General features: G+C 43.1%; 52 protein-coding genes and 4 tRNA genes (1 of these 56 cut by a window edge). 14 read left to right on the plus strand and 42 right to left on the minus strand.

The window, feature by feature from the left end; translation table 11 throughout:
- Positions 1-756 precede the first annotated feature (756 nt).
- From V4467_00230 to leuS, 5 genes are all read right to left on the minus strand, one after another.
- Entirely contained in the window at positions 757-1,326 is a 570-nt protein-coding gene (locus V4467_00230) for a hypothetical protein (protein MES2087406.1), read from the minus strand.
- Positions 1,327-1,390: 64 nt separating this feature from the next.
- The gene (gene lysS / locus V4467_00235) at positions 1,391-3,292 is read right to left on the minus strand and encodes a lysine--tRNA ligase (protein MES2087407.1); all 1,902 of its coding nucleotides are present in this window, start codon (positions 3,290-3,292) and stop codon (positions 1,391-1,393) included.
- A gap of 122 nt (positions 3,293-3,414) precedes the next feature.
- The gene (gene greA / locus V4467_00240) at positions 3,415-3,882 is read right to left on the minus strand and encodes a transcription elongation factor GreA (GenBank protein ID MES2087408.1); all 468 of its coding nucleotides are present in this window, start codon (positions 3,880-3,882) and stop codon (positions 3,415-3,417) included.
- Between the two features lie 228 nt (positions 3,883-4,110).
- Positions 4,111-5,142 (minus strand): sigma factor-like helix-turn-helix DNA-binding protein, encoded by a 1,032-nt coding sequence (locus tag V4467_00245; GenBank protein ID MES2087409.1) that lies wholly within the window; start codon positions 5,140-5,142, stop codon positions 4,111-4,113.
- Positions 5,143-5,239: 97 nt separating this feature from the next.
- A complete protein-coding gene (leuS, locus tag V4467_00250; protein MES2087410.1) occupies positions 5,240-8,368 on the minus strand; it encodes a leucine--tRNA ligase in 3,129 nt (1,042 codons plus the stop codon).
- A 212-nt stretch (positions 8,369-8,580) separates the two neighbouring features.
- On the opposite strand from leuS, the gene V4467_00255 reads away from it, so the two are divergent.
- Positions 8,581-9,027 carry a hypothetical protein gene (locus V4467_00255; GenBank protein MES2087411.1) on the plus strand — a complete coding sequence of 149 codons (447 nt, stop codon included), beginning with the start codon at positions 8,581-8,583 and terminating at the stop codon, positions 9,025-9,027.
- Positions 9,028-9,310: 283 nt separating this feature from the next.
- On the opposite strand, the gene V4467_00260 is transcribed toward V4467_00255, so the two are convergent.
- The 12 genes from V4467_00260 to V4467_00315 all read right to left on the minus strand — a co-directional run bounded on the left by V4467_00260 (position 9,311) and on the right by V4467_00315 (position 23,379).
- Entirely contained in the window at positions 9,311-10,249 is a 939-nt protein-coding gene (locus V4467_00260; GenBank protein ID MES2087412.1) for a DUF5671 domain-containing protein, read from the minus strand.
- Positions 10,250-10,796: 547 nt separating this feature from the next.
- Positions 10,797-11,894: a redox-regulated ATPase YchF gene (ychF, locus tag V4467_00265; protein MES2087413.1), complete on the minus strand. Its 1,098-nt coding sequence runs from the start codon at positions 11,892-11,894 to the stop codon at positions 10,797-10,799.
- Between the two features lie 84 nt (positions 11,895-11,978).
- Positions 11,979-16,019 carry an immunoglobulin-like domain-containing protein gene (locus tag V4467_00270; protein ID MES2087414.1) on the minus strand — a complete coding sequence of 1,347 codons (4,041 nt, stop codon included), beginning with the start codon at positions 16,017-16,019 and terminating at the stop codon, positions 11,979-11,981.
- Between the two features lie 382 nt (positions 16,020-16,401).
- Positions 16,402-16,992 carry an NAD(P)H-dependent oxidoreductase gene (locus V4467_00275; GenBank protein ID MES2087415.1) on the minus strand — a complete coding sequence of 197 codons (591 nt, stop codon included), beginning with the start codon at positions 16,990-16,992 and terminating at the stop codon, positions 16,402-16,404.
- Positions 16,993-17,003: 11 nt separating this feature from the next.
- Complete coding sequence (locus tag V4467_00280) at positions 17,004-17,228, minus strand: hypothetical protein (protein ID MES2087416.1); 225 nt, start codon at positions 17,226-17,228, stop codon at positions 17,004-17,006.
- A 58-nt stretch (positions 17,229-17,286) separates the two neighbouring features.
- Entirely contained in the window at positions 17,287-18,003 is a 717-nt protein-coding gene (locus V4467_00285; GenBank protein MES2087417.1) for an FAD-dependent oxidoreductase, read from the minus strand.
- Between the two features lie 173 nt (positions 18,004-18,176).
- Complete coding sequence (locus V4467_00290) at positions 18,177-19,982, minus strand: ABC transporter ATP-binding protein (protein MES2087418.1); 1,806 nt, start codon at positions 19,980-19,982, stop codon at positions 18,177-18,179.
- A gap of 80 nt (positions 19,983-20,062) precedes the next feature.
- Positions 20,063-20,416 (minus strand): hypothetical protein, encoded by a 354-nt coding sequence (locus V4467_00295; GenBank protein MES2087419.1) that lies wholly within the window; start codon positions 20,414-20,416, stop codon positions 20,063-20,065.
- A gap of 112 nt (positions 20,417-20,528) precedes the next feature.
- Positions 20,529-20,599, minus strand: a tRNA-Ala gene (locus V4467_00300).
- 381 nt (positions 20,600-20,980) lie between these two features.
- Positions 20,981-21,053, minus strand: a tRNA-Ala gene (locus V4467_00305).
- Between the two features lie 46 nt (positions 21,054-21,099).
- Positions 21,100-22,056 carry a hypothetical protein gene (locus tag V4467_00310; protein MES2087420.1) on the minus strand — a complete coding sequence of 319 codons (957 nt, stop codon included), beginning with the start codon at positions 22,054-22,056 and terminating at the stop codon, positions 21,100-21,102.
- Between the two features lie 111 nt (positions 22,057-22,167).
- Complete coding sequence (locus V4467_00315; protein ID MES2087421.1) at positions 22,168-23,379, minus strand: GIY-YIG nuclease family protein; 1,212 nt, start codon at positions 23,377-23,379, stop codon at positions 22,168-22,170.
- 42 nt (positions 23,380-23,421) lie between these two features.
- Between V4467_00315 and V4467_00320 the strand changes: the two genes are divergently transcribed.
- Complete coding sequence (locus V4467_00320; GenBank protein ID MES2087422.1) at positions 23,422-23,739, plus strand: hypothetical protein; 318 nt, start codon at positions 23,422-23,424, stop codon at positions 23,737-23,739.
- 30 nt (positions 23,740-23,769) lie between these two features.
- On the opposite strand, the gene uvrA is transcribed toward V4467_00320, so the two are convergent.
- The 7 genes from uvrA to V4467_00355 all read right to left on the minus strand — a co-directional run bounded on the left by uvrA (position 23,770) and on the right by V4467_00355 (position 32,279).
- Positions 23,770-26,364 carry an excinuclease ABC subunit UvrA gene (gene uvrA, locus V4467_00325; GenBank protein MES2087423.1) on the minus strand — a complete coding sequence of 865 codons (2,595 nt, stop codon included), beginning with the start codon at positions 26,362-26,364 and terminating at the stop codon, positions 23,770-23,772.
- Between the two features lie 94 nt (positions 26,365-26,458).
- On the minus strand, positions 26,459-27,169 hold the full coding sequence (locus V4467_00330) for a rhomboid family intramembrane serine protease (GenBank protein MES2087424.1): 711 nt from the start codon (positions 27,167-27,169) through the stop codon (positions 26,459-26,461).
- A gap of 158 nt (positions 27,170-27,327) precedes the next feature.
- A complete protein-coding gene (gene uvrB, locus V4467_00335; GenBank protein ID MES2087425.1) occupies positions 27,328-29,448 on the minus strand; it encodes an excinuclease ABC subunit UvrB in 2,121 nt (706 codons plus the stop codon).
- A 267-nt stretch (positions 29,449-29,715) separates the two neighbouring features.
- A complete protein-coding gene (locus tag V4467_00340; protein MES2087426.1) occupies positions 29,716-30,117 on the minus strand; it encodes a hypothetical protein in 402 nt (133 codons plus the stop codon).
- 268 nt (positions 30,118-30,385) lie between these two features.
- Positions 30,386-31,609 carry a tRNA guanosine(34) transglycosylase Tgt gene (tgt, locus tag V4467_00345; protein MES2087427.1) on the minus strand — a complete coding sequence of 408 codons (1,224 nt, stop codon included), beginning with the start codon at positions 31,607-31,609 and terminating at the stop codon, positions 30,386-30,388.
- A 79-nt stretch (positions 31,610-31,688) separates the two neighbouring features.
- On the minus strand, positions 31,689-31,883 hold the full coding sequence (locus V4467_00350) for a hypothetical protein (GenBank protein MES2087428.1): 195 nt from the start codon (positions 31,881-31,883) through the stop codon (positions 31,689-31,691).
- A 228-nt stretch (positions 31,884-32,111) separates the two neighbouring features.
- Complete coding sequence (locus V4467_00355; GenBank protein ID MES2087429.1) at positions 32,112-32,279, minus strand: hypothetical protein; 168 nt, start codon at positions 32,277-32,279, stop codon at positions 32,112-32,114.
- Between the two features lie 200 nt (positions 32,280-32,479).
- Here V4467_00355 and V4467_00360 point away from each other — a divergent pair, with 200 nt between their 5' ends.
- The gene (locus V4467_00360; GenBank protein MES2087430.1) at positions 32,480-33,196 is read left to right on the plus strand and encodes a TIGR00730 family Rossman fold protein; all 717 of its coding nucleotides are present in this window, start codon (positions 32,480-32,482) and stop codon (positions 33,194-33,196) included.
- Here V4467_00360 and V4467_00365 read toward each other — a convergent pair.
- Positions 33,193-33,672, minus strand: a complete 480-nt coding sequence (locus V4467_00365) for an 8-oxo-dGTP diphosphatase (protein ID MES2087431.1) — start codon at positions 33,670-33,672, stop codon at positions 33,193-33,195. The two genes, V4467_00360 and V4467_00365, sit on opposite strands and share 4 nt — an antisense overlap.
- 43 nt (positions 33,673-33,715) lie before the next feature.
- On the opposite strand from V4467_00365, the gene V4467_00370 reads away from it, so the two are divergent.
- Complete coding sequence (locus V4467_00370; protein ID MES2087432.1) at positions 33,716-33,979, plus strand: hypothetical protein; 264 nt, start codon at positions 33,716-33,718, stop codon at positions 33,977-33,979.
- A gap of 105 nt (positions 33,980-34,084) precedes the next feature.
- Positions 34,085-34,360, plus strand: coding sequence for a hypothetical protein (locus tag V4467_00375; protein MES2087433.1), 276 nt, complete (start codon positions 34,085-34,087; stop codon positions 34,358-34,360).
- Positions 34,361-34,425: 65 nt separating this feature from the next.
- Here V4467_00375 and V4467_00380 read toward each other — a convergent pair whose 3' ends face one another.
- From V4467_00380 to V4467_00390, 3 genes are all read right to left on the minus strand, one after another.
- The gene (locus tag V4467_00380; protein MES2087434.1) at positions 34,426-34,908 is read right to left on the minus strand and encodes a DUF456 domain-containing protein; all 483 of its coding nucleotides are present in this window, start codon (positions 34,906-34,908) and stop codon (positions 34,426-34,428) included.
- Between the two features lie 195 nt (positions 34,909-35,103).
- Positions 35,104-36,744 (minus strand): FAD-binding oxidoreductase, encoded by a 1,641-nt coding sequence (locus V4467_00385; GenBank protein MES2087435.1) that lies wholly within the window; start codon positions 36,742-36,744, stop codon positions 35,104-35,106.
- 9 nt (positions 36,745-36,753) lie between these two features.
- On the minus strand, positions 36,754-37,503 hold the full coding sequence (locus V4467_00390) for an HAD-IIB family hydrolase (GenBank protein MES2087436.1): 750 nt from the start codon (positions 37,501-37,503) through the stop codon (positions 36,754-36,756).
- 127 nt (positions 37,504-37,630) lie between these two features.
- On the opposite strand from V4467_00390, the gene V4467_00395 reads away from it, so the two are divergent.
- Positions 37,631-37,960, plus strand: coding sequence for a hypothetical protein (locus tag V4467_00395; GenBank protein MES2087437.1), 330 nt, complete (start codon positions 37,631-37,633; stop codon positions 37,958-37,960).
- Positions 37,961-38,253: 293 nt separating this feature from the next.
- A complete protein-coding gene (locus tag V4467_00400; protein MES2087438.1) occupies positions 38,254-38,490 on the plus strand; it encodes a glutaredoxin family protein in 237 nt (78 codons plus the stop codon).
- 69 nt (positions 38,491-38,559) lie between these two features.
- On the opposite strand, the gene V4467_00405 is transcribed toward V4467_00400, so the two are convergent.
- The 5 genes from V4467_00405 to V4467_00425 form a co-directional block, all read right to left on the minus strand.
- Positions 38,560-39,810 (minus strand): Glu/Leu/Phe/Val dehydrogenase, encoded by a 1,251-nt coding sequence (locus V4467_00405; protein ID MES2087439.1) that lies wholly within the window; start codon positions 39,808-39,810, stop codon positions 38,560-38,562.
- A gap of 145 nt (positions 39,811-39,955) precedes the next feature.
- A complete protein-coding gene (locus V4467_00410; protein ID MES2087440.1) occupies positions 39,956-41,035 on the minus strand; it encodes a 3-deoxy-7-phosphoheptulonate synthase in 1,080 nt (359 codons plus the stop codon).
- A 397-nt stretch (positions 41,036-41,432) separates the two neighbouring features.
- Complete coding sequence (locus V4467_00415) at positions 41,433-42,254, minus strand: hypothetical protein (GenBank protein MES2087441.1); 822 nt, start codon at positions 42,252-42,254, stop codon at positions 41,433-41,435.
- Between the two features lie 22 nt (positions 42,255-42,276).
- On the minus strand, positions 42,277-43,545 hold the full coding sequence (serS, locus tag V4467_00420) for a serine--tRNA ligase (protein MES2087442.1): 1,269 nt from the start codon (positions 43,543-43,545) through the stop codon (positions 42,277-42,279).
- Between the two features lie 85 nt (positions 43,546-43,630).
- Positions 43,631-43,948, minus strand: coding sequence for a hypothetical protein (locus V4467_00425; protein ID MES2087443.1), 318 nt, complete (start codon positions 43,946-43,948; stop codon positions 43,631-43,633).
- A gap of 53 nt (positions 43,949-44,001) precedes the next feature.
- Between V4467_00425 and dprA the strand changes: the two genes are divergently transcribed.
- Together dprA and topA are read left to right on the plus strand one after the other, a co-directional pair.
- Complete coding sequence (gene dprA, locus V4467_00430) at positions 44,002-44,883, plus strand: DNA-processing protein DprA (GenBank protein MES2087444.1); 882 nt, start codon at positions 44,002-44,004, stop codon at positions 44,881-44,883.
- 192 nt (positions 44,884-45,075) lie between these two features.
- Positions 45,076-47,280: a type I DNA topoisomerase gene (gene topA, locus V4467_00435; GenBank protein ID MES2087445.1), complete on the plus strand. Its 2,205-nt coding sequence runs from the start codon at positions 45,076-45,078 to the stop codon at positions 47,278-47,280.
- A gap of 157 nt (positions 47,281-47,437) precedes the next feature.
- Here topA and V4467_00440 read toward each other — a convergent pair whose 3' ends face one another.
- Both V4467_00440 and V4467_00445 read right to left on the minus strand, forming a co-directional pair.
- Entirely contained in the window at positions 47,438-47,779 is a 342-nt protein-coding gene (locus tag V4467_00440; GenBank protein ID MES2087446.1) for a hypothetical protein, read from the minus strand.
- 126 nt (positions 47,780-47,905) lie between these two features.
- Complete coding sequence (locus tag V4467_00445) at positions 47,906-48,289, minus strand: hypothetical protein (protein MES2087447.1); 384 nt, start codon at positions 48,287-48,289, stop codon at positions 47,906-47,908.
- Positions 48,290-48,646: 357 nt separating this feature from the next.
- On the opposite strand from V4467_00445, the gene V4467_00450 reads away from it, so the two are divergent.
- Both V4467_00450 and V4467_00455 read left to right on the plus strand, forming a co-directional pair.
- Positions 48,647-49,078, plus strand: a complete 432-nt coding sequence (locus V4467_00450) for a hypothetical protein (protein MES2087448.1) — start codon at positions 48,647-48,649, stop codon at positions 49,076-49,078.
- 88 nt (positions 49,079-49,166) lie between these two features.
- Positions 49,167-50,681 (plus strand): RelA/SpoT family protein, encoded by a 1,515-nt coding sequence (locus tag V4467_00455; GenBank protein ID MES2087449.1) that lies wholly within the window; start codon positions 49,167-49,169, stop codon positions 50,679-50,681.
- A 174-nt stretch (positions 50,682-50,855) separates the two neighbouring features.
- Here the strand turns inward: V4467_00455 and V4467_00460 are convergent, their stop codons facing one another.
- On the minus strand, positions 50,856-51,836 hold the full coding sequence (locus tag V4467_00460) for a ParB/RepB/Spo0J family partition protein (GenBank protein ID MES2087450.1): 981 nt from the start codon (positions 51,834-51,836) through the stop codon (positions 50,856-50,858).
- Positions 51,837-51,949: 113 nt separating this feature from the next.
- On the opposite strand from V4467_00460, the gene V4467_00465 reads away from it, so the two are divergent.
- Positions 51,950-52,031, plus strand: a tRNA-Leu gene (locus tag V4467_00465).
- Positions 52,032-52,237: 206 nt separating this feature from the next.
- Positions 52,238-53,152, plus strand: a complete 915-nt coding sequence (gene miaA, locus V4467_00470) for a tRNA (adenosine(37)-N6)-dimethylallyltransferase MiaA (GenBank protein MES2087451.1) — start codon at positions 52,238-52,240, stop codon at positions 53,150-53,152.
- A 49-nt stretch (positions 53,153-53,201) separates the two neighbouring features.
- On the opposite strand, the gene V4467_00475 is transcribed toward miaA, so the two are convergent.
- From V4467_00475 to V4467_00500, 6 genes are all read right to left on the minus strand, one after another.
- The gene (locus tag V4467_00475; GenBank protein MES2087452.1) at positions 53,202-53,462 is read right to left on the minus strand and encodes a winged helix-turn-helix domain-containing protein; all 261 of its coding nucleotides are present in this window, start codon (positions 53,460-53,462) and stop codon (positions 53,202-53,204) included.
- Positions 53,463-53,518: 56 nt separating this feature from the next.
- Positions 53,519-53,589 (minus strand) — tRNA-Trp (locus V4467_00480).
- Between the two features lie 102 nt (positions 53,590-53,691).
- Positions 53,692-53,850 (minus strand): 50S ribosomal protein L33, encoded by a 159-nt coding sequence (gene rpmG, locus V4467_00485; protein ID MES2087453.1) that lies wholly within the window; start codon positions 53,848-53,850, stop codon positions 53,692-53,694.
- Positions 53,851-54,024: 174 nt separating this feature from the next.
- Entirely contained in the window at positions 54,025-54,918 is an 894-nt protein-coding gene (locus V4467_00490; protein MES2087454.1) for a hypothetical protein, read from the minus strand.
- A gap of 135 nt (positions 54,919-55,053) precedes the next feature.
- Positions 55,054-56,295, minus strand: a complete 1,242-nt coding sequence (murD, locus tag V4467_00495; protein MES2087455.1) for a UDP-N-acetylmuramoyl-L-alanine--D-glutamate ligase — start codon at positions 56,293-56,295, stop codon at positions 55,054-55,056.
- Positions 56,292-57,608: a hypothetical protein gene (locus tag V4467_00500; protein ID MES2087456.1), complete on the minus strand. Its 1,317-nt coding sequence runs from the start codon at positions 57,606-57,608 to the stop codon at positions 56,292-56,294. The genes murD and V4467_00500 overlap by 4 nt, the downstream gene beginning before the upstream one ends.
- 34 nt (positions 57,609-57,642) lie before the next feature.
- Between V4467_00500 and alr the strand changes: the two genes are divergently transcribed.
- Positions 57,643-57,671: the beginning of an alanine racemase gene (gene alr, locus V4467_00505; protein ID MES2087457.1), read on the plus strand. Its footprint extends 1,114 nt past the window's final position; only the first 29 of its 1,143 coding nucleotides appear in the window; the start codon lies at positions 57,643-57,645; its stop codon lies beyond the right edge, outside the window.

The raw sequence follows: 57,671 nt of genomic DNA on the forward strand, positions 1-57,671 counted from the left end.
TCGCCGCTACTTTCAAAATATGCTTGTCAGCTGATTACAGCTGCCTGGCTATTTTACTCGCCGCTACTTTCAAAATATGCTTGTCAGCTGATTACAGCTGCCTGGCTATTTTTATACTCGCTTCGCTCGTTAAAAATATGCCACCCACCTTTTCCCACTTAGATAGAATTATATACCACTTTGCCCCACAACCTAGCATTGTTATCCACACCCCGTAGTAGATTTTCGGCTCGTGGAATTCGATAAAAAATGGATACAAAATATTTATAAACTTGTAAATTTTCATTTCAAACTTTCAAAGCAATAGCCACGAGAATAAGCCGAAAATTCACTATCGGGGCACAGTTTTGTACATGAAAAAACCGCCTATGGTTTGGCGGCTCTTGGGTATTTATAAAACCATAAATAACAACCTCTAATACGAATAGCGCAGTACATTAAGGTTAGACTAAAAATACCCCACTGACCGTGAGTAAAAGTAGAATAAATCCAAAACGGTTGGCTAATGAGCCCGACCGGAAAAATCCACCTACTTTTACGCAAATTTAGAAGTTCTCCAAATATACCGATAACTCCTATGACCGATTGAACTATAATCTCGCTTGTGGCCATATCACTCCCTTTTAATTTGAGTTTCGGAACTAAGACTTATGAGACGATAAAGCTAAAGTGATACATTGTCAAAAGAATGACCCCCTCCCCGCACTCCGCAGACTCCGTACGGGGTTTCCTGGGTAAAGAAAAACCACAAATCTTTTAAATTTGTGGTGATGGCAACTCTATATCAATCGGGTTAAGGTTGACGCGTGAGGGCTTGAAAACGAAGGTATTATCAAAACCGCATAACTCCCAAAGCGAGATGGTCCTACTTGCAACGCGTGAAAGTCGTTGGCTTACTTCAATCCCCGAAACGACAACATATCTCTGGGCTTTTAAAAGCTTGACCACCAAGGGACGAAAATCATGATCGTTCGCTACAAGAAGCACTGCTGAAGCAAGAGTTCCCAGCGCAAGCCGATTTTGGACTTCACCGATTAGAGCATAATCAGCAATTTCAGTGGTCCAATACATCGTCCCTCGATGGCTAACAAAACTGCGATGCAATGAGTGCTGAATCCTGCTAGACAAAAAGGTTTTACCTCTCCATAAACTGGCCGTTCCCCAAAGTTGTCGCAACTGAAAACCCTCCCTGGTAAGCCCGACAGGAATTTGATCTAACAGAGAGTTAACGCTACGCTCAATTTCTTCAGGTGTTTTTGGACCCCTTGTCCGTCCAAGCCCCACACCCTCAAGATCAATAAAGACATCTATGTCTGTGACATTCAAAGTGCCTCCTGTTTCTTGGTTAATCTTTTATGAAAGTAACACCACACTCCAAAAATGTCTAGAGCTATGCAAAAAGTCCAAATTTTTCCGTCAATTTTTCAACAGCAGTTTTTTCTCCAAAAACCAGCACGCCGAGATATTCGATCTCGTTTAAATTTTTCAGTTTTGTGGCTGCAATAACTTTTTTATCGTCGGTCGTTACAAGCATTTCTCGAGTAAATTCAGTAACCAAAAGTCCTGCTTCTCGCGCAACGCGAGCCAACTCTGCTAAATCACTGTTTGACTTTGCTTCCTTGATCATCAGAGCGTTTTGAATATTTAAGGCGATGGATTTTTCATCCTTGGTTTGAATTTCTTCTTGAAAAAACAAACTCTTACCTTTTCGAGCGCCCAAAGAGGCCGAAAGATGTGCGACCGTATTTAATTGCTGCCACGGCGCTAGTCCAGCGGATTTATTAATAACTGCCACCCCAATTTTTCGCTCTTTTTTACCACCACCTTCTTCTTTCGGCTTTAACGTTGGGAACAAAATCACTTCCTTCACGTTTTTAACATCGGAAAATAACATCGCCAGTCGATCAATGCCAATGCCAATGCCACCGTTCGGCGGCATTCCATACTCCATAGCCTCCAAATATTCCTTATCAGATGGTGAAATATCTTTATCGCCTTTCCTACTTTTTTTATCTTGTTCCAAATATCTCTCGGCTTGATCAATCGGATTATTCAATTCTGAAAATGCGTTTACGAGCTCAATACCGCCAGCAACAAGCTGGAAGCGATCAATCAATTCCGGTGTGTCCTCCTTTCTCTTGGCAAACGGATTAAAACTTAAAGGATAATCAATAATGAACGTTGGCTGAACCAGTTTTGGGCGACAGGTTTTCTTATAAATAGCGTCCAGAATTTTTTCCATTGGCTCAACCCTATCAACATCCACTCCAAGCTGATTGGCCTTAAGCAAAAGTTGTTCTCGAGTGATAGATTCCGGATTTTCGATCAAGGCAAAACGTCTGAGCAAATCATAAAAGGTAATCACGGCGAAATCATTACCAAATTCTATTTTATTGCCATCATACAAAAACGAATCTGTATTAAAAAGTTTTTTAACTAAATATTTAAATAATTTTTCAATGAATTGCCTTTGAGACAGCGCGTCCGCATAGGATTCCTGTGATTCAAGCATCGTAAATTCAGGATTATGCGTCGCGTCAATCCCTTCATTTCGAAATTTCCTACCAATTTCATAGACTTTATTAAAACCACCGACTACGAGCTTTTTAAGATAGAGCTCCTGAGCAATAGTGAGGTTGAAATCGATACCAAGCGCGTTGTGATGCGTCACGAAAGGCCGTGCGGTTGCGCCACCAGCTAAGGTCTGCAAGCGTGGAGTTTCTACTTCAATATAGCCATCGGCATTGTAGAATGAGCGAATTTCAGTAACCAGTTTTGATCGCAACACAAAGCGATCTTTCACTTCAGACGACATCAGCAGATCGAGATATCGGCGGCGAAATCTCTCTTCGACATCCTGCAATCCATGCCATTTTTCTGGAAGCGGACGGAGGCTTTTAGCAAGCATCGTCCAACTTTTTACTTCAACCGTTTTTTCGTTTCTTTTAGTAAGAAACAACGATCCAGAAACCGCAACAAAATCCCCGATATCAACAGTCGAGGAAAAAAGATCGAATACGTCAGAATTTACTAAGTCTTTTTTGATCAGTGCCTGAAAATGGGCAGTACCGTCATCGAGCGTAATAAACACCAACCCGCCCTGTGGACGCAGTGAAATAATTCTACCGACGACAGAGACGTCGTCTTTGCCCTCTAACTTTTCGAATTTTTCTGCAACTTCCGCGAGACTATAATCTCTTTTGGTTTTAATAGGATAGGCATTGATCCCCTTCTCATTTAAAATTTTGAGCTTTTCTAATCGGGTATTTCGAATTTCTTCAATGGAGGCCATGTGTTTAAATTCGAAATCCGAATATCGAAATCCGAAACAATCCCTAAATCCAAAATTTCAATATTTAAAATTTTGTGCTTTTAATTTGTTTCGAATTTCGCGCTTCGAATTTCGTGCTTTGTCTATTCGAGTTCAGTTATTTTATATTCAACAACGCCAACCGGAGTGGTAACTTTAAATTGATCCGACTTCTTTTTTCCGATCATGGCTGAACCGAGCGGAGAATGAATCGAGAGTTTTGATTCGGCCAAGTTGGCTTCCTCGGAACCAACAATTTTAAATTTTGATTTTGATTTGTCTTTCAATTTTTCAATGTGAACCACAGATCCAATGCCCACCACTTCACTGTGATGAATCGACATGATTTCGGCAGACTTCAACATCGCTTCCAAACGAAGAATTTGATCTTCAATGTTTGCCTGATTTTCGCGAGCTTCGTGGTACTCGGCGTTTTCAGAAAGATCTCCGAGAGATTTGGCGTATTCGAGACTTTCAGCGACTTCTTTTCTTTTTACCGTTTTGAGTTCTTCAAGTTTTTTGGTCAATTCTTCAAACTTCTCCTTGGTCAGATATTCTTTTTTGTCATCCATACGTGTAAATTTTAATTGCAATAATAAAAAATTGTATACATTGTGACCCCCAAAGTCAATGCTGTTCGCAGTCTTCAATACGAAAATAGGAAAGTGAGTACGAACATACGAAAAAATACAAAAACTTTTGCCTGCTCTCTACAATTTTCGTATCATTTCGTATTTTCGTTAGTCCGCGTTTCGTATGGAAGGGCGGAAAGCGAGGTATTTTCGTATGACAACTCAACACTACGCAATAGAATAGACTCCATCCTTGGTCTTCTTGAAAAATTTAGGATTTTGCAAATTGACAATGATGGTGTTCTCTTTGACATACCTCTCCTTCATCACCTTATCGATAATTTGTTCTCGGTTGAGCGGTCCATTGCTCTCTAAAACCTTCCTGATGACATCTTTGACAACTCCTGACATGTATCCCCATTCGGCGAGCGCGTAGAGGCCTCGGCCAACGAGTACAAATCGAGGATCTTTGATGAGTTCGTTGTGGGTAGTGGCAATATGAGCTTTCTTACCGAAAAGTTTTTCAATCGACTTTGCGACTTCTCTAAAGTGAATTGGAGAACCGTGTCGGCGAATGACCAAAAAGGCGTAATCGCGCATGCCTTTGGCGTGAATATTTGGAGAAGATTTAAGTCCCCATTCACCAAGCGGATTTTTACCAATAGTTTTTGAAAGTTCAAGCCAGCGCTTGATCACGTCATTCTTAGATTTATAGTCATCAGAAATATCTTCAACATGCGTGAGAAAGTGCGCAATAATATCGAGTTCAGAAACCAAATCTTTGTCAGAAAGATTTTTATAAAGTTTTTTCAAAGCGTCGTGAACTTTTTTGGCTAGTGAATCACTGACATGCCAGCGGTGTTTGAAATTTTCATCTTCTTTTTCGCGTTTAAATGGATCACCCAAAACCAAAAGCAACTGAATGTGATTTTGAGTGCTCTTGTCTTTGGCGACGTACTCAAGAAAATTTTCCTCGCTAATAATGCCACCAAGCTTATGAAAAAGTGCTTCCAACTCGGAAAAAACGCCTTTTTCTTTTGCGTAGGACTCAGCTCGCTTGATGCTGTGAACGGCATAATTTTCAATCTGTCTGACTCGTTCGCGGGTGATACCATATTTCTTGCCGATGGCTTCTAGGGTCATCTTTTTGGAATCTTTGTCGAGTCCATAGCGACTGACAATCACATCCCGCGCGCGATCAGGCAAGATGGCGAGAAGCCTCTTGACCACTTGTTTTGGATTGAAAGTAATGACGTTCATTGGTCTTCTGATTAATCTCTAAAAACCTAGTAATAAGTTCACTTTTTAATGATTCGCTTCAGTGTAAGTCATGTTTACCGTTTTGTCAAACATTAGGTTATACAACAACATTAAGTAACCTGCCTTTGACGTAAATTAATTTTTTTATCGGCAATTCAGCAATCCATTTTTTAATTTCTGGTAAATTGAGCGCCAGCTCTTTCGCTTCTGCTTCAGTCAACTCAGTTTCGGTATTCAAGGTGGAACGCATTTTACCGTTAACCTGAATCACCAAAACTCCCCCACTTTTTGAGGCTAATTTGGAATCATACACAGGCCAGGAACTCAGGTGAATAGATTTTTTATTGCCCAACAGAGACCATAATTCATCAGTAATGTGCGGCGCAAACGGAGCCAAAAGTTGCAACAAAATTTCGTACTCTTTCCGGGAAACAGTTTCCGCTTTTTCAAATTCATTGAGCAAGACCATCATGGCGCTCACTGCGGTATTAAATCGCATCGCCTCGATGTCTTCGGAAACTTTTTTGATAGTCTTATGCAACAGAGTAGATTCATGATTCACGATTTTAGATTCAGGATTTTCTTGATTCCTATTCTTGAATCGTGATTCTTGAATCGTGATTCTTTCCTTGAGCTTCCAGACTCGCTCAAGGAATCTCCTTGGTCCCACCATGCTTTCTGTAGACCACGCAATATGCTGATCGAAAGGTCCCATAAACATTTCGTAGAGACGCAAGGTGTCAGCGCCGAATGTTTTAATAAGCGTGTCAGGGTTAACAACGTTTCCCAACGATTTAGACATTTTTACTCCACCTTCACCCAAAATTAATCCGTGTGATGTACGTTTCAAATACGGCTCACTTGTGGGAACCAGACCTAAGTCAAAAAGAAATTTATGCCAAAAACGTGAGTACAAAAGGTGCAAGGTTGTGTGTTCCATGCCACCGTTGTACCAATCAACCGGTGTCCAGTAATCAAGTGCGCTCTTATTTTTTAAATCAAAACTTTTACCTTTTTTTACGACGTACGCGAGATAATACCAAGAAGATCCAGCCCAATTTGGCATGGTGTCTGTTTCGCGACGAGCTGGGCCTTTGCAAACCGGACACTTCACGTTGACCCACTTTGAAATACTAGCAAGTGGCGATTCGCCGGTATCAGTTGGCTTGTAATTTTTCACGTTCGGAAGTTTCAGCGGCAGATCTTTTTCAGCGAGTGGCACAATGCCACATTTTTCACAATGAATGACAGGAATCGGTTCCCCCCAATATCGCTGTCTCGAAAATACCCAGTCACGGATTTTGTACTTTACAATTTTTTCAGCAAAACCTTTTTCCTTGAGCCATTCGACAATTTTAGGACGCGCTTCTTTTGAAGTTAAGCCGTCAAAAGTTCCTGAGTTAAAAAGAATTCCCTCTCCCTCGTAGCAGGTCTCAAGAGTTTTAACTTTTTCAAACAAAACAGGATCACTTGGTTTAATGGAAACCTTGAGCGGGATTCCATATTTTTTTGCCATATCAAAATCTCGCTTATCATGGGCATCTGCAAATACCGCTCCGGTGCCATATTCTCCAAGCACAAAATCTGAAACCCAGACTGCCATACTTTCTAGGGTTGCGGGATTTATGGCTTCAATACCCTTCAATTGCACTCCTGTTTTATTTTCTTTATCAGTTCTCTCAATGTCGGTCTTTTTCTTTGAATTGGAAATAAATCGTTCGATTTCTTCGAGATTTTCGAAGCTCTTCGCTAACTTTTTAATAATCGGATGTTCTGGGGCAACAACAAGAAAAGTACCGGAAAAAATGGTATCGATGCGCGTTGTGAAAACATCAACCTCTGAAATTTCATTCTTGAATCCTGATTCTTGAATCTTGAATCGAATTTGAGCTCCTTCAGATTTTCCAATCCAATTCTTCTGTTGTAATTTTATTTTTTCCAAATACTCGATCGGAGTGTGGCCAGCAAGCATCCTTGATACAAACTTTTCATGGAAAAGTGAGATCACTTTTTTGTAACGCACCTCGTCCGACTGATCAGACTTGAAAACGCCAGTCTGCGCATCTTTCAGAAAAGCTTCAGTAGGATAGCCGGGCCAATAATTTTTGGTCTGTTCGTCCTGCAAAATATAGTCACTCGGCACAACCTCCTCCACCATACTTCCCGCCTCATCGGTAAATGAAGTGGCATAGTGAAAATTAGCGGGAGAGCTTCCGCCGACTGTTTTTAAGAAATTCTTGAGAAATTCTATGACCTCTTCATCAGTGGCACGTTCACTGTTTGGATTAGCATGCTTTCGCATGTGGACCATAACACCGTTATTCTCTGGCCATTTTTCAATCCAGAAAATATTATCGGTGGCAATAGTGGGAAAGCCAGTTTTTTTGAAATAAAACTCAGACTTCATTCTGGCATTTTCCTTGAAATCATCGCCCTCTATTAAACTAGAGTCGTCAACCGGTGGCACGTCATCGAGCGAAAGCAGTTCAATGCCGGCAACACCTGCGAGGCAGGTTTTTATCATTTTCACCTTGGCCGGATTTCTGGTGCCAATCAAAATCTTTTTATTATCCAAGTCGCGATCAAGTCGGTCAGCGTACTTCGTAATGGCCAACATCCACTGTTCTTTTTCGCGTTTCTCAACGGGTGTGCCACAACGCTCACAACAACCGTCCACCACTTCCTCATTAGCAAGACCAATCTTGTCTTTCGGACACCAATTGATCGCCATCTTTTTTTTGTAGGCCAAACCCTTCTCGAGAAATTTCAAAAAAATCCATTGCGTCCATTTGTAATATTCCGGATCGGTGGTGTTGATTTCCCGCGACCAATCAAAACTAAACCCCAACTCTTTAAGCTGACGTTGGAAATTTTCGGTGTTTTTTTTGGTCACAATCGCCGGATGAATCCCGGTTTTGATGGCGTAATTTTCCGTCGGCAATCCGAACGCATCCCAACCGATTGGGTACAACACTTCAAAACCTTCCGCTCGACGCTTGCGAGCGATTACATCCATAGCAGTATTCGAGCGAATATGCCCGACATGCAAACCATCTCCAGACGGATAGGGAAATTCGATTAGACCGTAAAATTTCTTGGGCGCAGAACTTCGCGGAACAGACGCGGAACCACGCGGAAATTTCTGATCCTTAGCTTGGTTGAGTTTATTTTTCTCCCAAATCTTTTGCCATTTTTTTTCAATTTTTAGATGGTTGTAGTCGTTCATTACAGAAAATAATGCCACAGATCAAAGCTTTTTACCATATTAACGCAATCTATTGACAAACTCAGTATATGTGTGATATTCTGCATCGCAGATACCTTGTTGTTTGTCATCTTAACCCTGGCAAAAACACTAAATCGCTCACGCGTTTAGTCCGTAGCAACAAAGACGCAAATGCATCTGAAATTGCTGGTGGGTATTGAACACTCGTTACAATGAAAACACTCAAATCACTGCTGGTCTGGTCCGCCCTCATCACCACTCTTATGACCTTGCTCGGCCTGTTCTTCGTCGCTAGCAATGGTGACTACGAGCTCCGGGACGCGAACAACGCGCTTCTGGATTGGAAGGAGGTCGTCACCGGCGAGAGCCACTTTCGTGGCTACGAGATGCCGATCGGCATCGGCTCCGTCGCGGTAGACCAACTCGCTGGCGAGGCCTATCAGGCCAGTGCCTATGGTGCCAGTCGCGCCGGCAATGCCCTCGCGATCTACATCACCCCGGACTTTGTCCCATTCACTTGTGGACTCGCGTGGCTTTGGACGGCATTTCTGGTCGTGGCCTACGTCGTCTGCTTATTCTGGCGAACATTTGGGATTGATTGCCTTGCCAAAATCAAATACTGGCAAATTGAAAGGATTCGCAAGGCCTCCGAACAGTAAATTCGGCAAAACCACAGCGCTTCATTCGATCAAAATTCGGATGAAGCGCTTTTCTTTTTACCTGAAAAAAGGAAAAAGGCTGTCACAAATTGACAGCCTTTGGAAAATAAAATTATTGGATGTACATCATGGCATAGGCCACAACACAAACTAGCAGAGCCACTCCGACAGCCTTTGAGCTAAATCGGACTGACCTACACCTGCCAACTCTCGATCTTCTACTCATACCAGCCGACACAATACCATATTTCGACTTGATTAGCAAACCGCCTGATCCCGCTCACTAATAGACAGGTTTTGGTGTCGAATACGCCCTTGGATCAATCGTTCTTTCGAAACAGTACTTGCCCACAGGATGAGTCCAGGTAGCGCCTCCGTATGGATATGGAGCGGCAACACTGGCATTTTTAGCATCGTTTGAGGCGTAATTGAAATCGGCGCAAAGGTTGTACGTCGTAGCGTTTTTCTTTTGATACTCGTAGGATTTGCCCGATTGCTGATCAACAGGCGGAGTGAAATAATTACCGGAAGTAGTGAGATCAGAAAATGAAGCTGGTAAAACTCCTTTCACTTGGTAGAAATACGTTACTTGAGAATCGATATTTTGCAGATCGCTGATTTTTGCGCTGTCATATTTGTAAAGTTTCTGCGTGCGTGGTGAACCTAAAACAGCAAATCCCCAAACGATTGAACCGATTACTAACACAGCTGCAATACCCAACCAAACTTTTTGAGACATAGGATTCAACTTTCCGCGCAAATCTGAAATGTAATAGAAAAAGACTGCAAACGTGACTACGAGCACCGCCAAAACTTTGAGTACAAATCCAGTATTCAACTCCTGTCCGTCAATAAAGTAGTACAAAATGGTTACCAAATCCCCCGCCATCGCAATCCCTGCAACGAAAAGCGTAATGTAGGTAAGCCACTTGCGAAGGCCGAAAATTTTCCTATCTGGCTCAGTGGCGTAATCTTTCTCCAAAAACCACATCAGGAAAACGTAGAGCGGAAAGAAAATAACTAAGATTGAAACAGGCCAACTGATTGATTGGCTACCGAAATAATAATAGCCGTAGGTAATTTGCGGATAGGCGGCGTTAATCACCGAAAACAAAAGGTTGAGAAGACTGATGACTACGGTATAAAGCGCAACGATAGCTCCCAAATTGAGAAATAGATCTTTGGGACTGGTTCTAGGTTTAGTTTGTTGAATAGTGTCCATAAAATTTGGTTAATTGATATAAGAACATTGTATCCCAAACCCGGCAAATACTCTAATATATTCCATCAATGAAAAACCACCGCGGGAAGGGGTGGTTTGAGAGACTTAAGGGTTTAAATGTACCCACAAGGTACAGAAAAAGAAAAGGAGAGAAAGTACTACGGCCACTGCTACTACCAACCCCTCCGGAGAAGCCTTCGATTGGTGTATAGGCGGTGGTTTGTTTTTCCCGTGCGGGAACAAGGATGGGATGGAACTACTACTGTGCCATTCCCTTTGGACTCGATGGACCACAAGGTTATCCTTTCACATTTACTATCGCGAACAATAGCACGTAATTAAAAATAACAAAACAACTTGCATTTAAGTAATCTTTTGGTGTATTATCTAATCATCACCAACGGAAAAGATCACCCCACAAGGTTTCGTCCTTATGGGGCCTTTTCTTTTCTATTTTTCAAAATTAGATTTTAAACTCTACGACCCTACGATTCGCTTGGCTGGCTCATCTCAGGATCTTCGAGTTTAAATTTAACCTCTAACGAGATTAAATCTTAAACTCTACGACTTCTCCATCTTTGACCACGTACTCCTTACCTTCAGTGCGAATCAAACCTTTTTCGCGCGCGGCGGCGTAGGAACCAACTGCCAAAAGCTTGTCCCATTCGATCACCTCAGCTCGAACAAATTTATCTTTAAAATCTCCGTGGATTGCAGTTCCGGCCTCAGGAGCAGTCCAACCTTTTTTTATTGTCCATGCGCGAGTTTCATCTTCCCCAGTTGTAAAATACATAATGAGCTCAAGCGTCTCGTAACCTTTTTTGATGAGTCGGTCAATGCCGTCATCGAGCACGCCGAAATCCGTCCGCATTTGTTTTTTTTCTGCGTCTTTCATATCTTTCAAATCATGTTCTATGCCCGCGTCAACAATAACCCACGGGGCTTTTTCTTTCGCTAAAAAATCCATTAATTTTTGAAATCGTTCGTCTTTCAATTCATCTAAATTTTTACCGCCAGCTTTTTTATTGAGTACATATAAAATTTTCTTTACCGTAAGCAAGTGTAATCCTTTAAGAACTGGAATTTCTTTAGAATCCACAGCAACAGTTGAGGCCAATTTGCCCGCATCCAACGCAATTTTTATCCGCTCGAGCAAACCTCCTTCAAGCATTGCATCTTTATCTCCACGCTTGACGTCGCGCGCCAAATTAGAAAGTCGCTTCGTAACTGTTTGTAAATCAGCCAAAATAAGTTCGAGATTGATCACTTCAATATCTCGCACCGGATCAATTCCACCTGAAACATGAATGACTTTTTCATCGTCGAAAATCCGCACCACTTGCGCAATGGCGTCGGTCTCACGAATGTTGGAAAGAAATTGATTACCCAGCCCCTCGCCTTCCGAAGCTCCTTTGACGAGGCCCGCGATATCAACAAATTCCACCGCCGCAGGAACAGTTTTTTTTGAATGACTGAATTCAGAAAGTTTCCAAAGTCTATCATCGGGTACAGCAACCACGCCGACCGATGGATCGATGGTGCAAAAAGGATAATTTTCACAAGCCACTGATTTTTTAGTCAGGGCGTTAAAAAGAGTTGATTTTCCTACGTTTGGCAAGCCGACAATTCCAATTGAAAGTGACATAGGAAAGAGTATATAGCACTGGTACGTAATATCCAAGAAACAGAAAATTAATTTTCTGCCCGGAAAAAATTACGAGAGACGCACCTACTGAGTCGTGCTTGTTGCCGTGGTAGTCGAAACGTCAGCGTGCGAAAACAAACTCACAATCCAACGCCAAGGTTTGAGAATAATTGAACCGGCAAAGTTTCTGAGGCCTTCGAAGATATTCTTAGGTGATGTTGTACTTGCTGTATCATCTGCAACCGTAGAAGAAGAATTTGAACTATCGTCACTAACGGTGGTCGCTGGTACCGTTCCTGTAGTGTTGGCGGAAAAAATATTGGTTTTTCCTGCATCAACTGTTTTTGTTGGATTGTAGGCGTTTCCCCAAAGGGTACTCAACATCATCGCTCTGAAATCATTGATTTCAATTTGTTCCGCAACCGTAACAGGAAATGGTCGCTGACAGTAAATTTCGTTTACTTTTTTCTTGGTTGTGATGTAAGTAAATTCAGTTGGTCCAGGAAGCGCCCATGGTGCCAAGATATCATCCCAATATTTTACTTGGAAGGCATCCACACCAACAATAGTTGGATCATCGTAGATTCCAGTGATTTGTAGATCCTTCATGCCTTCAAAATCTCGAAGGAAGACCTGCAATTTTCGGACTTCAACTGGATTATTGTTCCAGCCTTTTTTCAAGTGATCGTACAAGTAGTAACATACGCCTGGTGTAACGGGAGTCGATGAAGCAAAGGCTCCTAATACAACGCCGTTTACAGGTCCTACGTTAATTGGAACCGGTGGGCCGTTGCTACCTCCTCCGCCCCCACCACCTCCCCCTCCTCCACCGCCACCTCCACTTGTGCCTCCACAATTAGTACATGGAGCTGGATTTACTGTGAATGAAACACTTGAACCGTTGTTTGTTGAATCGGTATCAGTTTGAGATGAACTTGCGTTTGCAGAGTTAGTAATAGTTGTACTTTCGGTGCCGAGTTTAACTTTGGCTTTCAAAGTAAGGCTCGTACTTGAACCGTTAGCCAAGTTTCCAACCGTCCACAGGCCAGTGGTTGTACTGTAGCTACCAATAGAAGTACTTGCGGAAATAAATTCCAATCCTGCAGGTAACACGTCAGTGACTGAAACTCCTGTCGAAGAAAGTGTTCCGAGGTTCGTTAATACGAGAGTGTAAATAATTTCATCGCCAACGCTCGCTGTGGTTTTGTTAGAAGTTTTGGTAATACTCAAGTTGACACCTCCACCTCCACCACCGCAGTTCGAAGTACAACCAGGTGTGTTTACAGTAAATGATACGGCTCCAGTATTGTTTGTCGAATCAGTATCAGTTTGTGTTGAACTGGCGATAGCGGTGTTGGTAATAGTTGAACCTTCGGTTCCCGCTTTTACCTTAGCTTTCAAAACTAAAGTTGTAGTTGAGCCATTCGTCAAATTTCCGATAGTCCAAAGACTGGTTGTGGTGCTGTAACTACCGAGCGATGTGCTGGCGGAAATAAATTCCACACCGGTTGGCAGAATATCGCTCAAAGAAACTCCTGTTGAAGAAAGTGTTCCGAGGTTTGTCAGTACAATGGTGTAGATAACTTCATCACCGACATTTGCCGTAGTTTTATTGGCAGTTTTTGTGACACTCAAGTTAACGCCACTGGTTCCTCCGCCACCACAGTTTGAAGTACAGACGACTGGATTTACGATGACGTTCACTGTCGCGGTGTTGTTTGAAGAATCGGTATCAATTTGAGTTGAAGTCGCCGCTGCAATGTTGCCAATAGTGAGGCCTTCGTTCCCTGCCTTTATTGTAGCTTTCAAAATAAGGGTCGTGGTTGCATTTTTCGCCAAATTTCCAATGGTCCAGAGTGAAGTTGAGGTGCTGTAACTACCAATACTCGTGCTCGCTGAAACAAATTGCAACTGCGATGACAAAACATCAGTGACAGAAACTCCGGTTGCGGCATCTGGCCCAGCGTTTGAAACAGAGATCGTGTAGGTGACTTGATCGCCGACATTAGCGTTTGTTTTATCAGCAATTTTGGTAAGACCGAGGTTAACACCAGAAATTGGAACTGGAACAACGATAACATTTCGCGTAACTGAAGCACTCAAACCTCCCGAGTCAGTGACCGTGTAGGTGAGTGTGTACGTGCCAAGCGTGCTCGTGCTGACAGTTCCGGTAACCACAATTTGTGATGTGAGATTGCCATCTTCGAGGTCAGTGGCAGTAGCTCCGGGATCGGTAAAGACATGACCCAAGATAACAGTGATTGGATTGGCACCGACAAGCGTAATAACCGGCGCGGTGTTTGTTGGTGGATTAACTGGACCATTAGGACAGGTAGAAGCGGTTGTGGTGTACGAATAGGTTACCGCAACGGAACTTGAAGCGGTAAGCAAAGGGAAATAACTGTAGGGGCCGGTAGTAAAATCTCCTATCAAATTGAGAGTTGAGAAAGATTGTCCTGAAACATCTTCGGTAACATTTACACCACCGGTTGTCGTGCTAACGAAACTTAAAAGTTCTGTTGGGTCAGTAATCGTCAACAAGGCATCACTTTGAGAATATGTGCTTGTGCCAGTACCGTATGAACTTGCGCCAGCATAATCGAGCGCGCCATCGGCGGCATTAACTGTAACTGGACCGAAGTAACTGGTGAAATATAATTTTGATAGATGTCCCGGCACACTAAACGTGCTGGTCGCCAAAAGACCGCCAGAAATTGAAATCGGGTGGGTAGCAATGTTCTCTACCTTTTGATTGATATTTGCCTCAGCGTAGTGCTTGAGAGAAAGAGAAGTCAGAGTTCCAAGAGCAGGATCGAAATATTTAATTTTTCCTTGCTTGGTAAAATCAGCCTTAGTTGTTGGGAAAATTAAAGTGTCAGAGTATTGGCAGGAAATTGGAGCAGGAGGTGGAGGCGGCAAAGGATTACAAACAGCGTTAATCTCCGCATCTCCATCGTTTAACATACTACCTCCACCTAAAGCAGAAATATATCGGAAGGCCTGTGGAAACAACCAAATGGTTGTGTCGTTGTCAGAAATCCAGTTTGTTGGGCCATCAGGGTAGGTTCCAATTTCTATACCAGAAGTCCAAGGACCAGCTGGACTATCGGAACCAAAAAGGGCACCCTCGTGAGCTTCGTTTGGAGTTTCTCCGTGGTCAATAGATGGAACAAGATAGACCATGTTGCTACTGGTTGCAGTAGTAGTTCCCATATCCCAAACTCCCCTTCCTGGATAACCACTAAATCCTGCAGGATTGCTAAACACCTGAACCCATTTATGATCGATAAAATCTCCGGAATGTGGATCGCTGTTGTATACCCAATCATAAGCAGTAGGACTGGTTTCCTCACCAGTTACCATTCCCGTAGTGAGAAGAACTCCACAAGAACCGATATTCAAGGTTGTTGGTGCGGTTGGGCAAGGAGCAGTGCTGGTGAAAGAATAAGTTACTACAACAGAATTCGAAGCATAGATCAAAGGAAAATAACTCCATGGTCCTGAAGGAGTGCTTGAAGCGATGTTGAGGAATGAGAACGACTGACCGGAAACATTTTCGGTAATATCAACGCCACCAGCACCAGAATTAACATAATTTAAAAGTTCAGCAGGATCGTTGATTGCAATCGAGGTATCGTTTTGAGAAAAAGTTGTGGTACCAGTGTCGTACGAACTTGAACCAGCATAATCGAGAGCTCCATCGTACGCGGTTATGTCGACTGGACCGAAATTACTAGAAAAAAGCAAATTTGAAGTATGTCCTGGAAGACTCAATGTGCTGGTTGCACTGAGGCCACCACCACTTGAAATTGTATGATCAGAGACGTTTTCTGCCTTCTGGCTTACATCAACGATAGAAATGTGCTTGATAGAAAGACTTGTGAGAGTACCGAAGGCGGGATTAAAGTACTTGATTTTTGCCTGCTGTGTAAAATCAGCCTTCGCAACGCCGAAAACAATGGTGTCAGAAAGCTGACAGGAATTGCTTGTTGTCGTTGCCGCACGTACAAGGAGGTTTGAAGATGGCACAGCCAAAATCATTAGGGACAAAAACATGACGAAAAGCGATGTGGTGATTTTTTTCTTGAGATTGCTGATCTTGCTCGTTGATAAATATTTTTTCATAAATTTTTCAGGTGAGATTATTAAATTAGACTAGTGCAATTAAAAAAAATGTCAATTGTTTTTGATCAAATAAAGATAGAAATAGCTTTGAGATTAGGCCTATAATCACGATTGTCCTTTAAAATAGAGATTGGTGTCCTTTATAGAACTCCTTCCGATGTGTATGCCGTTCGATCATATAAAATATTACATAAAGGACATTTCAGTTTGTCTAGTGTCCTTTATAAATTTACTGAAAGTGTATGGAACACATTTATAAATTTTGTCAATCATCTCAGAAATTGCTACAACTAGTTTTTTGGTCAAAAGTTACAATGTGCAACAAAAAATGCCACAGATGTGGCATTTTTCTTTTCTTTGGGAGTTCGACTTCCAAGCAGCGCTAGTACGCTCTTCTTCCCCACTTTTCAAATCTTTCTTTCCATCGTTTGACACCGTCTTCTTTTATAAATTTAAGCGGTCCGACTTTCTTCACGTGGACCTTAAATCCAGCGAACCAAAGAATGCACTTCTTAATTTCATTCGTAGTGTCACCGAACAAAATACGAGCTAAGAATGGATTTGAATCTGAAGTGACAAAAACTCGGGCGGTCTTTTTTTTCATGAGCTTACTCCAAAAGTAGCCCGCTCCCATGCCGCTTGATTTGAACTGAAAAGCAAAATGGGGTAACCAGATTCGATCAAAAAATCCCTTGAGAAGTGCTGGCATGGTTGACCACCAACTTGGGTAAAAAATAACAAAATGCTCTGCCCATTTTATATCTTCTTCTGCTTTGATTAAATCTGGTTCAAGCGCTTGAATCTCCCGATAACCCTTGTGGAGAATTGGATCGAACTTAATATCACCGAGGTTAGTCCTTCGTACCTCGTGACCCGCCTCTTTTGCCGCCTTTTCGTATGTATCAGCAAACGATCCGCACAGCATCTCCTTGTCAGGATGACCGAGCAGTATAAAAATCTTTTTGGATTTCATAATTTATAAGGTTATTTTTGCAAATTCTCGAGCTCTGCTTTGTGGTTTGTCATTACTTCCATCGCCGCATCCATCTCACTTTTGCCGGTTTTAATTTTTTCTTTAATTTCCTCGGCCACTTTCATAAAAAAATCAGGGTTTTTCTCAACCATAAGTAACAACTTCTCCTGGGTTTCTTTCGGAACATCCTTGAGCTTCGACTGAAGCATCTTTTTCATTAAAAATTCTTTAAGCATAGTTCAATGTGAATTACTAATACCTTAAGTTTAACAAAAGCTAGCCTGTTGCGCGACCTTACTCTGAGTAGCCAGTGAATTCATCGGTTCTGATATTTTCATCAGATATGTTGAGCTCCAACAAAATTTCTCGAATTCGAACAATAAAAGGGATCGGACCTGAGATGTAAAACGACTGTTCACCTGGGTTTTTGATAAAGGACATTAGAAACTTCTTATCCAGCCGGGGCTTGATTGTTTTTTTTGTAGAACTTTTTGCAGTTTGTAGGGCTGTGAATGAAAAATTTTTATGCTGCTTAGCGTAGGATAAGAAATCATCTAAAAAAACTGCCGATGTATCGTGCCTGTAGGAATACATAAAGATAATATTCCGATCCTCATTCTTAAAAAAGGCTTCCTTCAAAATACTGGCAAAAGGCGTGACACCGATCCCTGCCCCAATAAAAACTAAGGGCTTTGAAAGAGTTTCTCTCAGAAAAAAGGTACCGAACGGTCCCTCTAGTTTCACTCGCTGACCAACTCGAAAAGAGAAAAGCAGCTTTTTAAAATCACTTTGAGTATTTTTGGTAACAATATAGATTGTCTTTTCGTGAGGAGCTGAAGAGAGTGTAAATGTTCTTGTGAGATTCTGACTCTCTAAACCTTTTGGCAGAGGAAGCGTGAAGTCTGCACACTGACCGGCTTTGTACTTGAAACCCTTTGGCTTTTCAAAAACAAAACAGGTCGCATCTTTTGCAATTTCTTTTTTTTCAATTAGTCGAATTCGGTAGGACATAACTTTAGAGTAAATAAAATCTAACCTGCTGGATGCAATTCGAGGCGCAAACGATTTTGCGACTAAAACGTAGGTCGCGCTTCAATGGACGTTGCGCGACACGATTCCGACTGAATCGACATTGCGGAAGCAAACGGAGCTGGCGACAATGAAATGCGCCAAAGGCGGATGTTCTACTCTTGGATGAAACCACCAGCTTGAAGATTCCACAACTTAGTATACAAACTCGCGCTGTTCTTCAGTAAATCATCATGACTTCCCTCCTCAATCACCTTTCCTTTCTCAAGCACAATAATTCTATCCATTTTTCGAATGGTTGAAAGTCGGTGAGCAATGACAATAACTGTCTTACCTTTCATCAGTTTATCGAGCGCATCTTGAATAAGAGACTCGGAGTGAGAATCGAGACTTGAGGTGGCTTCATCAAGAACTAAAATCGGTGCGTTTTTAAGGATAGCTCGAGCAATTGCCACGCGTTGACGTTCCCCACCAGAAAGCTTAATGCCACGCTCTCCGACATACGTGTCGTATTTTTGCGGCAACCCAAGCGCAAACTCATCACAATGCGCCAATCGTGCCGCTTCGTACACTTCAGCCTCGCTCGCCTCTCTTCGTCCGTAGCGGATATTTTCAAGAAGGGTTCTGTGAAAAAGAATCGGATCTTGTGGCACCAAACTGACATTTTTTCGTAAACTTTCCTGCGTAACATTTCGAATCTCCTGCCCATCAATTGAAATTCCCCCAGCGGATACATCGTACAGACGGAGTAACAATTTTACGAATGTTGATTTACCCGCGCCAGACGGGCCGATCAAAGCCACCTTCTCCCCTGCGGCAATTTTTAGATTTAAACCTTGGAGAACAATCTGTTCGCCGCCGAAAGAAAAATCAACATTATGAAAGTCGACTGAACCTGAGGGAACAGAAAGTATGCTGGCATCTGCCGCATCCAAAATGTCCTGCGGCAACTTCAAAATATCAACCATTTCCTTGGCATCGGCAATCGATTCGTACATACTGCGAATAATTCTACTGATGCCCCAGAGCTTACCGTTGAGTCCTAACAAATAGACTTGGATCAAGACAAACGAGCCGACAGTTATGGCTCCGGTCTGCCAATATTTGATGGCAAAATAGAATAACAAAAATTCAATGAAAATAAGTAGAAGTGCTTGCCCTGTTTCCACGCCATTTTGCAGGTTCCAGGCAAATCGTGTCAATCGAGCTTGCTCATTGGTCACTTCGCGAAAATATTTTGATTCGGATTTCACACCCGTAAAAAGATGAATGGTGTTTTGATTTGTGATGGCGTCAGCCAAAACACCTGTCGTAAAGGAGTCCATAGCGGCACGTTTGACATCATATTTTAATTTCCAACGGGAAAAAAGATAATTAAAAAGCAAAAATACAAAAACCCAAGCGAGCAAAACTTCAGTAATGATGTGGCTGGTAAACCAAAGTACGAAACAGATGCCGATCACCTGCACCACGAGTGGCAAAATTTCATAGACAATTCTATCCTGAAAAACCTCGAAGGCCCGGGCAAAACGGTTGACGCGCTGAACCAAAGAGCCGGTAAAGTTGTTGGCATAAAAAGAGTAGGAATGATTGATCATGTACTCAAAAGCTTGCTGACGCAGTCGGGCAATGACTCTCGAATCGCAATAGGAGGAGGAGAATGTGGCAATGCGCCACCCTACCCACTGGATGATATTTAAAACCAAGATAAGAAAGATGATACTAAATAATTGTGGACTTTTATCGGAAACGGAGAGAGTGCCGAGATTTAGAACATCGAAGAAATTCTTATAATAAATAGGAATGACAACTGACACAGCGTTGGCAAAAATCGCGCTCGAAAAAATTATGAAAAGCGAAAGTTTGTTTGGCCGAAGACCACGCCAAAAAGCCTTGAGTACATCGAAGGTTGTAGCAATCCCGGTGCCCTTATGTTTAGGTTTCGTGTCGAAGGCTAGCATAGAATCACTATTTTACTTCGTTTTTAAGGAAAAGACAAAAGAAAAACCGCGCGGTATGTCGAGCGGCTACAGAAAAGTAATTACGTCTTGCAACGTAGACGACTCAAGGTTTCAAGGACTTCTTCCCGCAGATAACGCTCTTCCCAATCTTGATAAAAATGAGTGCCTGTTACAACCGTAACACCGAGACTTAGGATGACACCGGAAAGTTCAGCAAAATCGGAAAGGTTTTGAAACCGCAACTTCATTAGTTCCGACACCAGAAAAAACATTGAGGTGCACAGGAGCGAAAAGAATCCCGCAGTTAGAACAATCTCTGCCCACCAGTCCTTTTCAGCCTTTTTACGCTTGGCGAGCCGATAATCGAAATAGCCCCAAACGTAACAGTACGCAAGCACTAGACCACATGCCAAAGAAAGTTTTAAAAGAAGCATAACGAAAATCTGTGTACTTCTGTCACACTACAAGAAAATTGATCTGGGTGCAACAACTCCGACTTGCACAGATACGAAGAAGCCTGCCACTGGGCAGGTTTCTTCTGTTCAGTGGACCTAGGGGGAATCGCACCCCCGCCTCGTCAATGCGAATGACGCGTCGTACTACTAGACTATAGGCCCAAATTGGACATAGGAAATAGTAACAATTTCTTGTTGACGTATCAAATTGAGAAATTTTATTATTTGTGTATCACAAATATTTTGCTTGCCGTCGCAAGCAAAATTTCGCGACCCCCGGCTCGCCATCGCTCAAAGGTTTTTTGCATGTGTATCACAAGTATTTTTCCTGACGGAAAAATCTCGCGATCTTTTTTCAACATCGTGTATCACGAATCACTAAGTAAATCGCTTCGCAAGGCCTCGCAATTTACGTAAGTGTTCGCGAAGTCTCGCGACACTCGTTGCTACTCGCCCGCTCGACATTTCGTCTGCTGACAAAATATTTCTGCGGCTTCCACTGATAGCAAAAAACCTCCAGCAGTGGAGGTTTTTTGCTATCAGTGGACCCAAGCGGGCTCGAACCGCTTACCTCCTCATTGCAAATGAGGCGCTCTACCAGATGAGCTATGGGCCCAATTTAAACAAAAGTACAAATTCGACTAAAACCTAACTCCAAGATATTACCCTCTACGCGAGCTAAGCGCAAGTTTGATTGAATGGTCAAGAAAACCCTCGAGAGAGAGCCCTACGGAATCTATTGATTTCCCAAATGCTGAATCGGGCGATAGGCTTGGCAAAGTATCTACACCCAAAAAATAAATTCCACGAGTTGGAGATACGACAAAGTGCGACTGTGAGTAATGCCGGAGACCTAGTACCTCGTGAATTTTTTTTGCCATATCCTTAATTTTCATTTTTTCAATTTCAGAAAATCGACCGGGGCTAAAAATGTTTTCTACACTTCGATCGGTATCTTTACTAAAAACTAACTCCGCGGGCAACAAAGAATACAAAGCGTCCCCACGATACTGTTCCAGTATTCCGCATGCCGCTTCCCTACCAGCAACAGATTCTTCGATAATAATTTCTGGAGAAAATTCGAAAGCTTTAGAAAGCGCAGACTTCAAATCGGAAAAAATTCTTACGATAGAAACTCCGGCTGTGTTTGACACTGCAGGTCGTATCAGCGATGGATTGGTAATACTTTTCCAGATATCGAGAAGACTCATCGTATCAATGATCTCTTTTTTAAAAATCTTATACACCGGCATTCGGATTCCCTGACTCTTTAAAATATTTTTTTCATGACCTTGGTGGTTTGAAAATAATGCGGCGAGATGACCAGAGCCAGTATACGGAATATTAAAAATATCGAGGGCTCGTTGTAACTTCAAATCTTCTCCTGACTCACCATGGGTTGCGTTGAAAATAACATCGATTTTTTTGAAAGCATTTACTGGATCTATTGCCACACCATGAATATGCCAAACCCCGGCCTGATCAATAAAAACATCAACAGGAGCGTAATTTTCAGGCAAACTCTTTAAAACCTGTGAGCCGGTTTTTAACGAATGGTGGTGTCTCTTGGATTTACCTCCGCGAACAACCCCAACTCGGATTTTTGATCGAGATGCCATTGCTAAATTATATCACGCATACATGGAGCACGTAACATGCCCGCCCGAACGGAACGAGTCCGCTCGGTACGGGCGGGGAACATGAAGCATGGGGAAAAAACAGTTAAATCTTTACTTCCAAGAACTTGTTCTTCGTTTACGATGAAAAGCTAGGGTAAATCGGTGAGCTTCAGCATTCGCAAGCAAAATAGATTTTTCGTGAGCTTTTATCAAAACAGGATCCCCAAGTATTTTTTCCGGACGATGTTTTTCATTTTTAGTGACCGCTACAACATCCTTCGACAAATTTCGGGTTCGTAACACACCTTCTATAACTGATTTCTGCGCCACACCTCCGTCTGCCACAAAAAGAGTCGGCAACGGCCACTCGGGATGATTCAACCGTCTTTCCAAAACTTCTTTCAAACTGGCCACATCATTATTGCCAAACCCGCCGCGGATTTTAAATTTTCGATAATCCTGCTTTTTCGGCTCACCATTTTCAACCACCACCATAACGCCGACAACATCCGTTCCAGAAATATGTGCCACGTCGTACGCTTCAATTCTCACGAAACTTTGTGTATCGAGATTTTTTGAGGAAGTTTTTATTAAACTGACATCCTGGATATGTCTTAGTGCAAAAACCGTTTTCTTAATTTCGTGGGCGTGTTCAAACTGTAATTTCTTGGCGGCCAAAGCCATCTCTCTCTCGAGTTTTTTTAATATCTGATTTTTCTTCCCCGTAAAAAATAACTTAATGTTAGTAATGATTTTTCCATAATCAGCTTTGGAAATTTCTCCCGTACAAACCCCGGGGCACAAACCAATTTGCCTGTTAAAACATGGACGTCCCTGATTGGGAAAACATTTTGCATCGCGAAACGTAAAAATCCTACGGACAATCTTTAGGGCATCTCGCAACTGTCCCCCACTCGGAAAAGGACCGTACCAAACCGAAACTGACGCGGGGTCAATATCCTTTTTTCGAACTACAAGAATCTGTGGAAAATCTTCCTTTGTAACTACTACACAATTAAAACTTTTATCATCCTTCTCCCTGGTGTTGTAATACGGTTGAAATTTTTTGATTAGGTCAGCTTCAAGAATAATCGCTTCGAGCACTGAATCAGTCTTTTTGAAATCAAGCTGGGAGGCTTTCGAAACCATTTCAATAATCTGCGGACCTCGAGTGTCAAACAAATCAGCGCTGAAATAGCTTCTTACTCGTTCCTTGAGAGATGTCGCTCGCCCAATGTAGAGAATTTTCCGATTTTTACCCAGGAAAAAATAAACACCCGGGGTGTCTGGTAAATTTTTTTTCTGGTAGTGTTGACGGAGCATGCTATGAATGCTATATTATTTTTCAGATATCGGCAAATTTTTATGAATCCAACCGTCGCAGACGTGGTCCGCTTCATTGCAGAAAACGCAATCCGATCCCAAATTGGGAACTGGAGGGACTTTTTCCACAAAACGCTCCTGCTATTTGATCAAATACATCTCGAAGCGAACCTCGACACCCGAACGGATCTACCACATGAATTGGTCATTGGGGAAGTCTCTGCAAGAATGTTTGAGAACATGAAAAGCTTTGCAGCAGGGCAAAGATGTCGTGAAATTTTTGACTTCTCTCTCCTTGGTGGCAGTTCTCGCATCCACCCAAGTCTTTCGGGTCCTTATCGGTCAAGACATGCCAGCTAACTCAGCTGGCATTTTTAATTTCCAAAATAATTACAGAATCTTCTTTAGATACTCTCCGGTGAACGACCCTTTGGTTCTCGCCACTTCTTCCGGTGTGCCTTTGGCAATAATTTTTCCTCCTCCCTCTCCGCCGAGTGGCCCACAATCAATCAGATAATCGGCGCACTTAACAACATCGAGGTTATGCTCAATCACAATTACAGTATTGCCGTGATCTACCAGTTTTTGCAAAATTTCCACGAGCTTCCTGACGTCTTCATAATGAAGTCCCACCGTTGGCTCATCCAAAATATAAATAGTTTTCTCAACGTGTTGTCGGTAGAGCTCGGAAGAAATTTTGACACGCTGAGCCTCGCCGCCCGAAAGCGTTGTAGCTGACTGGCCAAGTTCCAAGTATCCGAGCCCGACCTCTTCAAGTGATTTAAGTCGATCATAGATGGCCGGAATATCTTCGAAAAATTTCAAAGCCTGTTCGATGTTCATGCCGAGCACCTGATAAATATTTTTTTTCTTGTAAGTCACCTCGAGTGTTTCCTTCATGAAGCGTTTACCTTCGCACACTTCGCAGGGCACATACACCGTGGGTAAAAAGTGCATTTCGACAGCGATTTCTCCGTTACCTTGGCAAGCCTCACATCGTCCCCCCTTCACGTTGAAGGAAAAACGATTGGCCTTCCAGCCTCGCACCTTTGCTTCGGGTGATTCCGCAAACAGTTCGCGAATAAACGTAAACGCGCCTGTATAGGTTGCTGGATTTGATCGCGGTGTACGGCCAATGGGACTTTGGTCGATCAAAATTGTGCGAGAAAGATATTCTGTACCAGTAAAACTCGAGCAATTAAAAATTTCGGCGGTTCGATAGCGTCGTTCGAGCCTCGCTTGTAAATTTTTAAACAAAATTTCGTAGACAAAGGAAGATTTTCCAGAACCAGAAACTCCAGTCACCGCTACAAGTCGGCCAAGTGGAATGTCGGCGTTGAGACCTTTAATGTTAAAAATATTGCCATTGCGAATACGCAAAGTTCCGGCTTCGTTATCACGCCTTTTTTCAGGAACAGGAATTTTTTTATCTCCACGCAAATAATCCAAGGTTAAAGATTTCGAATCGTTTTTCTTAGCGCCAAGCAAGTCTTCAATGTAACCGGAAACAACAACTTTTCCACCGTGAACGCCAGCGCCCGGGCCAATATCTATTAAATAGTCAGACGAAAGAATAGTTTCTTCGTCGTGTTCAACAACAAGAATAGTATTCCCGATATCGCGCAGGTGAAGCAAAGTTTTAATAAGTTTGTCGTTATCCTTTGAGTGAAGTCCAATGGTTGGTTCATCCAAAACATACAAAGCACCAACCAAACCAGAACCGAGCTGTGAGGCCAGTCTGATACGTTGCGCTTCACCACCCGAAAGCGTATGTGCACGACGATCAAGCGACATGTATTCGATCCCAACATTGATCATGAAATCCAAGCGTGACTCGATTTCTTTCAACAGCACTTTGGCGATTTCCTTATCTTTCGCTGAGAGTTTTAATTTTTCAAAAAATTCTCGGGCGTTTTTGATGGAGAGTGCTACAAGTTCAACGATATTGAGGCCACCATTTTTATGAGAACCACCGAAATAGACATGGAGTGCTTCTTCACGTAATCTCGCCCCATTACATTTCGGACAAACTTCATCGCCAAAAAAATGTCGCGTACCCAAACCGTTACATTCAGGACAGGCTCCGTATGGTGAATTAAAAGAGAAAAGGCGAGGTTCAATTTCTGGATAGGAAAAACCATCGTACGGACACATAAATTTAGCAGAAATCAATCTCTCCTCTGTTGGAGTTTGAATTTTAAGTAAGCCTTTAGATTCTTGTAACGCTCGTTCAACTGACTCGCTCAATCTTTCAGGGACGCCATTTTTCTTATCGGTGAGTTCAGTAACAAAAAACTCATCGACTAACACATCGATGTCGTGTTTTTTATTTTTTGAAATAATTATTTGTTCGCGCAGTTTCTTAATTTCGCCGTCAACTTTTACCGTGCTGTAGCCTTTGCCTAGTAAATCGTACAACAGCTGGTAGTACTCGCCTTTTCGGCCTACCACGAGCGGAGCAAAAATTTTCACCTTCAGAGTGTTTATTGGAACACCCATAACAACTTTTTCGGAACCTTTGCTGTTTAAATCTCTCACGGTGTCCAAAATAGTTTCAATAATTTCTTCGTGAGAAAGTTTTTTGATTGGTCGATCACACAAAAGACAGTGCGGCACGCCGGTGCGAGCAAATAGAATTCTTAAATAGTCGTAAATTTCAGTAATGGTCGCCACGGTTGAACGCGGATTGTTTGACCGAGATTTTTGATCAATGGAAATAGCTGGCGAAAGTCCCTGGATCTCATCGACATCAGGCTTTTGCATTTGGCGCAAAAATTGGCGGGCGTAAGAGGAAAGAGATTCAACGTATCGCCTTTGACCTTCGGCAAAAATGGTATCAAACGCCAAGGATGATTTTCCTGAGCCTGAAAGACCGGTAAAAACCACCATCTTATTACGAGGCATTTCAACCGTAATGTTTTTGAGGTTGTGCGTCCGCGCTCCTTTTACAATTATTTTTTCTAATTCGCTGGAGTTTTTATTCATATGTTTTTACGAATACAGACCCCACGGCAGGCCGTAGGGTGAGTGACTAAATTACTATACCAGAAAAGTTTGGAAAAAAGAAATGGGGGGCAATTTACAAAGCGAGTTGGATTTTTTTGCCCTTCAAAAAATACGTAGCGATTACACCAATCAGAAAGACAATAGCATACACAGGGTAAATTCCAATGTAACTTTCGATAGGCAGCAACGTACAACTTGCGAACAGAAGTAAAATCGCAGCTTTGTAATATTTTTTAAAATTTTCATCGAGCGCAAGATACACCCCAATTAAAGTAAAAACTGACGCTGACATCCCCATGATTGGTTCAGTGCTCGTGGGAGAAAGAAAATAATATAATAACGAACCACCAATACCAGCGAAAATATAGATGAGAAATAAACGTAGACCTCCAAATTTCTTTTCAATGAATGCCCCTACCAAGAAAAAACAAATGAGATTAAAAAGTAAGCGTAAGAAGTTTCTTTCTAAAAAGAGTGCGGTAATAAAGGGAAAGATTGTGCCCTTCTCCTTAAACAGAGCGGGTGTAAAACCAAGATTTAAATAAAATCTATCTTCTTTGGAGTGACAGCGGTTAATGACATCACTTGAAAACAAACATGTGTCATCAACAATCCTCACATTGTGGCAGAAAAAAGTGCTGTCTGGGGCGCACACTTTCCCTAAAAAATAAGGAACATAAGACACGCATTGTGGAAATTCGTCATCAAGACATTGGTTAAAATCTACAGGTTTGGCTGCTCTATCAAGAGGTTGATACTGCGTAAGAGCGAAAGAAGCGATCATAACTAAGCTAATAGCTATGGTCGCTTTGGGAACTGGATTTATTTTAAAATCTATACTCATTTTTCAGAAACGCACACTAGCAATAATACTAATTTCAATGATAATTCTACCACAAAGCCGCCGCGCCGAGTCGGAGAGGCGCGGCGGCTTTTCTTAAACTATTTTTTATTTTTTCTATTCATTTTCGGAAGTGCCTTTGCAGAAATCTCTTTTTTAAATTCCGGTTCCGGTTTTCCCTCAAGCGCAATCAACCTCTGAAGTTCGGCAATCTCATCTCGAAGCAGCGCTGCGGTTTCAAAGTCCAAAATTTTTACTGCCGAATTCATCTGACGATCTTTTTCTTTTATGAGTTTCTCACGATTTTTTGGGGCCACGGCCATATCCATCGCCACCAACATCCGAACCGTTTTCTTATGCAAATCAAGTTCTTCCGTAATGTCGTGAATTTTTTTGGTAATAGTCTTTGGAGTAATGCCGTGCTTGGTGTTGTACGCAACCTGAAGAGTACGACGGCGATTAGTTTCTCCGATGGCTCGCTCCATAGAACCGGTCAGCCGATCCGCGTACAAAATCACTCGCCCTCTGATATTTCGAGCGGCGCGACCGATAGTTTGAATGAGCGCGGTTTCGGATCGCAAAAATCCCTCCTTGTCCGCATCAAGAATTCCAATGAAAGCCAGCTCAGGCAAGTCCAGTCCTTCACGCAGGAGGTTAATACCAACTAAACAATCAAATTCACCTTTTCTAAACCGAGTCAAAATTTCTATTCGTTCAATGGTTTTAATATCACTATGAAGATACTCCGACTTAATTCCCTTCTCCTTCAAAAACACACTCAAATCCTCCGCCATTTTTTTGGTCAGCGTGGTCGCAATGACTCGTTCACCGCTTTTGATTACTTTTTCCGCTTCAGCAATAAAATCGTAGATCTGACCCTTGTAATTGGCTTTCTCAAGAATTGGTCGAATAATAATTTCAGGATCAATAAGTCCCGTGGGTCGAATAACTTGCTCGACTACCTGACCAAGTTTTTCCGAACCGTTAGTCAAATTACTTTTTTCAATTTCATACTTGCCCGGAGTGGCCGACGTATACAAAACCTGCCCCACACGTTTTTCAAATTCCTCAAACTTCAGTGGACGATTGTCTCGCGCGCTTGGTAATCTAAAACCATGCTCCACCAAAGTATCCTTGCGAGATTTGTCTCCCGCGTACATTCCACCAATTTGTGACACCGTAATATGTGACTCGTCGATAATCGTCAAAAAATCTGCCGTGCCGTCGGGTTTTTTAGGAAAATATGAAAGTAAGGTATCGGGCGCTTCACCCGGGAGTTTGCCAGAAAAATGTCTTGAATAATTTTCGATTCCGTTGCAATACCCGACTTCTTTAATCATGGCTAAATCATACTTCGTTCGACGTTTGATTCTCTCGGCTTCCAAAAGTTTTTTCTCTTTTTCGAATTTTTTCAACTGATCCTTGAGCTCGCTCTGAATGGTCTGTATGGCCTTAGCGCGATCTTCTTCAGCAGAAATAAAGTGTTTGGCTGGAAAAATAAAAACCGATTCGGGCTCACTGCGAATCTGCCGAGTGGTTGCATCTACCTCAACAATTCGAGCAATAATTCCATCTTCAAATTCAATCCGGTAAATTACTCGTTCACTTACGGGCATTACCTCTACCACATCGCCAAGTGCGCGAAATTGTCCAGGAGAAAGATCAAGCGTCGTGCGTTCGTAATGAACTTTAATCAAGGCGCGCATCAAGTCACCTCGAACAAGCTCCTGACCTTTCGACAATTTCATATTCACTTTTTGATATTCTTCTGGTGAACCCAATCCGTAAATACAGGAAACCGAAGCCACAATAATGACATCTCGGCGGCTCAGGAGTGCTTGAGTTGAAGCGTGTCGCAGACGATCAATCTCCTCGTTGATCACCGCTTCTTTTTCAATATAGGTATCAGTCACCGGCATGTACGCTTCCGGCTGGTAGTAATCGTAATAAGAAACGAAATAGTGAACGGCGTTGTCGGGAAAAAATTCTCGATATTCTTGAGCAAGCTGGGCGGCGAGAGTTTTATTGTGAGCAATGACTAACGTAGGTTTTTGAACCGCCTGTATAACATTGGCGGCGGTAAAAGTTTTTCCAGAACCGGTCACACCAAGTAGCGTTTGGTGCTGATACCCTTTTTTCATGCCATCTACTAATGCGGAAATAGCTTTTGGCTGATCGCCCGCAGGTTCAAATTGACTTTTTATTTTGAATCTGCCCTCCATGATCAACACTATATCGCGAGAGACAAGTTTAGACAATAAAGTTTGTCCTCGTCCTATCCCCGCCGCAAGCGGTTCCCTCGGAAGACCTCGGCGGGGTATTAGGCGAGGCAACGGGGCAAACTTTGTTGTAGAAGAGTCGGCTCCGCCGACGCTCAATTCTCGTTGCGGATTCCTCCCCGCCCCAGAGCGGGCGGGGTATTCTCCGCAGTTACAATAAAAAACCGCAGAAAATTTGTAAAATTTTCTGCGGTAACGAACTCCCACCCATCAATCAGGTGACACTGAAGCGCCACAGATTTCACGAACCCTTGGGTCCGGTTCACGCATGTGTTCCCAAAATGTACGAGGCGAAACCCACCCAAGAATGTAGTGGTACATAACCCGTTGCCGAATCGTTCCCACCCCGCCCCTTTTCCAGCCAAAATTTCCATGTACCTTCTGCGCAAAAAGATACGACCGGCGCGAGACAAACGCCTCACCATCTGCAATGTGAGGGCGAGAATTTCGTTCGTCTTTCGTTACCAGCGCGACCCATCCGTGTCCTATGTAAAACACTTTTGCGTGTCCCCCCGACCAGCCGTTTGTCCCATGCTCCTCGCGCGCGGGCCGACTCGAACCAAACTTCTTGGCAAGAACTGCGTGACCATTCGTCGATTGATGATCTGACATAACCAAAATTTCCAAAGTTCAAACTTCGTTTTTCGTCCTCAACACGGAAGTGGTAAGGTAAAAACGAAAGAGTCCCCTTTCGAGGACTCTTTTTTGTGATTTATGATTTGAGATTTTGGCTTTTCCTACATCACACAAAAGAGACCTCGAAGTTTTTCGAGATTTGACTTGGTGACGTCGACGCAGAATTGCCTATGTGACATATTTTTATTGTACACGAGCCTGTACGCTCGTCAAATGACCTGGGGATAACCAAAGTGGTCTGAAATTATTTGTATTTGAGAAAAAAATCGTCTCTGTTTTTTTCAAAAGTATTATCGAGAATAGATTGCCGGATAGTATCAACCAAATGAATTATAAAATACAGATTGTGGATTGAAGCAAGGGTATAGGCTAAAAATTCTCGAGCGCGGAAAAGATAGCCAAGATAGGCTTTTGTAAAATTTTTGCAGGTGTAACAACCGCACCCTTCGACAACCGGAGAAAAATCATTTCGGTACGATCCGCCAGTAATATGCAACAAACCATTTGGAGTGTAGAGCGTGCCATGTCTGGCAATACGTGTCGGCGCCACACAATCAAATAAATCACAACCCTCTTCCACCGCATCAAAAAGATCGAGCGGATCACCGATTCCTAAAAGGTGTCGTGGTTTATTTTCTGGCAGAAGCGCGTTGACCCAGCCCACGGCAGTATTCATATCTTTTTTCTCAAATGATCCACCGATACCAAATCCGTCAAAATCCATCTCCCCAATTATCTTGGCACTTTCCTTTCTCAAATCCTCAAAACGCCCACCCTGCACGATGCCAAACAATGCCTGGTTTTCTACTTTTAACTTTTCACTTTCAACTTGCAACTCTCGATGCCTTCTGAGGCTTCGAGTCGCCCACCGATGTGTCCGCGCCATGGCCTCCTTCTGATATTCATATGGCGCAATCGGCGACGTGCACTCATCAAAAGCAAAAATCATATCAGCGCCAATGGCATGCTGAATTTCCATTGAACGTTCTGGTGTAAAAAAATGGGTACTGCCATCGAGTACGGATTTAAATTCCACACCATCTTCAGTAATTTTGGCAAAAGCGCCCAATTCGTCTCGCTCATCAATGTCTTTGTTTGGTCTCGCCCCCTGTGTCACTTCCGCGAGCTTGTTAATTTTTTTACCAAAAGCAGCGCCGAGAGAAAAAGCTTGAAAGCCACCAGAGTCGGTCATGGTAGGACCCGACCAATTCATAAACGTATTTAAACCGCCAGCTTTTTTCATGGTTTCTTCGCCGGGTTGGAGATACAAATGGTAGGTGTTTGCCAAAACCACTTGCGCGCCTAGATCTTTTACTTGTTCGGGCGTCAAAGACTTGACCGTGCCCTTAGTTCCAACCGTAACAAAAGCCGGAGTTTGAATTTCGCCGTGAGGAGTTGTGAGAATTCCCGCGCGGCCAAGTCGACCGCGCGGGAATTTCTGTTCAATTTTAAAATTAATCGCTCCCATTTCCTGTCAGCATAGCAGAAAGAAAGGTTTTATCAAAAATGCCAGCGACAAACCGATGCAGCGTGCATCGGTTTCAAAACTAATTATGAGGAGGATCAAATGGCAGAAGCGGATAGGTTCCACTTTTAACCGCGCCACTTGAAACGCTCATAATGACTTGTGCAGTTTGGAAGGTTGTCACAACCACGTCCTCGAAACTGCTAAACATGCGAGGAACTAAAAGTTGGAGAATGATGATGAGGAACCCAAATCCCACTGCCCGTAATATTTTCATGGGAAAAATTTAAGTCGGGGATATGTTGTGCGGACAAGCACAAACACTGTTGGTAATCCAACAACCCTCCTCTTCGCTTGAAACGATGTCCGCACCGAGAGAAAAAAAGACTTGTGAATCTCATTTCAAAGTCCTTACCTTGAAAGATAACCATTGAAAGGTGCAAAATGTTTCAAAGAAAATAACAGAAAAACCCGCCGCGCCTTGCGCGGCGGGTTTTTCTGTGTCTTAAATCTGAACCGTATTAGTTGTATCAACAGAAACTTGAGGAATTTCTGCTGGTGTGGGCGTCTGTGTTGCCGGCTGAAAAACAATATTGCCAAAAAACAACATGCCAAACGTGACCACTAAAGCGATTATAACTCCAATCCACTCTGTCCTCGATAATTTTTTCATTTTGGAATTAGATAAATTACTAAGTACTTCACTATTGTATCAGAAGATTAAAAATTACATATTCACATAAATACGAAATACAAATCAATACAAAAGTACAAATAGTGAGATTCGTATATTCGTACCAAATTTGTATTTTGTATTTATAAGCTTTGCAAAAAACCAACCATACCGTAAAATGAAGCCAATCGATACATATTATGGAAAACAACAACCCCAACGAAACTGTCCCAGAAGAGCTTGATTCAGAAAAAATTCATCGGATCATAAAAGAAAAGGTTCACAGAATTGATCACGAATTTACGCACGGTTTTGAATTTATTAAAAATTACAATAAGTCAGTAACTTTTTTCGGTTCGGCGCGTTTTACTGATAACAATCCTCACTATGAGCAAGCAAGAAACTTGGCGCGAAAAATTTCTGAACTCGGCTATACGATTTTGACCGGTGGCGGAGGTGGTATCATGGAAGCGGCCAATCGTGGTGCGTTTGAAATCGGCAACCCTTCAGTGGGCCTCAACATCAGACTTCAAAAACGACAGGGAACAAATCACTACACTACCGACGCTATCGAGTTTGATTACTTCTTCGCCAGAAAGGTTGCCCTTTCCTTCGCCGCCGAAGCCTATTTATTTTTCCCCGGAGGCTTTGGCACGTTGGACGAAATGTTTGAAATCCTCACACTCATTCAAACGCGAAAAATTAGAAAAATTCCAATCATTTTAGTTGGGCACGACTTTTGGGATGACCTACAGGTATTTATTAAAAACGTCATGCTCGGGAGACACAAGACTATCAACGCCGAGGACATGAACCTCTACACTATTACTGACGACGACGATGAAATTTTGGAAATTATTAAAAAAGTACCGATCAAACCAATGGTACGTAGCACTGGCGATCCAGCGCACTATTAATTATCCAATTTTTGGACGTTCTCAATCGCGTGAGATAACAGTTTCGACCCATCGGCAGTGAAATGAAATTCTGCTTTCAGTGCTTGCCCAGCCAAGACTTTTGGCAACCACAGTGGGTCGTCGATCCACATTTTTTCAAATGGTAATTGAGCAACAGGAAACCACTCCGGCTTCATTTCTTCAGTTTCAACAGGTTCGCCTTCCCATTTTTTGGCAACAAAGACGTGACACACTTGATCCCACTCAGGCCTGCCGTCAAAATAAAATTGAAGATGTGCCCGAGGCGTAAGTGTGCCCTTATTAATTTCAACCCCAATCTCTTCCTGTGCTTCTCGAACGCAGGCATCAACGATTGATTCGACCCTCTCAACTTTTCCACCCACCCCGTTAAATTTTCCCATTCCAAATCCGCGCTTTTTCATTGCGAGAAGCACCTTGTTACCTTTGACCAAAAAGCAAAGTGTTGTTGATTTCATTACTGTATGATAACTTTTCATTAGAAAACAGGAAAGGAGGTTTATGATTGTAACCATTCTGCGTTGGACTCTACCCGTCGTACTTTTTGTAGTTTTCGTCTCCTTCATTTACACGTGGAAATTTGTTCTCCAGTACAACATCGCTGTTGGAATCGAAAGAAGGTGCCCGAAAAAAAGAGCCGCGGCGAAAGAGTATATTGAAAAACGAGGAGGCTTCAATCCCCATGCCTACGCCGGGGCAATCATCTGGATGATAGCGAGCGCAGTGATTGTTTTCTCGGGCACCATGTGGATGATCATTTCTTGAGTGCTCTCGCCCCGATTCGCTTCGCGAATCGGGGCTTTTTTAAAAGTTTTGCTGATTTGGCACCGCGCTGATATACTTTTTCCTAGAGACAGCGAAAGGAAATGTATGAACTTGAACTTTGAATTCTGGTGGCAGTATGTCGCCTACCATGGCTACGTCGCAGCTTCTATCATCATGGGTCTGGCAGCATGGTACGGATTTATAATAATGCCACCAAAGCCCTACAACATAGCCGCTGGAGTCGGGACGCTGACACGGTTGTTTCTCCACTGGTCATATGACCTCGACAGGCGCTACTACAATCCGAAACTCAGTAAGGTTGCCAAGTGTGTTGCACTACTGATGTTTGTCATTTTAGTCTCTCCGCTCTGGCTTTTCTAAGCCGACGGAAAACATCGCAACCAGTACAGCTCCGATCCGTCATGGTGGATCGGGGCTTTTTTCTTTTAAAACGAAAAAATAATAAAGAGTACAAAAAAAGTAACCGCCAAAATTAGATTGATGGCGACACCGGAGAGCGCACCGACTAAAGATCCCGCGGCCGCCTTCCAGGCGGCCGCGTTGCTTTTATTGAGCAAAAGTTCCGAAATAAACACCGCCAAGAAAAGTCCGGGAATTCCCCCGAATGGTGGAAACAAAATACTACCGAAAAGTATTCCAAGACATCCCCACAAAATAGATTTTTTTGAGGCACCGAAATATTTCGCACCTAAAACTCCCGCAAACCAATCGACAATGAGTGATATGCAAAAAATTCCAGCGAGCACCGCCAACTCGCCGAGTTGCAAATGTTCAAATCGATCAACGAGCCCGTACACCGCAGCCATCCCAAACAAATAGGTCATGGCTGGCATCATGGGAATAAGCACCATAAAAATGGCTGGGAAAAGTAAAATCGTAAAAACAACCGTTAAGACAAGATGAGACATTGTTCAGTAATGCTACCATTTCCACTCAAGAAAAACACTCAACATTGCCCCTATTATCATTCACACATTCGTGCGAATGTGTGAATGATAATGCAATTCAAATTATCAGGGTTCTTTTCTCTTATGTTCCGTGTTCCATGTTTCCTGTTCCCCGCCCGTACCGAGCGGACTCTTGTACGTTCGGGCGGGCATGTTCTATGACCTGTCCAAGTGCTCCCATGCGTATTCCCTATCAGCTATTACTTTCTTACCTGGGTTGAAAATACCGAGCGGGTCAAAAATAGTTTTAGTTTCTTCGAAAAGTTTGATAATTTCCGGCGAGTACATCATCGGAAGATACGAAGTTCGGATCAAACCATCATTGTGTTCCCCAGTAATACTGCCGTGAAAATCCGTCACCAATTTGTACACCTTGTCGGACAGTTCTTTAATAATTTCAACGCTTCTTGGTTTCTTAAGGTCCATCAGAGGAATAATGTGGAAGTTGCCATCACCAACATGTCCCGCCACCGTGTAGGTAATTTTGTAACTTGAAAGAATTTCCTCGAGCTTAGGAAGAAAGGCTGGTAAAAATTCTGGACGCACCGCAAAGTCATCGATAAACGGAGCTGTGCGTAAATTTTTCATATGCTGGCGCAACAAATTGAAACTCTCGCGTCTGAAGGTCCAATATTTTTTTGTCTCGGCTTCATCTTTAGCAATCTTAGTTTTCAATCCTAAATGACTGACCGCAATCTGGGCTTGTCGCGCAAGACGTGACGCTTGGTCTCTCGTATCTGCAGTAAATTCCGCAATCAAAATTAGTTTCGGCACACCACCCGTGACCACCATCCAAAATTCTGGGAAAAATTGAAACGCTAGTTTTATCAAATTACTATTGAGTTTTTTCACGATCGCAGGAAAAAACTTCATCGCCACCTTAAATGTATGGTCGTCAAATGATTCAAAACTTTCTGGTTTGAACTTTAAAATTTTCTGAGTAATTTCGGCTAAGGGATCGAGACTTGGCAGAAAAATGATCAGCATCGAACTGAAAGGCTTCGGCTTGACCAATGAAAGTGTGGCTTCAGTAATAAGCCCAAGTGTTCCTTGAGAGCCGACAAAAAGTTTCGTAAGATCAAAAACCCCTTTCACCTTGTCGTACACATTCCAAAGATAATATCCGGCGGAATTTTTGGAAACAGAAGGTTTGGCAGAGGCAATCACGTCATAATTTGAGTCGATCAAGGTGAACATCTTTCTGTAGACGTAGCCAAGAAAATCCTTACGTGCCTTTGCCACTTCAAGCTCAGCATTATTCAAAGGTTTTATTTCGTATTCGTTGCCGTCAGCAAGTACCACTTTTAAACCCTGAACATACTTTTCTGTCTTGCCGTAGATTAAAGTTTTCTCTCCACCGGAATTGTTGGCCACAATTCCCCCAATGGTACAAAGGTCACGCGACGCTGGATACGACGGAAGCAACACCCCTTTTTTCAAAGTTTCCTTTTCAAAATTGCGATAATACACTCCGGGCTGTGCAGTTGCGGAGGTTTCGCTTGTGGAAATTATTTTATCAAAGTGTGGCAAGAAATTGACCACGATCGATTCGGAAAGTGGACCGCCAGACATATCTGTGCCAGCGGAACGCGCCGTTAGCGAAACTTTTTCCCCATCCCCCGCTTTTTCGCTGACGAATACAACAAGCTTTTTTAAATCTTCAACATCAACTGGCGCAACGACAAGAGACGGCTTCACCTTAAAAATACTGGCGTCCACGCTCATAGCGCCCAGCATTTTGCCATCGGAAAAAACTTCTCCTTTAAAAAACTTTTTGATTTCAGCGGAATAATTCATCACTGTATTTTAAATCATTTTCTGAATTGCTGCGAGGGTCTGCTCGGGACCTTGAACCTGTAATGTATCGCACACTCCGATGACCGTATCATCATTACCTCCTGGAAATAGTGCGTCACCAATGTACAAACACTCCTCGGGTTTCCAGCCAAACAATTCCATCAGTTTTTTTATATTTGACCCCTTATTTTTACCACGCGCAAAATAATCGAAGGAAGTTGTCCCACCAACTTTTACTTCAAGTGTGGGAGCTACAAACGGAACCTCTTTTAAAATCTTGTTACGTAAATCTCCCGTAGGGTCAAACTTTTCCTTTCGGGTTAATTCGGCATTATGTCCGACAAAACTAAACGTAATCTGACAACCTCGATCTTGAATCAAATCGTTTTCATCAACGTCGACAAACAAATTTTTAAATTCCTGACGCACCAAATTAATATGATCCATAATCTGGCGTTTTTCCTCAGCCGACAAGATATTTTTCCACAAATCTTTCCGATCAACGGACAGAGCAAAATTACCGTTCTGGGCCAAAATAAAAACTTTCCCTATAAAATCATTACTGATCTGTTTCCAAATTTGTTCTTCTTTTGCGCCCGATACAATCGTCACATCAGCAACCGTACACAGAGACATCAAAGCTGATTTCATCGCATCCTCAATGAGAGAGCGACTGCGGGTTAAAGTTTTGTCGACATCAAAAAAGACGTGCTTGTATACTTTACCATTTAGATCCAGCGTACCATTAAAATTTTTCATAATTTAGTTGGTGATATATGTTCGATTTGCCCGCCTAGTATAACAAAGTTTTAGAGGAAAACTATACAAGGTTGACACCTTTCAAAAATTTACTATAGTGAGCCCAGAAAAAGCGGAATGCAAACTCATGAATCCTAAAAAACGTTGGTATATTCTCGAAGGTGTCAGTGATGGCGAAATATTTGCACACCAGCTCATGGACGGTCTACCTGTCGGTATGGGAATCAGCGAAAAAACCTCACTCGCTAAGGAGATAGGGGCCGAACAAACAGTCATAGTCTTAGTGGTTTGTACCCCCATTCAGGAAAAGCTCCTCGATGCCCTTCTTGCCATTGATCGTTTCGGGGGTGATGGAAGTGAATCCTTCCTTTTCGAATTGGTGGGTCTTATCCGGGCTGCAAGGAAGCGCCCCAGAGTTTACCCTGTTCGTGCTGACCTGTCTACCATCAGCGAATGATCTGTAATCACCCAAAATCTCGGGTGATTTTTTTATTCTTTTTTGACTCTCAAATCCAGTAGCGTATAATGAATCAACTAGGTCGCAAAAAAGTTTTTCAAAAATAAATTTAACCACAGAGCTAAAAACTTCCAGATTTGAGTGCAGTTTGAGGCGACCGCGAGTACGTGACTAAGCTGTGCGTCGCGTCTCAATTGACGTTACGCGACGCGATTCCGTCGGAATCGACTGCGCAGGAGCGCACGGAGCGGGCAACGAAGAAATGCACCAAATATGGAAGTTATATCAACAAAATGAAAAAAGTTACGATTTATAGTACACCTACCTGTCACTTCTGCCACATGGCAAAAGACATGTTCAATGCCAACGGCATACAGTTTACGGATAAAAACGCCGCAGCTGATCCTGTTGCCCGCAAAGAAGCAATCGAAAAGTCAGGACAACTCGGCGTGCCGGTCATCGATATTGATGGAGAAATCATTGTGGGATTTAATGAGCCTAAACTTAAAAAATTGCTGGGTATAAAATAAGGCATCAGAAAATGCCCCCGCGCCTACGGCGCGGGGGCATTTTCTTTTTTAAAGCTTTCAGCTACCAGCTTACAGCTTCAAGCTTCTCTCCCCCATTGCTTCCGTAATCCTTCCAATGCCGATCGCAAACGCCGCATCACGAAGCGAAATTTTCTTAGCACAAGCCATCTGCCAAACCGCCTTAAAACTATTGACCATAATTGGCTCGAGTCGCGCCCGCACTTCTTCTGCCGTCCAATAATAATTTTGAACATTTTGCACCCATTCAAAGTAACTCACCGTCACGCCGCCAGCGTTTGCCAACACATCTGGAATTAAAAATACCTTTTTTCGACTCAAAATTTCGTCAGCCTCTGGAGTAGTTGGGCCATTCGCTAGTTCTACAATAATTTTTGCCTTAATCTCTCCTGCGTTTCCAACATGGATCACCCCGTCAAGCGCCGCCGGAATAAGCACATCACAATCCGAGACAAGCAATTCTTCATTTGAAATATTTTTTGCTCCCTTAATTGCAACATCTTTAAACGAACCTTTATCGTGCTTTACTCTCTCAAGTTGTTCAACATCAAATCCCACAGAATTATATATTCCGCCGTGACTATCAGAAATCCCAACAATGACATACCCAGCTTTTTGTAAAATTTTCGCCATCGTTCCACCCGCATTACCAAAACCTTGAACGATCACCCGCAAACCTCTCTCCTTCATGCCAAGGGCTTTCACCAACTCGCGTAACACAAATGCTCCGCCGTCTGCCGTTGCGGTATCCCTTCCCAAACTTCCACCGAGCGAAAGTGGTTTGCCTGTGATTAATCCCGGTTCACTTTTACCGGTATTTTTTTCAAACTCATCTAAAATAAATGCCATAATCTGACCGTTGGTATAGACGTCTGGCGCAGGAATATCCTTGTTAGCGCCAATGTATGGAGTCATCACTTTTGCCCAAGCTCGAGAAATTTTTTCGATTTCATTTGGGCTCAATTTTTTAGGGTCACAGACCACACCTCCCTTCCCGCCTCCGAGCGGAATCCCAACCACTGCGCATTTGACCGCCATAGCCGCCGCCAAAGCTTTCACTTCATCGAGGTCAGCATCAGGATGAAATCGAATTCCCCCTTTGTACGGCCCGCGAGCATTATTAAACTGCACACGATAGGCTTGAAAGGTTTGTTTCTTGCCACTGTCCATCGTTATTGAAATCTTTTTATCCAGAATTCGATTTGGGGTGGTTAATTTTTTAATAAATTCTTTCGGCAACCCGAGCAACTTTACCGATTTCTCCACATTGACCGAATAATTCTTAAACGGAGTTTTTTTCATGGTTTTTAGTTTGTAGTTCTTAGTTTTTAATTTTTAGTTTTAAACTTTAAATTTTCCTGCCACACAGTATAGAACAAATCTTCTTTGCAATCTATTACAAATAAAAAACCGCCCTGGATAAATCCAAGACGGCTATGCAAAAAGATCAACGATTACCTAATGCGTCGAAAAGCTCCTTAATCAAATCGTGAGACCTTCCCAGACCGTCACAACTATCGGTGATGGAAACCCCGCTCTCAATAGTTGGCTTCTGTCCCGAACGAATGACAATTTTCTGGCTACCGTCGAGCAGATTACTCTCGTATAGCCCGCCAAAAATTGGCACACCCGAAGCTACTTGATTTGCTACTGACCGGCAAACTTCAATCTGCGCCTTGTGATCTTTACCTGAATTGGCGTGACTAAAATCAACCACCAAACGAGGGGACAAACCTTGCGCAGTTAGGGCGTGCTGAGCTTCAGCCACCTGCTCCGGACAGTAGTTCGGACCATGATGTGTGCCTCGAAGGATCAGGAATCCGTCGGGATTACCTGTGGTTTCAAACTTGGCCATAATGCCGGAATCAGACACGGCAGGCAATGAGTGCGAGGTCTTTGCAAACGCCAAGGAATCAAGCGCCGGCTGCAACGGTCCGCTAATGGGGTTTTTGAATCCCACGGGGCACGAAAGCGCACTGGCCACCTGTCGCAATTGCTGATTGGTCACCTCTCGGGCGCCAATCCAGTACAGCGAGTAGAGATCATCAAACCTCTGCTGACCCGGGATATCGTTGTATTCCGTGGCGATCGGAATTCCCAACTCAGACAAGTCCAGTGCAAGCCGACGCCCCTCTCGCCAACCTTTCTCAATATCATAACTACCGTCAAGATCAGGATCGGACCAAAACCCAGTCCAATCTGGCTTGGTGCGCGGCTTACTGAAACAGAGCCGCATCATGAAGAAAATCCTCGAACCAAATTTCTTCTGCAGCACGGAGAGCCATCGGCCATACTCCAGGCAATCCTCAGTGGAGTGTACAGAACACGGCCCGAGAACAAGCATGAAGCGCGGATCAACTCCACGCAGGATTCTTTGCCCGATTTTCCTGGCGGTGCCGATTGTTTTCCAAGCCTTTTCAGTCATCGGCAAGTCAGCTTTGAGCTGCGCCGGCGAAGGTAGGGGGTGCTCACTGCGGATACGGATGTTGGTCATTCGAGCAACACGGTGACGTAATTGAGTACTCATAATTTGTTAGTTATTCAGTTGTCAAAAATCTGCTTTTGTTTTCGGAAACTTCAGATTTGAGCGAATTGCGCCAAACATGAAGTTACCTAAAACAAAACGAGTCTGGGTTACATTCCAGAGCTCGTTTCTAATATCGTTGGAGAGAAGCTTTAACGATAGCAGGAATCAGCTCTGGACGCAGTGCCCCAGAAGCCAAAGAAAAAGAAGTTGCTATAGTTATTGCCCGATTTCATATTCGCCATATTACACAACGGTTTACAAAATGTCAACAAAGGTTCTGACTCCCCTCCGATACGAAATGCGGGCCAACGAAAATACGAAATTATACGAAAACCGTAGCGACGGTAAAAAGTTTTCGTATTTTTTCGTATTTTCGTACCCTTTCGTATGTTCGTATTTACCTCTCCTTGTAATAGACCTTATTCCCAAACCTCAAATCAACATATTCAACGTTTTTAAAAACTTTGCCATCGCTAAATTCACTACTTACCAAAAGTGTTTGAAAGTTTTTCAAAACTAAAGAAAAATCAGCGTCGCGGGCAAAAATAATTTTCTGACCTCCGGAAAAATCAGCCTCAAAATCTAAATCAGGGCGTTCTCGAAAAGCTGTCACCTTAAACCCTGCGCTTGAAAGTTGTTCAGCAAAATCTAACAGTTTTTTAAAATAATCAGGCGAAACATATTGCAATTTCATCGGTTCCGCTTTTTCTTCGGCAGAATAGAATGTAATAAATTCGAGTGACGTATCTTCCATTTGGTAAAACGGACTAAAAATTAAACCGGTGTCATCCAAAAAGTAACACTGTTCCGGTTTTCCCTGACACCACAAAGCTTTGGGGCTTCGCTCGATGACACTGACCGTAATGGCGTGAGAATTTTTATAGCTAACCCCAACATGAGCGACCTGAGAATACGAATCAAGAATAGTTGATTCTATTTTTTTGGCCGGATAGAAAAAAATATTTGATTTCGGAATCGTGAAAAAATATCGTCCCTGTAAAAATCCTTCCGTCGTTGACGCAATGTCTGCAGTTGCGAGGGACGTGGCTCCGACCACTTCAACATCAGAAATGGTAATAAAATTAAGACCTGATAGATAATAGACTGAGCCCCACAAGCCACCGAAAAAAAAGACCGCGAGAATTATTCTACCGATAATCACCTTGCGGCGTTTCGCTTTTAGACGCGCGGATTTTAGATTGTATGTTCTGCCATTCATACGGCGTCTACGCCTTAAAACTTTAGTTTTTAGAAATCACCACCTTGCCAAAATATTTTTGAAGAGCTTCTGGGATTTTTATAGAACCGTCAGCTTGCTGATTATTTTCAATAAGTGAAACTAGAATTCGAGGTGACGGAACCGCTGTTGAATTGAGAGAATGTGCATAGCGCAACTTCCCCTCTGCATCCTTATAGCGAATATTAAAACGTCGACATTGAAAATCGTGGAAATATGAAGCAGAAGAAATTTCCCTGTATTTATTTTCTTGCGGTACCCACAATTCGATATCGTACTTTTTCACTTGGCCAAGACCTAAATCCCCGCCACAATTGACCACTGTATGATACGGAATACCTAAAGATTCCATAAATTCTTCCGTGTTTCGATTGATTTCCTCATGAAGCTTGACCGATGTTTCGTGATTGGCTTCGCAGAGCACTACTTGCTCTAGTTTGTAAAATTCATGAACGCGAATCAAGCCCTTTACATCTTTACTGTAACTGCCCACCTCACGCCGAAAACAAGGAGAAAAACCAAGATATTTTATCGGAAACTGTGATGACGAGAGCACTTCTTCAGAGTGGTAACCCATTATTGGAACTTCAGAAGTTCCAGCTAAATACTCCCCGTCTTGAGTTTTGTACAAGTCCTCCTCACCTTGAGGAATAAACCCAGTACCTAAAAACATTTCTCTGCGGTCAATAACAGGTGGCATCACAGGCATAAAACCTTTCTTTGAAAAAAAATCCAACCCGTAACTCCAAATGGCAAAACACAAACGAACACTTTCACCTGTCAGAAAGTAGCCACGAAAGCCATGGACTTTTGCGCCACGTTCAAAATCAACCATCCCAAGTGCCGTCATGAGTTCAAGATGATCTTTTGGTTGAAAATCAAACTTTGGCTTCTCGCCCCAAACTTTTATTTCTTTATTATCTGCATCACTGTCCCCATCTGGTACAGACATGTCGGGAACATTTGGCACTGTGAGCATAAGTGCGTGCCACTCTTTCATGATTGGTTTCAATTTTTCTTCTTCATTCTCAATCAGCCCCTTCAAAAGTTTCATCTGGGTAATGAATGCGTTGCGTTCGTCAGAAGTTGCAGCCTTGGAAATCCGGTCGTTGAAAGAATTTTGCTCAGCTCGCTTCTTTTCAATTGAACCCATGAGTTCGCGGCGATTATCATCAAGTGCAACAAGCGCATCGATATCAACGCTGACATGTTTTTTCTTGGCGCCAAGGGCGACAATTTCTTTATTTTCTCGAATGAATTTTATATCAAGCATATTGCGGAAGCTTAAAGCTTTAAGCTAATAGCTGTTAGCTTCCAAAAAAGATTATACCACAGCAAGAAAAGAAAAAAGCAGTGGGTTAGACTGCTTCGGAACTTGCGTGAACGGACTGCTCATCATGAACGATGATGACGCACTCATGATGAACCGTTGAAATAGGAAATTTCTCACCAAAAGCCCTACTTCCACGGAGCATCAACGAATTGGAAACCGTACTTATATCTCCACCATTTTGGCGCAAGGCCTCTAAAAGTTTGCGCCGAAAAACTCTCTCCGCGGCTGCCAACATCCCCACTTCTACCATCACCCGAAGGTATTTTTCAAGCTCATCAAGTTGCTCAGTAGTAGTAGCCGGGCGTTGGACAAAGGTGAGTAAGCCGCATTGTTGGCGATTCATATGTATCAAAGAAAAGGTGAACTTACTAACAACATACTATAGAATATAGAGACATGATGCAAAGTGGAGAAACACACACAATTCGTGAGCTCAGCAAAAAGGATTTTCCCAAGCGTCTTTTAGAAATTCCTGATTGCCCAAAAAAATTATATATCCGCGGCCAATTCCCGCCCGAGGAAAGTAAATTTCTCTGCGTTGTTGGTTCCAGAAAATATTCCGAGTATGGAAGACAGGCTGTGGAAAAGTTAATTGCTGGTTTGCGCGGTTATCCTGTCGTTATCATTTCTGGTTTAGCGCTTGGCATCGATTCCCTCGCCCACCACGCGGCACTCGACGCGGGCCTCACCACACTCGCCGTGCCTGGATCAGGCCTCGATCCAAAAGTTTTGTATCCGAAAAGTCACGAACAACTCGCCGAAAAAATTGTAGCAAAAGGCGGCGCGTTGATTTCAGAATTCGAGCCGATGTTTAAAGCGACGACCTACAGCTTCCCGCAACGAAATAGAATTATGGCGGGACTTTCGGACGCGGTGCTCGTCGTTGAGGCTGAACTAAAATCCGGTACTCTCATCACTTCAAAATACGCGACTGAATACAATCGAGACGTCTTCACCATCCCCGGCTCAATTTTTTCTAGCACTTCTTCTGGACCGCACATGCTCATTCGCCTCGGCGCAACGCCAATCACCTCTTCATCCGAACTTCTCGACTCTCTTGGTTTTTCTTCCGCTATACCCTCTACCCTAAACCCTAGAACCTACTCCGATTGCTCCCCCGAAGAACTCCACATTATTAATCTATTGAACACGCCGACCCCGCGCGACGAACTCATCCGCACCCTCGGCATGTCTACCCGAGAAGCTAATGCACTACTGTCTATTATGGAGATAAAAGGATTGATTGTGGAAAGTTTAGGAGAAATTCGGTTGAGTTGAATGAGCTGGAAAAGTGTCAGTTGCTCACACCTCCGGTTCCTCCTTTCCTAAAGGAGGTGGCCGAGTCTTCGAGGTCGGAAGATTTTAAATCCCTCGTCGCATAAGAATGCGCCACTCCCTTTAAAAAAGGGAGAATTTGCTTTCCTGAAATTTGCCTATTTTTTATTTTCCATGTAATACTTACGAACACATATGAAATTACTTATCGTCGAATCACCAGCAAAAGCGAAAACCATTTCAAAATATTTGGATGGGAAATATACCGTCAAAGCATCCGTCGGACATGTTCGCGACTTGCCAAAAAGTAATAAAAAAGCCATCGACATCGAAGGTGGTTTTATTCCGCATTACGAAATCTCCAAAGGTAAAGAAAAAGTAGTTGCTGAACTCGAGGCCCTCGCCAAAAAAGCTGATGAAATTTTGCTCGCAACCGACCCCGATCGAGAAGGTGAAGCTATTGCATGGCACATAGCCGAGCTCATAAAAGGCGAGCTCGGAAATTCGAAATCAAAAGCACGAAATACGAAACCCGAAATAAAACGCGTAACGTATCATGAAATTACTAAAGAGGCCATTGAGGAAGCACTGAAACACCCCCGAGAAATTGACCAAAATCTCCGGCGCGCCCAGGAGGCGCGCCGGGTGCTCGACCGCCTTGTCGGATACGACCTCTCCGGCATCATTTGGAAAAAAGTTCGGTACGGACTTTCTGCTGGCCGCGTGCAATCCCCCGCTCTGCGAATTCTCGTCGAACGCGAACGTGAAATCCGCGCTTTCATTCCAGAAAAATTCTGGGTAATTTCCGCTGATGTTGAAAGTAAAAGTGGCGGGAAATTCCTTTTGCTTTGCGTCGAAGAACCGCGTGATTTCAAACTGGTAGAAAAAATTTTGGAAATCGGCAAACGTGACGATTGGATTGTGCAAGATATTTCTGAAACTGAAGCCAAGCGAAGTCCGAAAGCTCCATTCATTACTTCAACACTCCAACAAGCAGCAAGTTCACGCCTCGGCTTTGCTCCTTCACGAACCATGGGCATCGCCCAAAAACTCTACGAAGCCGGACTCATCACCTACATGCGTACCGACAGTACCAATCTCAGTGTTACCGCTCTAACTCAAATGACTGGTGTAATTGAAAAAAAGTTTGGGCAAGGTTTCTCTGAATCGCGCACCTACACCAAGAAAAGTAAAAACGCTCAGGAAGCGCACGAAGCTATTCGACCCACGGATCTTTCAAAAGATTCTGAAGGAGCAACGGACGAAGCCAAGAAACTCTACCAGCTCATCTGGCAAAGAACAGTCGCCAGCCAAATGGTAGATGCCAAAATTTTGCGCAGTAAAATTACGGTGCAAATTGGTACGGGTGAAATCCCTAACTTTGCCATCAACGGCACCCGTGTCATTTTCCCCGGCTGGCTCTTGGCTGATCCCGACGCGCGAGGTGATGATGTTGAACTTCCAAAAGTAACGCTCAACGAAAAATTGAACCTGCTTGATTTGCGCACCGAGGAAAAAGCCACCGAACCACCCCCACGCTACAGTGAGGCTGGACTTATTAAGGAACTGGAAAAACGCGGCATCGGTCGTCCGTCAACCTATGCTTCGATTTTAAAAACCATCGAGGATCGCGGCTACGTTACCAAAGAAACCAAAGCACTCAAGCCGACAGATACCGGCGAAGTAGTCAGCGGTTTTCTTGAAGAAAATTTCGCCAATTACATTAGCGACACCTTCACCGCGGAAATGGAAGACAAGCTCGACGATATTGCAAACGGCGATCGAGAATATTTAAAAACCTTAAGCGAATTTTACAAACCATTCCTCAAAGAAGTAAAATCCAAAGAAAAATTAGAAAAAGCCACCAACCTCGGCGACGGTCCGAAAGAATTCCCCTGCCCTCTCTGTAAAAGTCCAATGATTATCAAACTCGGAAAGACCGGCAGATTTTTAAGTTGTTCCAAATTTCCAGATTGTCTTGGCGCACGCACAATCGCGGGCATTGAGCTCGAAGGACCTAAAGAAACTGGAGAGATGTGTCCGGAATGTAAGACTGGTAAACTCATCGAGCGCGACGGAAAATTCGGCCGCTTCATCGCCTGCAACAATTATCCTAAATGTAAATTTATTAAAAAAGATGCGGAGCTCGAAAAGAAAAATTCAACCGGTGTGGTCTGCCCTGTCTGTAAAGACGGCATGATGACTGAACGTCGCGGACGCTTTGGAATTTTTTACAGTTGTTCCAATTATCCAAAATGTAAAAACGCCATTAAAGCCAAACCAACGGGGAACCTCTGTCCGATGTGTGGAGCGCTTATGATGCTGGGCACGAAGACTATACCCGAACGTTGTAGTAATAAACTCTGTCCCAATCATAGACCGGATAAACTTGTAAAGTAGATTCAGGATTTAAGATTTAAGATTCAAGAATAAGAAACTAATGCCACCCTATCTGTAATCCTAGCAACAGCAGGAATAACAGTCGGTTATAAATTTTCGTGCAACTTAAAAATCGAGGCAAAGAAAAAACTCGCACCGTAATGCGAGCTTTGAAACATTAATCGAGCCTCGGAACCCAGACACGCTCTCGCACCACCTCCCGTTCAGTCCAAACGATTTCTCCAAAGGCCCTCTCGAGATTAAGCGCGCTCTCCGGTACTATAAAATCGCAAGTGCTCTTCGCGCGCCCATTTTCAACAATGGCACTAAACAGCAACCCTTCGGTGGAAAGAATTTTTCCTGATTCAAATCTGGTCGTTACTGTCACACGGCCATTTCGCGTACTTATTTCAGCAGCGTTGGCACTGTCCATCCACATCCTGCTCGCAGTTTCGAGCAATGAACGGCGAGTAGAATCATCGAGTGCATCGCCCGCGACCCTGAATACACATTCTGACATAGAATTTAAAGTTTGGTTTAACGATCAACGAAACTCAAAACAAAGTACCATGTAAAAAGTCGTTGAGCAAGGAACAACGTAACAAAAGAAAAAGCGCCCCGAAAAATCGGAACGCTTGCTTAAAATCTACTCTCCCGGCCCAGTCCACGAGCAACACGAATGTCCTCCGCGTGGCTCCTCGTTGAGCTCGGCCCGTCTCCACCGTATGGCCTTCATGTTGGGCAAGTTCTGCTCCAACTCAAAGGTCGCGGGGTCACTTGGCCAACACGGAACGCCTGTATCGACACCCTCAACCACCCATTTTTTTCCGGAGCGAGTTGCCCAATCCTTGACCTGGGTTTTCAGAGCGTGAACCAATTCGAAAAGATTTTGGTTCGTGAACGTCGCCACAAACAACACAGAGTCTGGCGATGCATTAATTTTTTCAGGCAGAGGCCCCTCCCAAAGAAATGCTCTTAAGGATTGATCGGGACCTAGGCGGTGCACACTGACGCTAATAATGTACCTCATAAGTAGTAGGTTTCTCAAAGTTCAAAATTGTTGTTTCCCTCCTCCCACCACTCGGTGTTTGGTAAAACAAAAAGTAGCCCTCACGAGCTACTTTTTGTTATCGATTCTGAGAAGTGTAGTTAGAAGTCAATCGCAAAAAGAAGCCCTCGAAGGAAGGTCTTAGTCTTAGTGCTTGTCATTGACATCGAAACTATCATAAATTGAGTGTACCAAGAGTATTAAAAAAAGCAATTGAGGTGTGGATATCTCAAAAATTTGACTAAACTTTCAAAAGTGGTATTTTAGTTTGAGCTAGAACAAGACCAACTAAACTTTTGCGACATCATTCGTTCGAGTTGCGTAGGTCGGAAGGAAAAAATGAATCAGCCATTAATCGTCCGCGAAGAAAGACGCCGGGTGCTCCTTGCAGAGCAACATGTCAGTAACCATGGCGAAATGTTGAACAGGCTTTCAAGTATGTTTACACTCCAATGTGCCCCAACCGCAATTGCAGTGCTCGTCCATCTACAGCAAGAACAGCCTGACCTTCTTATCGTGAGCGCCGCAATTCCAAATGCGCACGCCTTTCCAGAAGGAGAAACGGCAGACGGATCGAAGACGGTGATTCTGTTGATAAAAGAAATTCGGAGAAAACACCCAGGGTTACCTGTTCTCGTTTACAACGTCGAAGCTGGTCCGCCTCGCGGTTTTAAACAAGATGCAAAAACCTTCTTTTTCCCTCTCTACCCGACCACAACGAGAGGGCTCTGCGAACGAGCGGCGGAGCTGGCAAGAAACGGCAAAAATTGAAGGTGTTGTGGCATTTCGATTCTCATCGAAATGCCACTTTTCTTTTTCAAAAGTTGCTAGACCCTACGTATTGGAGTAGCATAAAATCATGGCAACTATTAAGGAAATAACCAGCTTAATGCAAAACCCCGCCCCTGCTGATATTGCGCTCATTACTAAAGCGTATGTTTTTGCTGAAACGGTTCATGCAAGCCAAAGACGCATCACCGGCGAACCCTATTTTGACCATCTTTTTGAAACCGCGAAAACACTTGCTGAGCTCGGCATGGGAGCCATTACGATTTCTGCGGGACTGCTCCATGATTCTATTGAAGACGTTAATGTCACACCGGAAACAATTGAAGAAAAATTTGGAAAAGAAATTCGATTTTTAGTTGAAGGCGTCACCAAACTTGGAAAACTCCATTACAGCGGTAGCGAACGTTACATTGAAAGTTTGAGAAAACTTTGCGTCGCCATGTCGAAAGATGTTCGTGTGCTCATCATCAAACTTGCCGATCGACTGCATAACATGAAATCGATTGAGGTACTTCCAAAGGAAAAACGTGATCGCATCTCACTCGAAACTCTCGAAATCTACGCTCCACTTGCCTACCGCATCGGCATCAGAAAAATCAACCGAGAATTGGAAGATTTGGCATTTCCGCATGTTAAACCGGAAGAATATGAAAAGGTAAAAAAATTATTGAAAACCAAAAGCCACGAAAAAGTGCGCCACTTGGAAAAATTTCATAAATCGATAATGAGTCAACTTGCCTTGGCGGGAATGCGAAACGTCAAAACCAGTTACCGACTGAAGGGTCTCTACAGTCTCTACCGAAAATTACTTCGCAAAGAATGGGACATAGAAAAAATTTACGACATTTCAGCACTAAGAATTATCGTGCCGACCGTGAGCGATTGTTATGCCGTTCTCGGTCTCATCCATAGCATTTGGAGACCGCTACCCGGGCGTATCAAGGATTACATCGCTCTGCCAAAATCAAACAATTATCGAGGCATTCACACCACCATCTTCACCGGCGACGGTGGCATTCTTGAAGTGCAGATCCGAACTGAAGAAATGCACCGCAAAACTGAATACGGTATGCACTTTGAATACAAAGAAATTATCAACAACCCAAAACCAAACTTCGGCAGTATTTCCTGGGTTAAGAAATTTTTCCCTTCGTTTATTTTAACCAACAACGAAATCAAAAATGAACAGCAAAATCCGGAAAAAATCGTTCCGTCATGGATTCGAGAATTGGGAGAATACAATAAAGAAGTAGCGGGCACAGACAATCTCGTAGAAGATTTAAAAACTGACTTTTTCGGCGATCGCGTATTCACCTTCACACCAAAAGGTGACGTGATCGACTTGCCACTTGATTCGAGCACTATCGATTTTGCCTACGCTGTCCATTCCGACATCGGTGATCACATTTCGGGAGCCAAGGTCAATGGAAAATTGGTCTCGATAGAAACCATATTGAAAAATGGCGATATTGTGGAAGTTGTTACAAAACAAAGTTCTCGCCCAAGTCTCAAGTGGCTTGAGGTGGCGAAAACTGCGCTAGCAAAAAAGAAAATAAAGGACTATCTTGAGTCGGAGAAGAAGTAAATACTATCAATCCAGAAAAACCTCGGGAATCAGATGCAATTCGAGGCGCGAGCGATTTTGCGACTAAAACGTAGGTCGCGTTTCAATGGACGGTACGCGACATGATTCCGACAGAATCAACGTTGCAGGAGCAAAATTGTGAAGCAACGAAGAAGTGCGCTGATTCCCGAGGTTTTAGAGGCTAAAGTTTTTGAGGGAATATAGACTTTCATCTTCCTCCTCCGCTTTAATTTCCTCCTTACTTCTATCGTCAAGTGGAATTTCCGAGTTTGGCGGAACCGCTTCAGAACCATCAGGAGATGCCAACAAAGCCTTGACCGCAAGATTTTTAGAATTCATCAAGTCAACAATAACATTGAGGTCTTCGTCGGAAAAGAAATCAATAGTGATCTTGCCGCCAACTTCTTTTTTTTCAATCCTCACTCGAGTTCCCAACGACTCCTTCAATTTAGCTTCAAGCGCCAAAAGTTCAGGATCAACATCGGCATTGTGTTTGCGAACTTTATCGAGCGCGATTTTGCGAGCAATTTGTTCGGCCTCTCGAACCGTTATTTTTTTGATTAAGACTTCCTTAAAAAGAGTGAGTTGTTCTTCCGGCCGGCCTTCAAGCATAAGGAGTGGTCGCGTATGTCCTTCAGAAATTTTACCTTCGGAAAGCGCATTGAGCATCTCTTCTGGTAGCGCCAGAATTCTCAAAGTATTTGAAACATAGACACGGCTCTTCCCTACCTTGTCACCAATTTCGTTGTGCTTAAATTTAAATTCAGTAGCCAATCTCTGAAAAGCCCGTGCCCGATCAACAGCATTTAAGTCTTCACGTTGTAAATTTTCAATGATGGCAAGCTCCAACTTCTCACGGTCTGTCTGTTCACTCGAACGAATAATAACTGGGACCTGATCAAGCCCCGCTAACTTCGACGCACGTAATCTTCGCTCACCTGAAATCAATTCGTACTCAACCAAAAGCCCTCCTTCCTCTTTCATTTTTTCATGCCGAGTAACCACAAGCGGTTGAAGTACGCCATACATTTTTATCGAATCAGCTAAATCGCGAAGTTTGGCTTCATCGAATTCATGTCGCGGCTGATATGGATTTGGATAAATTTTAGTGACGTCTATCCAGAAAATTGAATCGCTAAAAAATTGTGAAGGCATTGAAAATGTAAATATTAAAAGGAAAACTTAAAAAGTCTTACGGATATAATAACACACAACGTTGGGCCCTAAAATTGATTTTTGTGCATAATTTTATTAGACTGTAGGTTCATGCCGGAGTGGCGGAATTGGTATACGCATACGACTCAAAATCGTACGGGGAAACCCATGAGAGTTCAAGTCTCTCCTCCGGCACAATTTCTTGGAAATTGTGTGGAGAGGAAGTGTGGGACACTTCCGTGAGAGACTTGAAGCCCGATTGCGCTTTTTATGGAGCGTCTGCGCGAACAGAAAAACCAATCGGGGTACTGTTCCTGTAAGGAAAAAGTCTCTCCTCGAATGCGAGAACTAATCGTTAAATTTCGTTTGTAATATCGTGCCCACCGTGTTAATTTCTTGCCATGAACCCCAAACTCATCGTGATTCTCGGCCCAACCGCTACAGGTAAAAGTGCGTTGGCTGTCAGTATAGCTAAAAAAAATCATGGCGAAATAATTTCCGCCGACTCGCGACAAGTCTACACGGGGTTAAATATCGGCACCGGAAAAATCACAAAAAAAGAAATGGACGGAGTGCCACATCACCTCATTGATGTGGTGACACCTGATACACGATTTAGTGTAGAAGAGTTTGGAAAGCTGGCCCGGGAAAAAATTTCAGAAATTTTTTCCCGGGGAAACCTCCCCATCCTCTGCGGAGGCACTGGCTTTTATATTGAAGCCATAACCGAAAACATCAGCCTGCCAAGAGTTTCACCCAATGAAGTCTTGCGAGAAAAGTTAAAAACCGAAACCGCTGAAACCCTGTTTGCACAGCTTCTGAAACTCGATCCGGCCCGCGCCAAATCAATCGACCCTAAAAATTCCCGCCGAATTATCCGAGCTATCGAAATTGCTACTGCAATCGGAAAAGTTCCACCATTAAATCTTAACCGTTCAGACACAAAGGTCGAACCTTTGTACGAAACTCTCAAAATCGGTTTGACACTGCCCCCAGAAAAATTGAGAAAGAAAATTACCATTCGCCTATTCGCACGAATGGACGAAGGAATGATTGGGGAAGCAAAATCCTTGCATCAGCAAGGCATCTCGTGGGAAAGAATGGATGAGCTGGGTCTTGAATATCGCTATCTCGCAAAATATCTCAAGGGTGATATGACTGAACCTGAAATGTTAAAAAAACTGGAAACTGAAATCTGGCGTTACGCCAAGCGTCAGATGACGTGGTTTAAACGAGACAAATCAATTCAATGGTTTAAGCCGAACGACGAACGTAAAATAGAAAGCGTAGTTAAAAATTTCCTAATCAACAAATAAAATAAATCTCCTTCTCAGTATCCAGATACTATTCTCTAATTCGCGCGAATTAGAGAATAGAAATAAGATATTTAATAATTGGTGGTAGTGGGTTAGAAATTTTGTAAAACATTTGCAAACGAACCTGCTCTTTTTCAAGAATCTCTGACGCGTACAAGATCTGTAAATGTTTAGAGGTAGACGTAAAGGATAGTTTGATATTTTCTGAAATCTCACCCACTGAAGCTGCTTTTTTCTTCTTAAGAAAAACTAAAATCGCGAGCCTTCGTTTATTTGCAACTGCCTTAAGTTGTTTTTCAAGTTTATACATTTTACTATTTTCTAATTCGCGCGAATTAGCAAGTAAACAGCTCTTTGGTATAGATGCGGGAGATGGAGGAATCGGACCTCCGACCAGCGTTTTGGAGACGCTTATTATGCCACTTAACTAATCTCCCGTGAAAGAAATATAGCACAAAAGTGACGAGTCGCCAAAATGAGCAGACTATTCTAAATTTTTAAAAATAAAAATCCGCGTTTAGGCGGATTTCTATTTTGAATTATTTCTTTGCCTCTTTATGAGGAAGATGTTTCTTACACCACTTACACCACTTCTTGAGCTCAATTTTACGCTCAACAAGCTTCTTATTTTTTTCAGACCAATAGTTGGTGCGTTTGCACTTGGAACAATTCAGTTTAATTAAGCGTTCTTGGGACATAAATGGTTTTTAGCACTAAAAATATGAATAGGAGAAGGATACCAGAAATAGAAAAAAAGGCAACTTTTCTGTGACAATCTGTCCGCCGCGGCGGATTCCGCTTGGTTTTCCATACAAGAAAAAACCGCTCCGATTTGCATCGGAGCGGGGTGTAAACTTTGGTACGCGTCTCCTTTAAAGGCCCACACGCTTAAACTTCGGGAAAGTCCCCTCCGGCCACCCAAAGGTGACGTAGTAGTTCCCTTGTGGAAAACTAAAAACCTCTTGTGCCGGGTCTGGCGGTCCGAGAGGAATCGAGCCTGACCACTTTTTTCCCACTCCCGCCACCCGCCACTGGAAACTTGTGGCAACGGCCACGATTTCACCTTGCCGATTGAGCATTGTTGCCCGAAGCACAAGTGTTCGTTCCTGCGACAGTGCGAGTGTGAGAAGCGGCGAATTTTCTTCGCCTTGCCAGACCGACGCCCCGAACCCAGCGATATCGCCAGTTGGAATACCTTCGTCCGAACTTACAACAACGCCGCGAATGTGAGAGGGGAAGTTTTGCTTTACGAGCATCACCTGCCCTCGCCGTTCAGGGGGATTAATTGGAAAACCATTTCCCCCTCCTCCCCCACCGCCATCGAAATTTGGCACGAGGGATCGGAAGCTAGAGAGCCGGAGCTCTCCCTGTTGCATCGGCATTTGCCAACCCGACCACGGATTGAACTCGGGACGGTAGGTATGATTGCCGTCAAAGACTGCGCGCCCGAAGCAGTCCCGAAGAGCGGTGTCGATAGTGACGCCGTTGTCCGCAGGTTTGATAATCAGGAAGTTTAAAATTTGGATGTTAAGGTGATTTAAAACCTCAACACCACCCTGATTACCGCTGACGTGCGCGAATGTCCCACCACCCCGGAAGGGTTTGACCGCCGGCCCGTAGGCTTGGATGCTTCCGGAGACGACAGTGTCCAGAGCGGCGGCCGCGGCCTCCGCATACAGCATCTGCCTAGTGGGCAGACCAACGATTTGGGCCGTGGCGGTGGCGGTGAAGGCGAGCAAGCTCGCAACGAAACAGAGTATTTTCATAACTGAGTAAACTGACTAACTGATTGAATGTCGAAGGCCAATCAAAAACGCTCGAACAGCAAGCGTTTATCAGACCAAGCCATACTATACACTAATTTGACAAGATGTCAAATATATTCTATGGCTAAATAAAAGTTACTGACCTAGTTCTTTAACAAAATTTTGGAATAATTCCCCTTTCTCCTCAAAGTTCCTCCACAAACTATAGCTTGGTGAGGCGGTCGAGAGCAGGCAGATAGTGCCTTTGGGAGTATTATCATACGCAAAAACCAACGCCATTTTCATGTCGTCAGTGGCAAAAATTTTCGGCACACTCAAACCCATTTCAGTTGAAACTTTTTTAAGCGCCTTTAGTATTCGTGCCCCGCTTTCTGGAAACAAAACTACCGCGCCGATTCCCTTTTCAAAAATTTTCTGCGCTAGCAAATCAAAATTGTATCCCCTATCCGTTCCGCCAAGAAAAATAGTACCTACGTGTGACAAGGCTTCGATACCGGCGATGGTTGATTCAGGCGTCGTCGAAATAGCATCATCATAAAACGTAATACCTTTGAAAGTTCCAACTTTTTCAAGTCGGTGTGGAAGAGGTTTAAATTCACGAACAGCTTTTTCAATAACTGCGTCATTAACGCCGAGAATCCGCGCGGCCGCGGCGGCCGCGCGGACATTATCCACATTATGCTTCCCCAAAAGCGGAATTATTTCTGAAACAAAGGGCAACTTTTCCATGAAAGGCACCGCCACACCTCGCCCTTCTTTTGCCAACTTCTTTAGCTCTTCAAAATCTGAGTTGTAGACAAAATAATCTTTTTCCGTTTGAAAAGAAATAATATTTTTCTTAGCACTCCAATAATTTTCAAGCCCACCATGGTAATCCAAATGATCTGGGAAAAAGTTAATGAAAACCGCAACATGGGGTGAGAGCCGCAAATCTTCGAGTTGATAACTCGACAATTCACAAACATAGATTCTGTCTTTAGGCTCTTCAATCAAAAGTTCATTGAGCATTGGTATCCCAATATTGCCCACGAGCCTCACATCTTTGCCATCAACCTTCAGCATTTCGAAAATAAGAGAAGTCGTTGTACTTTTACCTTTAGTCCCGGTGACGCCAACAACTTTGCATTTCGTATTGGCGAAAAAAATATTAGTGGCCGTAGTATATTTCTGCGAAACTTTTCCTCCAGGAATTCCCGCGGTTTTTACAACCAGATCGTAGTCTTTCAATTTTTCAAGATAGTCTGGCCCATCTTTCTGATCAACAATGCCGATTTCTTTTTCAGGAAAAAAATGCTTTAGAAAACGAAGTGTCGCCTGCCCTTCGACTCCAAAACCTAAAATAGCTATTTTTTTATCTCTCAGTTCTGAAATTTTCATAGGCAATGGTTAAAATCCGCAGGAAGTAATGAAGTAGCGTTTTTTTCGAGCAACGTTTCGCGACTCATTTTAATTTCTGGAAAAACTTTTTCAAAATGTGCAACAAACTCATGCATAATCACATCCCCCTCATAGCCACCTTTTTGTCGAGCTAAATAAAAGGCCAATTGGGTTTCTTCAGGTGTTCCAACGCAATCAAAAGGTTTAATCTCCTCGAGCCCCAAAAGTTCTCGATAGGTTTTCTGTAAAGACTTTTCGGCGAAAAGATTTTTTCCGAAAATCTTTAGAACTTCTGCCTTCGGCACAAACGCTGAGAGCAAAGCAAAAACAAACGCGCACTTTGGACACTCGCCACACCAGAGCCCGTGTTCTGTTTTCTCAATTTTAAAATTCTTATTACAACTGGAAAAACTTTCAAAATAGTGTGGATACTTTGAAAAAAATTCAACAATTTTTATTTCATGAAATGCGCGGATAAAAGAAAAATAGATAATAGACGGCGTTACAAAATTCGCCAAATATTGCTGAAGCATTTTTTCAAACTCATGTGATTTACTCCACTGGTGATTGATGTATTCGCCCAAATATTCCATGTTGCCATAGTTGGCACTCTCTTCATTTGAAATTAACACAGAATCGTAGCCATATAGGAGTGCAGCCAAAACAGCCGTCGTTGAATAGATACAGGAAATTGGTACATGGCCGTTGTAAACATCTGTACGCTGGTTAAGTTCAAACAATTGCGGATCAATCTCACGCCTTACAATCAAAAGACTTTTTCCTGCAATCCCTGCAACTTTTTTCTGAATCTCATATTCATTTAGTGAAAACAGGTCAAATTCTTTCCCACAACTTTTTAATAACTCAGTCGTCACAATTGAATCCTTACCGCCGCCCCAGAGCACAAGAGATTTCCCCACTTTTGGCAAAACCTCTACCTTTTGTTTTTGTACGTCACTAACTGGAAAATTAACCAGACCTCGAAAATCAATGTTGTTTTTATAAAAAAATTCGCCCAACCCCTTCGTATAGACTGTGTTCCAAAACTTGGCCTGTTCAGGAGAAAGTTTGATGGTTTCTAACTTTATTTCCTTCGAACAAAAAAGTTTCCAGTAACTGATACCTAAAATCAAGAACAGCGTGTCAAAAGCGGCTGTCAAAACGGCTTCAGGTGCTCGTGTGAAATCCGCACGAGCTGGATCGAAAGATATTTTTTCCACAAAAGAAAACTGCTCGTCATCGTGAACGAGTTCATACGTAAAATGCACGGTCGCCGCCTCCCTATTGATTTTGTAGCTTTTGAAGGTAAACATGCCTTGAGTAAACGTTATGGTATCATATTATTCAATGTTAAAAAGTCTGTTTCAAAAATGGCG

The sequence above is a fragment of the Patescibacteria group bacterium genome, from assembly GCA_040390045.1.
In the GTDB taxonomy this organism is placed as follows: Bacteria; Patescibacteriota; Minisyncoccia; order Phycocordibacterales; family SIBU01; genus SIBU01.

What these genes read in the sequence shown, in the direction of transcription:
- V4467_00320 (MES2087422.1), top strand. Translation starts at nt 23,422, where the DNA reads ATGAATCCAACCGTCGCAGACGTGGTCCGCTTCATTGCAGAAAACGCA.
- V4467_00455 (MES2087449.1), top strand. Translation starts at nt 49,167, where the DNA reads ATGGCAACTATTAAGGAAATAACCAGCTTAATGCAAAACCCCGCCCCT.
- V4467_00400 (MES2087438.1), top strand. Translation starts at nt 38,254, where the DNA reads ATGAAAAAAGTTACGATTTATAGTACACCTACCTGTCACTTCTGCCAC.
- V4467_00340 (MES2087426.1), bottom strand. Translation starts at nt 30,117, where the DNA reads ATGTCAGATCATCAATCGACGAATGGTCACGCAGTTCTTGCCAAGAAG.
- dprA (MES2087444.1), top strand. Translation starts at nt 44,002, where the DNA reads ATGATGCAAAGTGGAGAAACACACACAATTCGTGAGCTCAGCAAAAAG.
- V4467_00410 (MES2087440.1), bottom strand. Translation starts at nt 41,035, where the DNA reads ATGAGTACTCAATTACGTCACCGTGTTGCTCGAATGACCAACATCCGT.
- V4467_00490 (MES2087454.1), bottom strand. Translation starts at nt 54,918, where the DNA reads ATGAAAATACTCTGTTTCGTTGCGAGCTTGCTCGCCTTCACCGCCACC.
- V4467_00350 (MES2087428.1), bottom strand. Translation starts at nt 31,883, where the DNA reads ATGAAAATATTACGGGCAGTGGGATTTGGGTTCCTCATCATCATTCTC.
- V4467_00365 (MES2087431.1), bottom strand. Translation starts at nt 33,672, where the DNA reads ATGAAATCAACAACACTTTGCTTTTTGGTCAAAGGTAACAAGGTGCTT.
- lysS (MES2087407.1), bottom strand. Translation starts at nt 3,292, where the DNA reads ATGGCCTCCATTGAAGAAATTCGAAATACCCGATTAGAAAAGCTCAAA.
- V4467_00290 (MES2087418.1), bottom strand. Translation starts at nt 19,982, where the DNA reads ATGCTAGCCTTCGACACGAAACCTAAACATAAGGGCACCGGGATTGCT.
- uvrB (MES2087425.1), bottom strand. Translation starts at nt 29,448, where the DNA reads ATGGAGGGCAGATTCAAAATAAAAAGTCAATTTGAACCTGCGGGCGAT.
- V4467_00385 (MES2087435.1), bottom strand. Translation starts at nt 36,744, where the DNA reads ATGAATTATTCCGCTGAAATCAAAAAGTTTTTTAAAGGAGAAGTTTTT.
- rpmG (MES2087453.1), bottom strand. Translation starts at nt 53,850, where the DNA reads ATGTCCCAAGAACGCTTAATTAAACTGAATTGTTCCAAGTGCAAACGC.
- V4467_00445 (MES2087447.1), bottom strand. Translation starts at nt 48,289, where the DNA reads ATGAGGTACATTATTAGCGTCAGTGTGCACCGCCTAGGTCCCGATCAA.
- uvrA (MES2087423.1), bottom strand. Translation starts at nt 26,364, where the DNA reads ATGAATAAAAACTCCAGCGAATTAGAAAAAATAATTGTAAAAGGAGCG.
- V4467_00380 (MES2087434.1), bottom strand. Translation starts at nt 34,908, where the DNA reads ATGTCTCATCTTGTCTTAACGGTTGTTTTTACGATTTTACTTTTCCCA.
- leuS (MES2087410.1), bottom strand. Translation starts at nt 8,368, where the DNA reads ATGAACGACTACAACCATCTAAAAATTGAAAAAAAATGGCAAAAGATT.
- V4467_00360 (MES2087430.1), top strand. Translation starts at nt 32,480, where the DNA reads ATGGAAAACAACAACCCCAACGAAACTGTCCCAGAAGAGCTTGATTCA.
- V4467_00330 (MES2087424.1), bottom strand. Translation starts at nt 27,169, where the DNA reads ATGATCGCTTCTTTCGCTCTTACGCAGTATCAACCTCTTGATAGAGCA.
- V4467_00310 (MES2087420.1), bottom strand. Translation starts at nt 22,056, where the DNA reads ATGGCATCTCGATCAAAAATCCGAGTTGGGGTTGTTCGCGGAGGTAAA.
- V4467_00275 (MES2087415.1), bottom strand. Translation starts at nt 16,992, where the DNA reads ATGAAATCCAAAAAGATTTTTATACTGCTCGGTCATCCTGACAAGGAG.
- V4467_00415 (MES2087441.1), bottom strand. Translation starts at nt 42,254, where the DNA reads ATGAATGGCAGAACATACAATCTAAAATCCGCGCGTCTAAAAGCGAAA.
- V4467_00270 (MES2087414.1), bottom strand. Translation starts at nt 16,019, where the DNA reads ATGAAAAAATATTTATCAACGAGCAAGATCAGCAATCTCAAGAAAAAA.
- topA (MES2087445.1), top strand. Translation starts at nt 45,076, where the DNA reads ATGAAATTACTTATCGTCGAATCACCAGCAAAAGCGAAAACCATTTCA.
- miaA (MES2087451.1), top strand. Translation starts at nt 52,238, where the DNA reads ATGAACCCCAAACTCATCGTGATTCTCGGCCCAACCGCTACAGGTAAA.
- V4467_00475 (MES2087452.1), bottom strand. Translation starts at nt 53,462, where the DNA reads ATGTATAAACTTGAAAAACAACTTAAGGCAGTTGCAAATAAACGAAGG.
- V4467_00405 (MES2087439.1), bottom strand. Translation starts at nt 39,810, where the DNA reads ATGAAAAAAACTCCGTTTAAGAATTATTCGGTCAATGTGGAGAAATCG.
- V4467_00245 (MES2087409.1), bottom strand. Translation starts at nt 5,142, where the DNA reads ATGAACGTCATTACTTTCAATCCAAAACAAGTGGTCAAGAGGCTTCTC.
- V4467_00295 (MES2087419.1), bottom strand. Translation starts at nt 20,416, where the DNA reads ATGCTTCTTTTAAAACTTTCTTTGGCATGTGGTCTAGTGCTTGCGTAC.
- V4467_00375 (MES2087433.1), top strand. Translation starts at nt 34,085, where the DNA reads ATGAACTTGAACTTTGAATTCTGGTGGCAGTATGTCGCCTACCATGGC.
- greA (MES2087408.1), bottom strand. Translation starts at nt 3,882, where the DNA reads ATGGATGACAAAAAAGAATATCTGACCAAGGAGAAGTTTGAAGAATTG.
- V4467_00370 (MES2087432.1), top strand. Translation starts at nt 33,716, where the DNA reads ATGATTGTAACCATTCTGCGTTGGACTCTACCCGTCGTACTTTTTGTA.
- V4467_00355 (MES2087429.1), bottom strand. Translation starts at nt 32,279, where the DNA reads ATGAAAAAATTATCGAGGACAGAGTGGATTGGAGTTATAATCGCTTTA.
- V4467_00425 (MES2087443.1), bottom strand. Translation starts at nt 43,948, where the DNA reads ATGAATCGCCAACAATGCGGCTTACTCACCTTTGTCCAACGCCCGGCT.
- V4467_00315 (MES2087421.1), bottom strand. Translation starts at nt 23,379, where the DNA reads ATGCTCCGTCAACACTACCAGAAAAAAAATTTACCAGACACCCCGGGT.
- V4467_00260 (MES2087412.1), bottom strand. Translation starts at nt 10,249, where the DNA reads ATGGACACTATTCAACAAACTAAACCTAGAACCAGTCCCAAAGATCTA.
- V4467_00450 (MES2087448.1), top strand. Translation starts at nt 48,647, where the DNA reads ATGAATCAGCCATTAATCGTCCGCGAAGAAAGACGCCGGGTGCTCCTT.
- V4467_00390 (MES2087436.1), bottom strand. Translation starts at nt 37,503, where the DNA reads ATGAAAAATTTTAATGGTACGCTGGATCTAAATGGTAAAGTATACAAG.
- V4467_00280 (MES2087416.1), bottom strand. Translation starts at nt 17,228, where the DNA reads ATGCTTAAAGAATTTTTAATGAAAAAGATGCTTCAGTCGAAGCTCAAG.
- V4467_00285 (MES2087417.1), bottom strand. Translation starts at nt 18,003, where the DNA reads ATGTCCTACCGAATTCGACTAATTGAAAAAAAAGAAATTGCAAAAGAT.
- V4467_00255 (MES2087411.1), top strand. Translation starts at nt 8,581, where the DNA reads ATGAAAACACTCAAATCACTGCTGGTCTGGTCCGCCCTCATCACCACT.
- V4467_00395 (MES2087437.1), top strand. Translation starts at nt 37,631, where the DNA reads ATGAATCCTAAAAAACGTTGGTATATTCTCGAAGGTGTCAGTGATGGC.
- V4467_00440 (MES2087446.1), bottom strand. Translation starts at nt 47,779, where the DNA reads ATGTCAGAATGTGTATTCAGGGTCGCGGGCGATGCACTCGATGATTCT.
- ychF (MES2087413.1), bottom strand. Translation starts at nt 11,894, where the DNA reads ATGTCACTTTCAATTGGAATTGTCGGCTTGCCAAACGTAGGAAAATCA.
- tgt (MES2087427.1), bottom strand. Translation starts at nt 31,609, where the DNA reads ATGGGAGCGATTAATTTTAAAATTGAACAGAAATTCCCGCGCGGTCGA.
- murD (MES2087455.1), bottom strand. Translation starts at nt 56,295, where the DNA reads ATGAAAATTTCAGAACTGAGAGATAAAAAAATAGCTATTTTAGGTTTT.
- V4467_00500 (MES2087456.1), bottom strand. Translation starts at nt 57,608, where the DNA reads ATGTTTACCTTCAAAAGCTACAAAATCAATAGGGAGGCGGCGACCGTG.
- serS (MES2087442.1), bottom strand. Translation starts at nt 43,545, where the DNA reads ATGCTTGATATAAAATTCATTCGAGAAAATAAAGAAATTGTCGCCCTT.
- V4467_00460 (MES2087450.1), bottom strand. Translation starts at nt 51,836, where the DNA reads ATGCCTTCACAATTTTTTAGCGATTCAATTTTCTGGATAGACGTCACT.